The following is a 56,649-nucleotide window of genomic DNA, read 5'->3' on the forward strand; positions in this document are numbered from 1 at the left end:
ATCGGCATAGATGCCGGAGCTGAAGAAGGTCGAGATGCCGACGCCGTCACGGTGGGCGGCGGTGAGCAGGGTGACCGCGATCGGCGAGGACTGGGTGAGCAGCCCGATGGCGCCGGGCCGCGGGGCGGGTGCGGGGCTCGCGTTCATCCGGACGGCGGGGTCGGTGTTGATCAGGCCGAGCGCGTCCGGACCGAGCATCCGCAGTCCGTAGGAGCGGGCCATGCCGACCAGGTCCTCGGCGAAGTCGCGCGGCCGGGTCCGCGGGTCGGGATCGCCGCCGGTCAGCACCACCACCCCGTGGGCCTTGTGGTACGCCGCATCGAGCAGCAGCGCCCGGACCTTCGCCGCGGGCGCACAGACCACGACGAGATCGATCTCCCCTTCGATGTCGGCCATCGATGCCGCGCGGGTGACCGTGCCCGCCGCCGGCAGGTCCGAGCCGACCATGATCACCTCGCCGGTGTATCCGGATCCGGCGAGCTGGCGCTCCAGCAGCGCGATCCGGTCGGGTACGCCGACCAGCGCGAGGCGGGCCGGGCTGACCAACCGGCGTACCGATGCCGCCTCGGCCCGGTGTTCGCGCCGCTCCATCACCCCGACCGCGGTGTCCGTGGCGAGGATGGGGAACTCGACCATGATCACGCCGTCGTCGAACTCCTTGTGCACGTGATAGCCCGCATCGGCGAAGACCTGCGCCATCCGCCGGTTCTGCGGCAGGACCTCGGCGACGAACCGGCCGATCCCGCGCTGCCGCGCGGCAACGGCCAGGTGTTCCAGCAACAGTTGCCCGATGCCGCGGCCCTGCTGGGAGTCCTCGACCAGAAAGGCCACCTCGGCCTCGTCCGGCCCGATCCGGTCGAACCGGCCGACGGCAAGCATCCGCTGCGTACCGTCCGGATTCGCCACCGTGATGATCAACGCGACGCGATCGACGTGGTCGACCGTGGTGAACCGCTGCACATCTGATTCCGACAGCACCGGATACGGCGCGAAGAACCGCAGGTACTTCGACTCGGGCGAGACCCGCGCATAGAACTCCACCAACAACCCGGCATCGGCCGGGGTGATCGGGCGCAGATGGGCGACGGCCCCGTCCGACAGCAGGACATCGGCCTCCCACTCGCGCGGATACGCTCCCTCGGCTGGCTCCGGCCGTGGTGTCGTCACGGCGCAAGCGTACGGGCTGGCCGCCCCGGGGCAGCAGATCCCCGCGCGGCGTCGCCGGCCGCTTCACCTTGTCGCACGCCCGACTGCGGCCGCGTAGGCTGCCCGCCGTGTTCACCCGGCTCCACCCGTCGCGCTGGTGGCTGCCCGTGCTCGGCGCGGTGCTCGGCGGCGCCGCGTTCTGGCTCGTCCGCGACAGCCTCGGCGACGACATCTACATCACGCTGTCCTACGCGCGGAACCTCGCGGTGCGCGGCGAGTGGGGCCTGGTGCCCGGCATCACGGCCAACTCGGCCACCTCGCCGCTGAACGTGTTGACCCTCGCCGCGCTGACCCGGGCGTCGCTGCTCAGCGGCGCGCCGCACGCGGTCGCGGCCCTCGGCGCCCAGTCGGTGCTGGCCGGCGCACTGCTGGGCTGGGCCTGGTCGCGGCTGGTGCGCGCGGCGAGGATGCCCGGCTGGGTCGGCGCGGTCGGCCTGGTCGGCGCGGCCACCAATCCCTATGTGGTGTCCTCGCTCGGCCTGGAGGTGCTGCTGATCCCGACGGCGCTCGCCTGGCTGGTGGTCGCGGCGGTCGAGCGGCGCCCCGTGCTCTACGGCATCGTCGCGGGCCTCGCGGTGCTGGTCCGGCTCGATCTGATCGTCTTCGTGCTGGTGATCGCCGTGGCGGCGGGCGCGATCCGGCGCCGGCTGTGGCTCTCGGCGGCGGTGGGGGTCGCGGTCACCGTGCCGTGGTTTGCCTACAGTTGGGTCGCGCTCGGTTCGTTCATCCCCGACACGCTGGTGATCAAGCAGGCCCAGCGCGGGCTGTTCGGCGAGTGGACCTTCACGACCGGGCTGGTCCGCCACTTCCATTCCGATCCGGTGCGGGTCGTGGTCGCGGTGGCGATCGCCGCGCTGGGCATCACGTTGACGCTCGCGTGGTTCGGGGTGCGGTTCGCCCGGCGCTGGGACTCCTTCGGCGTACCGTCGGCCTTCGCGGCGCTGGGCTGCGGCGCGATCGGCTACTACGTGGCGTATTCGCTGCTCGGCGTCGGCCCGTACTCGTGGTACTACGTCGCGCCGATCACCGGGCTGACCATGGCGGCGGTGCTGCTGCTCGGCCGGTGGTACGCCCTGGCGCGCGGCAGCGACGATCTCTCGGTCCGGGTGCCGCTGGCCGCCCTGTGCGCGTGCGCGGTGCTCGCCGCGGCGGGCATCGCGATCGACGTTCGGCCGGGCGTACCGTGGCCGTCGTCGCGGGTCACCGGCAACTGGGCATCGGCGGCCGAGTACGCGCGGATCGGCCGCGCCGTCGGCGAGCGGGTCGGCGACGCCGGGGTGAGCGGGCCCGGCGAGATCGGCACCCTCAGCTACTTCTGCGAGTGCCGGATCTATGACCGCTTCTCCGACCGCGGCCGCACGGCGCAGACCATCCGCGAGCGGCTGGCGGGCGCCGGCACGGTCGAGCGGGCGCTGCTGGAGTTCAACTACCGCTGGCTCGACCTCGACCAGCAGCCGCGGCCGACCGAGTTCATGCTGCGCTATGCCAGCGACCACGCCAAGGGCCCCGACGTGTGGAACGTGTCGGAGTCCACCCGCGGCGATGGGCACTTCGCGCTGGTCCGCGCCGACGAGGCCCGATGATCACCGCGGGGATCACCGCGGCAGGAGCCGGTCGGGCTCCGGGTCCGGGCAAGTGCACAGGGCGCAATTGAGTAGGGTCGGGGCCATGTCGACGAACAGGCCGTTCTTCGCGGCCCGGATCGAGGACGCTCTGACGCGCCTGGTTGGCCGGCTCGTCCGCAACCTCGGCTGGCGGGAGCGGGTGATCGGCTACATCAGCTACGGCAGCCCCGACTTCGTCCGGATCCTGTGCCGGGTGGTGCTCAGCCCCGATCCGCGCAAGCACGGTCAGCTTGCCGAGGCGCTGCTGAACCGCCGCGGGTGGCGCAACTTCATCACCGCCCCGGCCGAGTTCGCCCCGATCGAGGTACGCATCGGCGACACCACCTGGCAGGGGCGTTCCGGCCGCGGCGGGTTCGTCGACGTGCGCCTGGCCCACCGCGGCCTGACCCCCGGCTGGCACCGGGCGATGATCCGCCCGACCGGCGGCGACGAGGTCGAGGTCCCGCTGTTGATCATCGACCCGACCGACGACTTCGGGATCGTCAGCGACATCGACGACACGGTGATCTCGACCTCGCTCCCGCGCCCCCTGCTCGCGGCGTGGAACACCTTCGTGCTGCACGAGACCGCCCGGCAGTCGGTGCCGGGGATGGCCGAGCTCTACCGTCGCCTGCTGGCCGACCATCCGGGCTCGCCGATCTTCTATCTGTCCACCGGCGCTTGGAATGTGGCGCCGACCCTGGTCCGTTTCCTCAAGCACCATCGGTTCCCGCTCGGGCCGTTGCTGCTCACCGACTGGGGGCCGACCAACACCGGCTGGTTCCGCAGCGGTCGCGAGCACAAGGAACGAATGCTCGCCCGGCTCGCCGAGGAGTTCCCCAATGTCGCCTGGCTGCTGGTCGGCGACGACGGGCAGCACGACCCGAGCATCTACGGCGGCTTCGCCCAGGCCAATCCCGACCGGGTGCGCGCGATCGCGATCCGCCAGTTGACGCCGGGCGAGCAGGTGCTCGCCCACGGCACCCCGGTCGGCCTGGAGGATCCGCCGGTCGCGGGTGACACGCCGGAGGTGCGCGGGCCGGACGGGGCCGCGCTCGGCCGCGCCCTCGGGGCGCGGGTCGCCGAGCACGCCTGATCGGCCGCGACACGCGCGGCACGGTCCGGGGTCAGCCCGCCCGCGCGCGAGAGAATCGCTTGGTTCGCCCGCAGGGCGTACCGAAGCTGAGGAAGGAGCACCCGCGCCGATGGCCCGGAAGAAGACGCCGACCGTGGAGGACGACTTCACCGAACGGATCCTCGATGTCGACGTCTCCTCGGAGATGCAGACGAGCTTCCTCGAGTACGCCTACTCGGTGATCTATGCGCGGGCCCTGCCGGATGCGCGCGACGGGTTGAAGCCGGTGCAGCGACGGATCCTGTACTCGATGGACGAGATGGGCCTGCGCCCGGACCGCGGGCACGTCAAGTGCGCCCGCGTCGTGGGCGAGGTGATGGGCAAGCTCCACCCGCACAGCGATGTCGCGATCTATGACGCGCTGGTCCGGATCGCCCAGCCGTGGGTGATGCGGCTGCCGCTGGTGGACCCGCACGGCAACTTCGGCTCCCCCGACGCCGGCCCCGCCGCCATGCGCTACACCGAGTGCCGGATGGCCACCTCCGCGCAGGCGATGACGGCCGAGCTCGACCAGGACACCGTCGACTTCCGGCCGAACTACGACGGCAAGGACTCCGAGCCGGTCGTGCTGCCCGCCGCGATCCCGAATCTGCTGGTGAACGGCGCCGCCGGGATCGCCGTCGGGATGGCGACCAACATGCCGCCGCACAATCTGGTCGAGGTGGTGCAGGCGTTGCGGCACCTGCTGAAGCACCCGAATGCCCAGCTCGACACGCTGATGCGGTTCGTGCCCGGCCCCGATCTGCCGTCCGGCGGCAAGATCATCGGGCTGGACGGGATCGCCGACGCCTATGCCACGGGCCGCGGCAGCTTCCGGATCCGGGCCAGCGCCCGGATCGAGCAGACCTCCCCGCGCCGCAAGGGGATCGTGATCAACGAGCTGCCCTACGGGGTGGGCGCGGAGAAGATCATCGAACAGATCAAGGCGCTGGTGCAGTCGAAGAAGCTGCAGGGCATCGCCGATGTGAAGGACCTCGGAGATCTGGAGAATCCGACCCGCCTGGTGATCGAGGTGAAGAACGGCTTCAATCCCGACGCGCTGCTCGATCAGCTCTATGCCCGGACGAAGCTCGAGGACTCGTTCTCGATCAACAACGTGGCGCTGGTCGACGGGCAGCCGCGGACGCTGAGCCTGCGGGAGCTGTTGCAGATCTTCCTGGACCACCGCCTCGACGTGGTGCTGCGCAGGACCCGGTTCGCCCGGGACAAAGCGCTGGACCGGCTGCACCTGGTCGAGGGCCTGCTGATCGCGATCCTCGACATCGACGACGTGATCGCGATCATCCGCGGCGCCGACGACGCGGCCGCGGCGCGCGGGCGACTGATCGAGGTCTTCGAGCTGACCGAGACCCAGGCCAACCACATCCTCGACATGCAGTTGCGTCGACTGACCCGGTACAGCCGGATCGAGCTGGAGTCCGAGCGCGACGAGCTGCGCGCGACCATCGCCGAGCTGGGCGAGATCATCGACAACGACGACCGACTGCGTGGTGTGGTCGGCGACGAACTCGCCGAGGTCGCGAAGCGATTCGGTACGCCTCGGCGTACCGTCCTGCTGGCCTCCTCCGGCGCCCGACCGACCGCGTCCGCCGCGCCACTGGAGATTGCCGACGACCCCTGCCACGTGTTGTTGTCAGGAACCGGGCTGATCGCCCGGACGACGAATGCGGAGCCGCTCGGGCAGACCGAGACGCGGGCGGCACACGACGTGATCACCTCCATGATCACCACAACCGCCCGTGCGGATCTCGGCGTGATCACCAGCGCCGGCCGGCTGCTGCGGATGAATGCGATCGACCTGCCCACCCTGGCCGATGTGGCGGGCGCCCCGAATCTGCAGGGCGGTGCGCCGCTGGCGGAGCTGATCATGCTGGAGGCGGGCGAGCGCGCACTGGCGCTGACGACGCTGGACCCGGACGGCCCCGGGCTGGCCGTGGGCACCGCCGGCGGGGTGGTCAAGCGTGTGCTGCCCGAGGCGGTGAACAAGGACGCCTGGGAGATCATCCGGCTCGCCGACGGCGACGAGCTGGTGGGTGCGGTGCAGGTCACCGACCCCGACGCCGAGCTGGTCTTCGTCTCCTCCGACGGCCAGTTGCTGCACTACCCGGCCTCGCTGGTCCGCCCGCAGGGTCGGGCTGGCGGCGGGGTCGCCGGGATCAAGCTCGGGGCTGGCGCGCGGGCGATCTGGTTCGGTGCGGTGTCCGGTGACGACGCGGTGCTGGTCAGCATCGCCGGCGCGGCCGACGCGCTGCCGGGAACCGATGCGGGCACGGTCAAGGTCACACCGTTCGCGGAGTACCCGGGGAAGGGCCGCGCCACCGGCGGCGTGCGCTGCCACCGGTTCCTGCGCGGGGAGGACCGGCTGTTGCTCGCCTGGGCCGGCCCGGCTCCCGCCCTGGCCACCACCTCCGGCGGCTCGCCCGTGGAGCTGCCCGCCGCCGAGGGCCGCCGCGACGGCTCCGGCGTACCCGCCGCCCAGCCGGTGGCAGCGATCGGACCGGGCCGGCTTTCCTGATCGCCCTCGGGCTCGCCCGCCCGGTTACGATGACCGCACCGCGCCCCGAGCGAAGGAGCACCGATGCCCCTGCATCCCGATGTCCGCGCCGCCCGCGACTTCCTCCTGGCCAACCGCGAGGATGCCGACTCCGCCCGCGCGGGCTTCGCATGGCCCCGGCCCGAGCGCTACAACTTCGCCACCGACTGGTTCGACGGGCTGGCCGAGGAGCGTCCGGACCAGGTGGCGCTGTGGATCACCGACGGGGAGCGCGACCACAGGTTGACCTTCGCCGAACTGGCCGAGCGCTCCCGGAGTGCAGCCGCCTATCTGGCCGAGCTCGGACTCGCGGCGGGCGACCGGCTGTTGCTGGTGCTCGGCAACACGGTTCCGCTGTGGGAGGTGATGCTCGGCGCGATGCGACTCGGTGCGGTGATCATCCCCGCCACCCCGCAGCTCTCCCCTGCCGACCTCGCCGACCGGGTCGATCGCGGCCGGGCGAAGCTGATCATCGCGCATGCCTCCGACGCGGCGAAGTTCGCCGACCTGCCCGGCGATCCGGTGCGGGTCGCGGTGGCGGCCGACGGGGAGAGCGTGCCCGAGGGCTGGCGCGATCTCGCCGAGTCCTCCACCCGCGATCCGGGTTCCGCGCCCGAGCCACCCGCCCGTCGCGGCGATGATCAACTCCTGCTCTACTTCACCTCGGGCACCACGGCCCGGCCCAAGCTGGTCGAACACACCGCGACCTCCTACCCGATCGGCCACCTGACCACCATGTACTGGCTGGGCCTGCAGCCGGGCGATGTGCACCTGAACATCTCCTCCCCCGGCTGGGCCAAGCACGCCTGGTCGAATGTCTTCGCGCCGTGGCTGGCGGGAGCGACCGTGCTGATCTTCGACTACGCGCGATTCGACCCCGGCAAGCTGCTCGACGTGATCACCCGCACCGGCGTGAACACCTTCTGCGCGCCGCCGACCGTGTGGCGGATGCTGGTCCAGGCCGACCTGGGCCGGATCGATCCCACCGCCACCGGGCTTCGCGAACTGCTCAGCGCCGGCGAGCCGCTGAACCCCGAGGTGATCGAGCACGTCCGCCGGGCGTGGGGCCTGACGATTCGCGACGGCTACGGGCAGACCGAGACCACGGCCCAGGTCGCCAACCCGCCCGGTCAGCCATTGCGCGAGGGCTCGATGGGGCGGCCGCTGCCCGGCTTCGACGTGGTGCTGATCGACCCGGCGACCGGACAGGAGCGCACCGACGAGGGCGAGCTGTGTCTGCGCCTGGACCCGCGACCGCTGCCGCTGATGACCGGCTACCGCGACACCGCCGACGCCTCCAGCGACGAGCTGAACGCCGATGCCTTCGCGGGCGGGGTCTACCACACCGGCGACGTGGTCTCGATCGACGCCGACGGCTATCTGACCTATGTCGGGCGGGCCGACGACGTCTTCAAGGCCAGTGACTACCGGATCAGCCCGTTCGAACTGGAGTCGGTGCTGATCGAACACCCGGCCGTCGCCGAGGCCGCCGTCGTCCCCGCACCCGACCCGACGCGGCTCGCCGTGCCGAAGGCCCATGTGGTGCTCGCGGCCGGGCACGAGCCGAGCGCCGAGACCGCCCGCGACATCCTCGGTTATGCGCGCGAGCACCTCGCGCCCTACAAGCGGATCCGCCGGCTGGAGTTCGGCGAGCTGCCCAAGACGATCAGCGGCAAGATCCGTCGGGTCGAGCTGCGCACGGCCGCTCAGGCGAGCGGCGAGGACCGCCCCGCGGGCGAGTTCCGCGACAGCGACTTCGAGTTCTGATCGGGCGCCCTCAGCGTGGTTGCCAGGCGTCCTCGTCCACGGTTCGGCCGGCGATCGGCGCGGGAAGCTCCCCGGCGGCCAGGTCGCCGACGGACACGTTCTCCAAGACGTCGCGCAGGCTGGACCGGGCGGCGATCCAGACGAGTTGCAGCGGGGTTGCGGTCTCGTTGTAGTCGACGGCCTCCGGCCGCAGCCCGTGCACGCTGACCAGCGGCCCGTCGATGCTGCGGATCACCTCGGCGACACTGATCTCGGCGGCGGGACGGGCCAGCCGCCAGCCGCCGGACGGTCCGCGGAGCGAGAGCAGCACGCCCGCCCGGCGCAGGTCGGCCAGGATCGCCAGCAAGAACCCGCGCGGGATGTCCTGGGCGGTGCCGATCTCCTCGGCGTTGATCGGACCGTCGGCATCGCGGCGGGCGATCTCGATCATCGCCCGGACGCCGTAGTCCGATTTCGCTGTGATCCGCACGGGGCCAGTCTGGCATCCGCGACGCGGATCGGCGCGCAGCGACTCAGGCGGCGGCCTCCGTCAGGTCCGGATCGGTACGCCGGGAGGCCCGCTCCTGGCGTACCGCCCAGACGATCAGGCTGACCCAGACGACCGCCAGCACGATCAGCACCGTCGCCCGGATCGCGCCCGAGACGTCGAACGCGCCCAGCAGGGTGTTGGTATTCGTCACGATGATCAGGCCACCGGCGGCGACGGCCAGCACCCGACCCGGCAGCCGCTTGGCGAGCCAGGCCGCGACCGGGGCGGCGAGCACCCCGCCGACCAGCAGCGCCAGCGCGATCCGGAAGTCGATGCCCTGGCTGCCGAGGGCGAACAGGAAGCCGAGCGATCCGCCGACAGCGACGACGAACTCGGAGGTGTCGATCGAGCCGATCACCTTGCGCGGCTCCAGCCGCCCCGAGGCCAGCAGCGTGGGCGTACCGACCGGACCCCAGCCGCCGCCGCCCAGGGCGTCCAGCAGGCCCGCGACCCCGGCCAGCGGCACCAGCAGCGCGGTGCGGGGGCGCCCGCGGAAGGTCGGCCGCCGACCGCCGAGACGCAGGAACCGGAAGATCACGTACGCCCCGAGCGCGAGCAGCAGCACCGCCACCCAGGGCTTGGCGACATCGCCGTCGATCGAGGACAGGAAGGTCGCGCCGATGAAGGCCGCGATGCCGCCGGGCACCGCCATCGTGCCGACGACCCGCCAGTCGACATTGCCCAGCTTGAAGTGGGAGATGCCCGAGACCAGCGAGGTGCCGATCTCGGAGAAGTGCACGGCCGCGGACGCCGCGGCCGGGGCGAGGCCGACCGCGAGCAGCAGGGTCGAGGACGTGACGCCGTAGGCCATGCCCAGCGAGCCGTCGACGAGCTGGGCGATGAAGCCGACGACGGCGAGAACGATCAGATTGCGCATGGTCAGGGCCTTCCGAGAAACCGAAGTAAGTCCGTCTTGTCTACAAGCTCACCAGACAATGGCCACGGCGTGGACGGCGTCCGCTCCGTGGGACGACCCCCGTGCCCAGCCGGCGCTCGCATCCGGCAGGCTGGCGCCGTGCAGCAGCCGGCGGCGATTCCCGCAGACCCGTATTTCCGCAGTCTCGGCGACGGGCGGTACGCCCCGACCGCGCACACCGAGGGCGCGTGGGCCCGCGACGAACAGCACATGGCACCGATCGGCGGCCTGCTGGTCCAGGAACTGCTCGACCACGAGTCGCGGACCGACCTGCAGCTCGCGCGCGTCTCCTTCGACATCCTGGGCAAGATCCCGTTGGCCGAGTTCACGATCGAGGTCCGCACCCTGCGGCCCGGCCGCACCATCGAACTCGTCCAGGCCGAGGCCAGCGCGGGCGGCCGCGCCTTCCTCCGCGCCACCGGTTGGCGCCTGGTCGCCTCCGACACCTCCGCGGTGGCCGGCGGTGCGCCGCCGCCACCGCCGACCCCGGACCTGTTGCCGTCGACCCCGCTGGCCACCGACTGGGGCGGCGGTTACATCGACTCCCTCCGGGTCCGGCCGGTACGCCCGCCCGAGCCCGGGCACGGCGAGGTCTGGCTGGGCACCGACGTGGCGCTGCGCGACCGCGGCCCGGTGAGCGATCTGGCCCGACTGGCCGGGCTGATCGACACCGCCAACGGGGTCGCGCCGCGGCGCGACCCGCGGGAGTGGCTCTATCCGAACACCGATCTCACCGTCCACCTGTACCGGCAGCCGATCGGCGGCTGGCTCGGCCTGGTCGTCGACGTGGTCTGGGGCGAGACCGGGGTGGGCCTGACCAGTACGACGCTGTTCGACGAGCGCGGCGCCTGGGGGCGGGCGGAGCAGATCCTGACGCTGCGCGCGCTGCGCGCCTGAGCGCGCGTCGGACCACGGTCTGGGCGGCGCGGTGGCGCGTGCCACCGCGGTCCTCTCAGGGTCGGGTCAGGGAGATTCGGGAATCCTTCGGCCCCGTTCGGGCGTTGTGAGTGGTGAACCCGAACGAAAGGGAACCGATGGCCATCACCACAGCACCGCGCCAGCGAGCGAACGACGGCATCGACGGGAAGGACGCGGTCGGTCTCTACCTGGACGGCATCGCGAAGACCCCGCTGCTGACCGCCGCGGAAGAGGTCGAGCTGGCCCGGGCGATCGAGGTGGGTCTGTACGCACGGAAGCTGCTGGACGGCACCGTGACCCCCGCCGACCGGCGCGAGGCCGCCGGCCGGGCGCGCCGCGTCAGCCGCGAGGAGCTGGAGCAGCTCGCCGAGGAGGGCGAGCGTGCCCAGCAGCGCTTCATCAGCGCGAACCTGCGGCTCGTCGTCTCCGTGGCCCGCAAGTACGGCCGCTCGCAGATGCCGCTGCTCGACCTGGTGCAGGAGGGCAACACCGGCCTGATCCGCGCGGTGGAGAAGTTCGACTACGCCAAGGGCTTCAAGTTCTCCACCTACGCCACCTGGTGGGTCAAGCAGTCGATCAGCCGCGGCATCGCCCAGCAGGGCCGGATCGTCCGGCTGCCGGTGCACGTCGCCGAGCAGGTCAACCAGGTGAACGCGGTACGCCGGAACCTGGAGCGCAAGCTCGGGCGGGAGCCGGAGCTGGACGAGATCGCCGCGGAGATGGACGTGGAGCCCGGCCGAGTGGTGGATCTGATCCGCTACGGCCGCGACCACGTCTCGCTCGACGCCCCCGTCGAGGAGGACGGCGACACCGCGCTCGGCGACCTGATCGCCCGCGAGCCCATGCCGGGCCCGGACGAGATGGTGCTGAACGCCGAGGAGTCCGCCCGGCTGGAGGCGATGTTGGACAGCCTCGACGAGCGTTCGGCCGACGTGGTCCGCCGCCGCTACGGCCTGGTGGACGGCCGGCAGGCCAAGCTCGCCGACATCGGCGCGATCTGGGGCATCACCGCCGAGCGGGTACGCCAGATCGAGCGGCACGCGATCGCCAAGCTCCGCAAGGGCGACCTCGCCGCCTGAGCAGGCCCGCCTCACTGACGCGCCGGTCCCCGACCGGCGCGTCAGTGCGTTCGGGGGTCGGCCAGGTAACGCCGACCCCACTCCCCGACCGCATCGGCCACCCGGGCCAGGTCGCGGCCGGCATCGGTCAGGGCGTACTCCACCCGCGGAGGCACCTCCGGGTGCACGGTCCGGGTGATCACGCCGTCCGCCTCCAGCGCCCGGAGCTGGCGGGTCAGCGTCTTCGCCGACACGGGGCCGATCGAGCGCTGCAGCTCGCCGAAGCGCAGCGGACCGTCGCTCAGCTTCGACACGGCGGTCAGCTTCCAGTCGCCGCCGGCGACCGCCACGCCGACCTCGATCGGGCAGATCTCCGCCGCCCGGCGTACCGCATCCCGCACGACGCACCGTCCAATACTTTCGATTGCGCACCATAGTGACAGAAAAGACCGTACTTCCGAAGCTGATACGCGCTGGCTAGCGTCGAGGACATGCAGACCCTGATCGTCGCCGCGCCGCCCTCGCCCACCTCGCTGACTGCCCGGCTGCTCGCGGCCGCCGAGGACGAGCTCGTCTCGGCCGGCCACGATGTCGACGTGATCGACCTGGCCGCGATCGACTGGGACCCGGTGGTCCGACCCGGCGACTACGGGCTGTCGGCGATCACCGGCCCGGTGGGCACCCACGCCGCGCAGGCCATCGCCGCGGGCACCCTCGACCCGACGATCGCCAGGCACCAGGAGCTGCTGCGAGGCGCGGAGCTGATCGTCTTCATGTTTCCCCTGTGGTGGTTCGGGATGCCGGCGATCCTCAAGGGCTGGGTCGACCGGGTCTACACCCAGGGCTTCGCGTTCGGGCTGGACGACGCGGCCGGGCGGACCCGCAAGTACGGCGACGGCGGCCTGGCCGGCAAGCGCGGCCTGGTGATCACCTCGGCCGGCGACCGCGAGACATCCTTTGCCCGCCGCGGGGTCAACGGCGGCATCGACGAGCTGCTGTTCCCGATCACCCACGGCATCTTCTTCTACACCGGCACGGCCCCACTGGAGCCGCTGACGGTCCTCGGCGTGGACACGCCGGTGTGGGCGGGCGCCGACGACGCCGAGGCGAAGGTACGCAAACGCCTCGCCGGCGTAACCGACGAGGCCCCGATCCCCTATCGGCGGATGCTCGCCGACTACGACGGCGATCGGGTGCTGCGCCCAGAGCTCGCGCCCGGCCGCGAGGACCTGGCCGTGCATCGCGCCGACCGCTGAGCCGCGGGCGGTCTCAGCCCCGCGCGGGCGCGCCGGCCTCACGGCCCTTCGGCCGGATCAGCCCCTCCTGGGCGACCGAGGCGACGAGCGCCCCGGACTGGAAGATCCGCCCGGTGGACAGGCCGACGGCACCGCTCGCCGAGGGCGAGGCCTGGTCGTAGAGCAACCAGTCCTCGACGCTGAACGGTCGATGGAACCACATGGAGTGGTCCAGCGATGCCATCTGCAGTCCCTCGCGGGTGGCCCCGTGCGGCACCAGGGCCGCGGCCAGCAGGGTCAGGTCGGAGGCGTAGGCCAGGATGGCCTGGTTCCACACCGCCTCCCGCCCGGCGGCTGCCGCCGGCAACGGCTCGTTGACCTTCATCCACACCCGTGCCCGTGCCGGATGCTCGGGGTCGTCGATCCCTCCCCCGGGCTGGGTCGAGCCGGCCAGCCGGAAATCCAGCACCCCGAACTCGGACTGCCAGGTCAGCGGCGACCGGCCGGTCAGCCGCTGCTGGACCTCGGCCAGGTGCGGACAGTCCTCCGGCGCGGGGACATCGGCGGGCATCACATCGGCATGCTCCAGCCCCGGCTCGGGCAGGTGGAACGAGCCCGACATCGTGAAGATCACCGCGCCGTTCTGTCGGGCGAGCACCCGGCGCGAGCTGAACGAGCCGCCGTCGCGGGTCGCCTCGACGTCGTAGATGATCGGCGTCGTGGTGCGCCCGGGCCGCAGGAAATAGGCGTGCAGCGAATGCATCAGCCGCTCCTGCGGCACCGTGCGGGAGGCGGCCATCAGCGCCTGCGCGAGCACCTGCCCGCCGAACGCCCGCTGCCGCTCGGTGCGCGGCTGCGCGCCGCGGAACAGCCCGACCTCGATCTCCTCCAGGTCGAGCAGTTGGGCGAGCTCGGCCATGTTGGTCGGCATTCAGCGACCCTCGCGCTTGTCGCGGTCGGCGAGGAAGCGCTCCAGTTCGGCCCCGATCTCGTCGGCCGACGGCACGGCCTGGGTGACCCCGCTGTTGTCGTAGTGCTCCTCCAGCCCCGCGACCACCTGCTGCACCTCGGCCGAGGCCGCCATCTCGGTGTTGATCTCGGCGAGATTCTGCTCGGCGGCCTCCGCGAGGCCGTCGTCGGGCAGGTCGAGGCCGGTCAGGTCGACCAGCCGACGATGCGCCGCGAGCACTGCCTGCCCGAACGGGGCGGCGGCCAGGTAGTGCGGAATGTGGGTGGCGAGCCCGACCGCGCGTACCCCCGCCTCGCCGAGCCGCATCTCCAGCACACCGCCGAGGCTGCCCGGGACCTCGATCCGGCCGAGCCACAAGGCATTGTCCTGTTCCAGGTTGCCGTGCGTCGAGTGGCCGGTGATGGTCGTCGGGCGGGTGTGCGGTACGCCGAGCGGGATGCCGTACGCCGTCGCGGCCAGCCCCACCCCCAGCTCGCCCGCCAACCCGGTCACGGCGGCGCTGACCCGCTCCCACTGCACATCGGGCTCGGGCCCGGTCAGCAACAAGAACTCGGTCCCGGCACGGTCGACGACCCGGTCCAGGCGGAGCTCGAACGGGCGCAGCGACTCCCAGTGATCGGTGTCGAAGGTCATCACGGGCCGCCGGCTGCGATAGTCGTGGAGCTGGTCGACGTCGAAGTGCGCCAGCGGTTCGTGCTCGCTGTGCTCGAGCACCTGCTGGCCCAGCGTGTGGCCCACCTGGCCGGCGTCCACGAACCCGTCGAGAAAGTGCAACAGCACGAGCTCGCGGCCGGCATTGCGCTCCATGAATGTCGCGTAGGCGGGTTCTGCGAGGTCGTAGAGCTGCCGCGGGTCCAACATGTCGGCAACCCTACCGGTGGGCGGCGCGGGCGATCGCCGAGCGTACTCGCTTCGCGGACACGGGTACGCGGGTGCCGAGGCTCTGGGCGAACAGGCTGACCCGCAACTCCTCCAACAGCCAGCCGATCTCGGCCACCTCGTCGGACAGCGGGCCCTCGGGCTGTGCGTCCACCAGCTCGGCGTAGGCGTCCTCCAGCGGCCAGATCTCCGCCGCGGCCCGTTCGTCCCTGGCGGCCGAGCCCGGCAGCGCCGCCAGCCGACGCGCGGCGGCGCGCAGATAGCGCGGCAGTTGCCCGAGCCACGGTTGCGGGGTCGCGGCCAGGAAGCCGTCGAAGATCAGGTTGCGGACCTGCTCGCGCACGTCCTCAGCGGCGGCGTCCCCCGCGGGCCGCTCGCCGAGCGCGGCAAGCACCTCACCGTGGGCACGGACGGTCTCGGCGGCGATGGCCACCACGCGGCGGGTCTCCTCGGCGGCCTCGGCGCGTACCGCCTCGCGCAACGCGGCGAAGGCTGCCTCGTCGCGGACCGCGGCCGGATCGCCGACCCGCGCGGCAAGATCGGCGACGGCGCGCAGTCGCGCGTCGGCGACCAGGTCGGCCAGGCCCGGGTACGGCGCGGCCGTCAGCGCCAGCTTGTCGGCATTGCCGAGCCGCCCGATCACCCAGTTCGCCGGATTGGGCGTGGTCAGGACGAGCAGCCGGGCGATGCCGCGCCGGTGGCTGGCCTCGGCCGGGCCGCGTTCGGGGAAGATCCGCATCCCGACCGCCGCCCCCTCGTCGGTCAGACCGGGATGGCCGACGGCGGGCCCCGTCGCGGTCTCGGTGGGGATCTCACCGAAGGACCATTGCGTCTGCCCGCTGGCGAGTGGCCGCTCGGTGACGACGGCCGCGGTCAACGAATCCGCGGCGGCCACGGTGAGCCGGCGCTGCAGCGCGGCCAGGTCGGGGCCGGAGTCGAGCTCGGCGCCATCGTCGCCGCGGATGACGAACGTGGGTACCAGATGGGTCGGCAACCTCGTCGGGTCGAAGTCGGACGGGTCGACCGGCGCGGCGAGGCGGGTCAGGGCGCGGGCCAGCGCGTCGGCGAACGGGACCCGTTCGGGGTCGATCCCGAGCCCGGCGATCTCGGCGAGCGCCCGGCCGCCGTACTCCGGCGCGGGAACGAAGCTGGTCCGCAGCGGCTTCGGCAGGCTCTTGATCATCGCGGTCGCCAGCTCGACGCGCAGGCCCGGCACCTGCCAGGAGAACGGCGCCGGCGAGAGGCGATGCAGGACAGCAAGATCGACATCGACCAGGACCCCGTCGTGGCCCGCACCGGGCTCGTAGACATAGCGGACGTCCAGCTCGAGGTCGGCGATCCGCCAGTGCGCCGGAAATGCGCCGGCGTCGGGGTCGGCGTCGCCGATCAGGTCGTCGACGCTGAAGTCCAGCACCGCCGCTGGCTGGCGGCGCAGCCAGGCATCGAGATGCCCGACGGAGGTGACCTCGGGGCCCAGCCGGGCGTCGTAGAGATCGAACAGCGTCTGGTCGTCGACCAGCCCGGGCCGGCGCAACCGCGTACCCACCTCCTCCGCCTGCTCGCGGATCACCCGGTTGTGCGCCAGGAAGCCGTGCTGGGTACGCAGCTCGCCCGCCACGAGGCCGGACCGGATGAAGATCTCCCGGGCCGCTGCGGGATCGATCCGGCCGTAGTTGATCATCTTGTCGTTGCGGATGGGTACGCCGAGCAGGGTGACGCGCTCGCGCGCGAGCACGGCGCCGGAGCGGGCGGAGAAGTGCGGCTCGGACCAGGTGCGGGTGAGCAGATGCCCGCCGGCCTCCTCGACCTGGTCGGCGGTGATCGGCGCGACCGTGCGCGCCCACAGCCGGCCGGTCTCGACCAGTTCGGCGGCCATCACCAGCTCGGGCGGCGTCCGGGCCAGGGCCGAGCCCGGGTTGATCGCGAACCGGGAGCCCCGCGTGCCCAGGTATTCCCGCGGACCCGGCCGGCGCCGACCCCGGTCGCCGGAGCGGCGGGTGGGCTCGCGCAGGTCGGCCAGCCCGACATTGGACAACAGCCCGGACAGCAGCGCGAGGTGCACCCGGTCCGGCGGGGCGGGCGCGGCATTCGTCGCGAGGTCGAGGTCGCGGGCGATGCCGCGCAACTGGCCGTGCAGGTCCTGCCACTCCCGGATCCGCAGGAAGTGCAGGAACTCGTCGCGACACATCCTCCGGAACGCGTTGCCCGACAGCGATCGCTGGCGTTCGGTGAGGTAGTTCCACAGATTCAGCCAGGCGAGGAAGTCGCTGCGCTCGGTGTCCTCGCCCGGCGCGCCGGCCGCGGGACCCGGCTCGACCGGGGCCCAGAACCGGCGGTGCAGCTCGTCGGCCCGCTCGCGATGCTCGGCCGGGCGCTCGCGCGGGTCCTGGATGGACAGGCCGGCGACGATGATCAACACCTCGGCCAGCGCGCCCTGCTCGGCCGCGGCGATCAGCATCCGGCCGAGCCGCGGGTCGATCGGCATCCGCGCCAACTGCTGCCCGATCCGCGACAGGCGCACCGGGCCCTTGCCCGGCTTGCCGCGCAGCGCGCCCAGCTCGTGCAGCAGCCGGAGACCGTCGCCGATCGCCGCCGCGTCGGGCGCCTCGACGAACGGGAAGTCGCGGATCTCGCCCAACCCGGCCGCGGCCATCTGCAAGATCACCGAGGCGAGGTTGGTACGCAGCATCTCGGGCTCGGTGAACTCCGGGCGGGCCGCGAAGTCATCCTCGCCGTAGAGCCGGATCGCGATGCCGGGGCTGGTCCGGCCGGCGCGTCCGGCGCGCTGGTTGGCCGAGGCCTGCGAGATCGGCTCGATCGGCAGCCGCTGCACCTTGGTCCGGGCCGAGTAGCGCGAGATCCGGGCGGTGCCGGGGTCGATCACGTACCTGATCCCGGGAACCGTCAGCGAGGTCTCGGCGACGTTGGTGGCGAGCACGATCCGCCGCCCCCGGTGCGGGCGGAAGACGCGGTGCTGCTCGGCCGCGGACAGCCGGGCGTACAGCGGCAGCACCTCGGTGTCCGGCAGCTTCGCAGCGGCCAGCGCGTCGGCGGTGTCGCGGATCTCGCGCTCGCCGGAGAGGAAGATCAAGATGTCGCCCGGGCCCTCGGCGATCAGCTCGTCGACCGCGGCGGTGATCGCGCCGATCGGATCGGCCTGCCCCTCCTCGGCACCGTCATCGGGTCGGTAGCGGATGTCGACCGGATGGGTACGCCCGGACACCTCGATCACCGGCGCGTCGTCGAAGTGCCGGCTGAACCGGTCCGTGTCGATCGTGGCCGAGGTGATGATCACCCGCAGCTCGGGGCGCCGCGCGATGAGCTGCTTGAGGTAGCCGAGCAGGAAGTCGATGTTCAGGCTGCGCTCGTGGGCCTCGTCGATGATGATCGTGTCGTAGCGGCGCAGGTCGCGGTCCCGGCCGATCTCGGCCAGCAGCACCCCGTCGGTCATGATCTTGAGCCGGGTGTCGCGCCCGGCGCGGCGGGTGAACCGCACCTGGTAGCCGACCAGGTCGCCCAGCTCGGTCCGGGTCTCCTCGGCGATCCGCTCGGCAACGGTGCGCGCCGCGATCCGCCGCGGCTGGGTGTGCGCGATGCTGCGGCGGCCGGCGGCGAGACAGATCTTCGGCAACTGGGTCGTCTTGCCCGAGCCGGTCTCGCCGGCCACGACGACGACCTGGTGCTCGCGCAGCGCCGCGGCGATGTCGTCGGCGCGGGCACTGACCGGTAGTTCGGGATCGGGGGCGAGGACGGGCCCCTGCTCCTGCACCGATCCGCTCATGACTGCTCCAGCGTACCGGCCGGACCGGACTCACCGGCCGAGATTTCGCTCCTACACTCGCAGCGTGTGCCGGTCGGCGCCGACTCATCGTTGCCTTCGACGCTCCCGCGACGTGCGCCGCGGCGATGAGTTCACCGCCGTCGGGGCCTCCAGGCGTAGTCCACCGCCAGCCCAAGATGATCACTCGGCCAGTCCAGTCCGGGTGCGGGTACGCCAATCGTCCAGCCGGCCAGCGCGGCACCGTGGCCTGAGTGGAACTGAAAGTCGAGGGTGTAGTCCAGCGTCGGCAATCCCGGCGGGAGGTCGGGATAGTCGGCCGCGGTCTCGGCCACCAGCGGGTTTGCGGCCACGATGGTGCAGCGGCTGCCGGGGCGTGGTCCCTCCTCCCAGGCATCGACGGCGCCGCTGCGCAGCAGGTGGCGGTGCTCGATCCCGGCGGGGACGAAGTTGCAGTCGCCAGCCAGCAGCCACGGCTGCTGCTCGGTGAACTCGGCGCGCACCGTCGCGAGTTGCTGCAATCGGGTGGCGACCGACTCCCGCAGGCCGGGCTCGCGGATCGCCTCGTGGCCGAGCTCGCCGCGGGCGGCGGCCAGGTAGTCCGGGTCAAGGGTCATCCGGCCGGCCGCGCGGGTCGCGGCGAGATGCACCGAGCCGATCCGCACCGCCCCGCCGTCCGGCCCGGGCACGGCGGCGGTGATCAGCCAGCACGCCGGTCCACCCCCGGTGAGCTTGATCGACTTCTTCCGGTCGAGACGCCGGGCGAGGATGGCCGGCACCGAGATCGTGTCGGTGCCGGGCATCGGCTCGATCCGGTCCTTCGGCGGCACGGCGATCGCCGCCAGGTCGAGTCGCCGCGCCACGGCGGCGGCATGGTCAGGTGAGGTCTCCTGCAACAACACCACATCGGGCCGGACGGCTGCCAGGCAACGGCACAGCGCATCGAGGCGCCGGTCGCGATCGCGCCACAACGCGTTCCAGGTGACCACCCGCATCAGTGCCGCGCTCCGACCCCGCGCGCCGACGCGCCTCGCGCCGCCCGGTCGACGGCCATGATCACGAACGGCGAGATCGCGGTGTTCAACACCACCGATACCGTCGCCACGCCGGCGTTGTCCGGATCGAGCGAGGCCGCGACGGCACCGATCGCGACGCCGAGCGGGGTGTTGTCCACGTGTACAGCATGACCGACAACGTGTACTCGTCGAACGCCTGGTTGAACCGGAGCGCGGACACCCGTACCAGCACCGGGGCGAACCGTCGCGCCGCACCGGCGCCGATCGCAGCCAGGGTGCGGGAACTGAGGATCGGCGCCCCGACCCCGGGCGTGGCCGGCGCCGCGGTTTCACTCGGGGTGAGCCACCACGACCAGGTTCTCGGCGTACCCGCCCGCGGCCGCGTCGTACTCGCCGATGCAGGTCAACATGACCAGTCGCGGAGATCCCGTCTGGCCGAACACCTCCTCGTCGTCCACCAGCTCGGCCCGGGGCACGCTGCGAATCTCGGCGACCCGGTAGCCCTGCCGGTGCGCGCCGGCGCCGAGCTCGATCCGGTCGCCGAGGCGCGCGCCCCACAGCGCACGGAAGTAGCCCGGGGCGCCGGCGATCGAGTCGACGTGGCCCGCCAGCACGACCGAGCCGTAGGGGTCCCCGACGTACGCGCTGCCGTCCCACCAGCCCACCTCGCCGACCCGTTCGGGCACGACCAGTGAGCCGTTGACCGTGCTCGCGACGGCGATCGGCGCCGCGCCCCGACCGGGCAGCTCGATCCGCTCCGGGATCCAGCGGGCGCTGTCATCGGCCGCGCGTCCCGGTCGCGCCGCGGGTGGCTCCGGCGCCGCTTCCTGCGGAGCCGCGGAGCAGCCGGCGAGCAGGCCCGCCGCGAGCAGCGCGACGAGCGCCGCCCGTGCGCTCAGAAGCGATCCCACGCCGGTCGTCCGCCGGCGCCGGTGTCCACGTCATCCGGCCGGTCCGAGCCCCCGCCGGAGCCGAGGTCGATCTCGTGCGTGACCACGGTCATCTCATCGCGACCGGGATCGCCGATGGCGAATGCCCAGGTCAGTCGCCCCGGCTTGAGCGTGAGGTCGATCGGCCCGATCACCGCGGGTCCGTCGGTGCCCGCCGGCACGATGTCGACCGAATAGGTGTCGGCCGGCACCACCTTGTAGAGGAACTCGCCGTTCGCCACATTGGCGAACAGGACCTTGCCCGACACCCGGATGTCGGCGGGGCCGACCGCTGCGACGTGCGCCACCGCGTGGGCCGCCTTGCCGCCCTGCACGGGAGTCAGGTTGTTGCGGTAGAGCGTGACGACGGGGTCGCCGTCGGGCGCCGCGGGCAGGTGCACGACCGCGTCGGAGCTGCTCCCCGCTTCGAGGTCGACGGTCGCGGTGGCCACGGCCTTGTCGTCGTCCACCAGCTCGATCTTCGTTCGCCCGGCGGCCACGGTGAACGGGCCGACCACGGTCGCACCGTCGACCCCGCTCGCGACCTCCTTGCCCCCGAGCTTGACGTCGAGGCTGCGACCCGGCAGCCCCTGGACGAGATAGACAGTCGCCTCGTTGGCGGCCGAGCTGCGGGTCGGCGCGCCGAGCGCGGCGAGTGCGATGGTCAGGGCGGCCGCGACCGCGCAGGTGCGCAGGATCAAGCGGCGCCACGATGATGTGTTCACGATTCCCCCGAATGGCGTGATTGTCGTGGCGCCAGCATAGGATGCGGATCACGAAATGACGCGCGTTTCACGCGACCGGTCGGACATCTCGCCGGAGCGTGGCCGTCGGTTCGGTCTTCGGGGGGAGGCAGCAAGTGGCACGACCGACCGGTCTTGTGCGCCGCGTGACGGGCGCGCTCGCGACCGTCGCGCTGCTCGGTGCCGCGGTGCTGGTGGCCGTGCAGGTACGCCAATCGCCGACCGCCGCCCCGCCCCCGGCCCCCGGCGCCCCGCAGAGTCCCGGCCCGACCGACTCCCCCGGCCCGATCGACTCCCCCGGCCCGACCGACTCCTCCGACCCGACCGCTCCGACCGCCCCGGCTCCCCAGCCGACCGCCGACGCGCCCGCTCCGCCCGCGGCGACCACCGGGCCCGGGCTGGACCGGGTGGGCGTGACCATGATCGCCACGCCGGACAGCGAGGGCGGCTTCCGGGTGGTCGAGTACGTGCGGTTGCCGCGACCGGCGGCGTCCCTTGAGTTGCGCCCGCCGCGCCTGGACGGTGCCGGCAGCGCCCTCGCCTCCGCCGAGCCGGTGGCCGCACAGGTGCAGGTGACCGCCGCCGATCAGCCGGTCGAGGTGCCGCAGGGCCGCGTGGCCGCGCCCGTCAGCCTCGGGCTGCCGGCGCCGGCCGACACCGCGCAACTGGCGTACCGCATCTCCGGCGTGGGCACGGCGAGCCTGCCGTCGAAGGCCGGCCGCTGGCTGGCCGCGCTCGGGCCGCTCGCCGCCGCCGACGAGGCCACCCCGGTCATGATCGTGGTCACCGGCCCCACGGTGCTCGGGATCAACTGCCCGCTGCTCGACCCGCCCGCGCGCAGTTGCCAGTCCGGATCGGCCCCCCGCTTGGCGACCGTGCAGGCGCTGCCGCGACCGCAGGCGCTGGTGTTGGTCCAGTACGACGCCCCGATGCCGCGATGAGGTCGGGCCGCCGATGCTGAGCGATGACCTGATCCTGTTCCTCACCGGGTGCGTGCGGATGTTGATCTATCTCGGGTTCGTGCTGTGCGCCGGCATCGCCCTGTTCTGGGCGGTGGTCTGGCCCGCCGGTCAGGCACTGCGCCGCCTGGTCGCGCTGGCCGCCGCCGGCATCGTGCTGCTCGCCGCCGGCACCATCGCCTCCCCGGCGGTGCAGATGGTGCTGGCCGGCCGGCCGTACGCCGAGGTCGTCGCGCCGGGGTCGGGGGCGTGGCTGCTGGTCCGGCTGGCCGCACTGTGCGTCGCCGGATTCTACGGGCCCGAGCTGGTCGCGCAGCCGATCCGGGGGCGACGGCGCGTGATCACCCTCGTGCTGGTCGGGGTGGTCGCGCTCTCACTGGTCGCCCAGTCCAACGCGGTCCAGCCGCCGTGGATGGTGATCAAGGTGATCGCCACCGCCGGCCACCTGCTGGCCACCGGGGCGTGGCTGGGCGGCTTGGTGGTGCTCGCCGCGGTGCTCATTCCGAGCGACCTGACCGCCGACCTCGACGAGGTGATCCCGCGGTTCTCGGCGCTGGCGACCGTGGCGATCGCGACGCTCGCGGTCACCGGCACGGTGCACGCGCTGGCGATCGCCGGCGGCCCGGTCGAGCTGCTCACCTCGTGGTACGGGCTGGTGTTGTTGATCAAGATGGGGGTCTTCGGCGCGATGCTGCTCCTCGGCAACCACGGTCGCCGCTATGCCCGAGCGGTCGTCTTCCGGCTGCGCCACCTGGGTGCGGGCGGCACCACCCTCGCGCGTACTCGGCTGCACACCCTGGGCGTCACGCTCGGCGCCGAGGTCGGTCTCGCACTCGCCGTGCTCGGCTCGACTGCGATCCTCGTCGCCGTGGCCCCGAGCTGATCGCCGCGAGCTGATCACCCCGGGCGGTCAGCGGCGCGCGTGCCGGACCAGCGCCAGCGGCGCCTCGGCGTGCGCCATCACCGCCCGGATGGTGCCGCCGGGCGACACGCCCGGTACGCCGAGCCCCTGGACGCCGAGCACCAGCAGGTCCACCTCGCGGGTGCGGGCGAGCAGTTCGTCGACCGGGTGCGAGCGAACGACGCGCAGCTCGGTCTCGGTGCCGGGGAACTCCGCCTCGAACGGGGCCAGCAGCGCCCGCGCACCCTCCTCCGCCGCGACCGACTGTTCGGCGGCGCGCCGCTCGACCTGGGCATCGTCGGCGAAGAACGGCCGATTCACCTCGAAGGCGTGCACCGCCAGCACCCGCGCCCCGCGGCGGGTCGCCTCCACGAACGCATAGCGCAGCGCCTCCTTGGACCGGTCGGTGTTGTCGATGCCGACCCCGATCACGCCCTTGCCGCCCGTCCGTTCCGGATTGGTCGCCGCCGAGACCATGATCACCGGACACTGCCCGGAACCGGCCAGGCTGACGCTGGTCGAGCCGACGAACAGCCGCTCCAGCCCGCTCTTCGCGCGCCGGCCGACGACGACGGTGTGCGCGTGGTCGCTCAACCGGCACAGCACCGCGGCCGAATTGCCCAAGAAGACCTCCGAGCGCACCCGTTCGGGGGCGATACCCTGCTCGATCGCATAGACGCGGGACTGGTCGGCCACCTCGGCTCCGGCATCGGCGAGCATCGTGGGGTCGTAGGTGACTCCCCAGGCACCGGCGAGGATGGAATCGTCGATCGCGTGGGCGATCAGCAGGTCCTTGTCCCAGTTGTTGGCCTCGCGCAGGGCGTACCGCACGGCGCGCAGGCTGTCCTCGGAACCGTCGACGCCGACCACCACCGCGCCGGCGACCACCTGATCGTCGGGGTAGCGGCCGTCCGGGCCGTCATCCTTGGCGTTCATGATCGACTCCCTTCCTGCTCGTCGGGTCCTGCTCGTCGGGTCCTGCTCGTCGGGCACTTCGGCTCAGGTCTCTTCGAAGGTGGTACGCCCGCGCAGCTTCGTCGCCAACTCGCTGTCGATCCCGTCGGCGACCTCGCCGAGCATCCGGACGGCCTGCTGCAGGTGGGCCGGAACGAACGGATGCGCCATCACCGACATCGTGGCGAACACGCGGTCGCGGACCAACTGGAACTTCACGGTACGCGCCTCCGTGTTCAGGTCGCTGAGGACCTCCATGGCGCGCGACCGACCCTCCACGTCGTGCACCACCGACGCGAACAAGACGACCTCGCGGCCGTCTGCCGAGGAGCGCAGGAACAACATCGTGGACCCGATCCGGATCGCGAAGTCGCCCTCGGAGTCGATCACCGGCGGGTGACCGAACATCTCCTGCAGCTCCTCCGACACCATGTCGTTGAGGTGTTCGATGCTCACCGGCACGACGGCCTTGACGTCCTCGACGTCGAACTCGGTCTCGCCCGTCAGGGCCTTGCGCGGGGTCAGGATCTCCGCGAGATGGTCCGGGGACAAGAACACCGGATGCATGATCCCGTAGACATCGCGCAGCGCACCGACGGTGATCTGCGCCAACCGGACGGAGTCCTCCTGGGGCAGCTCGATCCAGAAGTTCGGGGTCGGGCGTTCGCCGTCGGCGCTGGGCGGCTGCCAGCCGAGACGCTCCATCGCATCCAACTCGTCGGCAGTCAGTTGGAAGCTCTCGCCCAGCCGGGCGTTGCTCGCCGCCTCGGCCCGCAGCACGTCGCGGTTCACCGAGCTGAACGACACGAAGGGCACCTCGTCGCTGCCCGCGGCGACGCTGCTGATCGACAGATCGGCGGTGTCGTCCATCATCGAGATCACCTCGGCGAGGCGGTCGGTGAACGCGTCCCAGGACTGTTGCGTGCTCCGATCGAGGTCGAAGTCTTCGTACTCGCCCACGTGCCGAACCTAGCGCACGGTCGAGCCGTGCGGCGCGAGCGCACGCGCGACCGCCGACGGCGCCGGCCGGCCGAGCTGACCGGCCATCTCGGCGCTGACCCGGGCCAGCGCCGGGAGATCGACGCCGGTGTCGATGCCGATCCCCTCCAGGAACCAGACCAGATCCTCGGTTGCGAGGTTCCCAGTCGCCGATTCGGCGTACGGGCAGCCGCCCATGCCGCCCGCCGAGGAGTCGAATGTCCGGACGCCGGCGAGCAGTCCGGCCTGGACATTGGAGACGGCCTGACCGTAGGTGTCGTGGAAATGCAGGCCCACCTGCTCGAGTCCGATGCCGGCATCGGTGACGGCCCCCAGCAGCCGGTGCACCCCGCCGGCGGTCGCGACGCCGATGGTGTCGCCCAGGCTGACCGAGTCGCAGCCCATGGCCAGCAGCTCGGCCGCGATGCCGGCCACCCGTGCCGGCTCGGTCGGCCCCTCCCAGGGATCTCCCCAACACATCGACAGATACCCGCGCACGGGCAGCCCGTCGGCCCTGGCCGCGGCGGCGACCGGGGCGGCCATCGCGAGCACCCCGGCCAGGTCACGGTTCCAGTTCCGCATCGCGAAGCTCTCGGTAGCGGACGTGAAGACCTCGATACTGCGGGCGCCGGCCGCGAGAGCCCGCTCCAGGCCACGCTCGTTCGGGACGAGCACCGGCAGTTCGACGCCGCGCTCGCCCAGGTCTGCCACCGCGCGCAGCACCTCCTCGGCGTCGGCGAGCTGCGGAACCCATCGGGGCGAGACGAACGAGGTCGCCTCGATGCAGCGCAGCCCCGCATCGGCCAGGCCCCGGATCAGGGCGATCTTGCTCGCCGGCGGCAAGATCTCCCGCTCGATCTGCAGGCCGTCACGCGCCCCCACCTCGACGATCCGCACCCGGGTGCCGGCCTCCAGCCCGGGCAGCGACGCCGGATCTGCGGGTCGACTCGGTGGTTGCGATGCCGCGGGATCCATGGCGGCGATGCTACGCCCGGCGCGGGTGTAGGTGAGGCTGCGCGCTCTGGAGGACGCCGATGCGCTCCAGTAGCGTTCCCGCCATGAAGCTCTCGTCCGAACTCACCGACGCCTTCAACGATCAGATCACCCTGGAGTTCGAGGCCTCGATCACCTACCGCCAGCTCGCGATCGAGCTGGAGATCCGCGATCTTCCGGGCATGGCGCTGTGGCTGCGGCACCAGGCCGACGAGGAGATCATGCATGCCAACAAGTTCATCGACTATGTCGCGGCCCGCGACAATCACCCGCAGATCGGCGCGGTCGGCGCCCCACAGGTCGCCGTGTCGGAGGTGCTGGACGTGTTCCGGGCCGCGTTGGCGCACGAGGAGCGCGTGTCGGAGTCGATCCGCCAGTTGTACAAGAAGTGTGAGGAGGCGGGTGACCTCGAGTCGCGGCCGCTGTTGGACTGGTTCTTGTCCGAACAGGTCGAGGAGGAGGCGACGATCCGCGAGATCGTCGGTCGCCTGGAGCTCAACGACGGCGACGGCGCGGGCCTGCTCCGCCTGGACGAGGAGCTCGGCCGTCGCCCCGCCGCGCCCACCGAGGCCGTCGGCTGATCGTCAGCCGTCGGCGCCCGTCCGCAGGCGGTCGATCTCGGCGGCGAAGTCGTCGACCGAGTTGAACTGCCGATAGACGCTGGCGAAGCGCAGGTACGCCACCCGGTCCAGCTCGCGCAGCGGGCCGAGGATCGCCACGCCGACCTCGTCGGCGGGGATCTCGGCCTGCCCCGAGGCCCGGAGCGCGGCCTCGACCTGCTCGCCGAGGCGGGCGAGATCCTCATCGGCGACGGGCCGGCCCTTGCAGGCCTTGCGTACCCCGCTGATCACCTTGTCCCGGTTGAACGGTTCGACCACGCCCGAGCGCTTGCGCACGCCGAGCTGGATCTGCTCGACGGTGCTGAACCGGCGTTCGCAGTTCGGGCACTGCCGGCGGCGGCGGATGCTGCCGCCGTCGTCCGCGGTGCGGGAGTCCAGCACCCGCGAATCGGGGTGCTGACAGTAGGGACAGTGCACGGGGGCCTTCCTTGCCGCGGGTCGCTGTTGGCGCGGTGAGTCTAGATCAGGTCAGAAGCCGACCACGTTGCGTGCGACCGCGTACCCGGTGGCCAGCGCGAGACCGACGGGCAGCCAGTGGCGCGCCAACCACCCGCGGGCATCGCCCCCCGGCCACGGCGCAGACGCGCGGCCCCGGATCAGCTCGGCTGCCCATCCGAGGGTACGCAGCCCGACCAGGGCGAGCACGATCAGCAGAGCGGGATTCGCGGCGAAGGCGGCGACCGGGTCGCCGCGCAGCAGGGCGGCGCCCATCCGGGTGCCGCCGCACAGCGGGCAGCGCCACCCGGTCAGGGCCAGGAACGGGCACGGCAGGCCGATCCCGGTCGCGCCGAATGCAAGGCTGAGCGCCAACCCCACGCCGGCGAACCCGGCCACCGCGGCCAGACCCGCCCGGGCGCGGCCGACCCGGCGGTGAGCGGGGCCGGGGCCCGCGGGCCGCCACCCGGCCGGCTGATGTCGAGGCGCCACCCGCCCAGTATGGGCCCGTCATCCGGTATGGGCCCGTCATCACTGACAGGTAGCACGGTCGGGCTCTAGACTCCGGGTGACCTATCGACGAAGGAGCAAGCATGACGAGCCAGAATCCGGGTTGGGGCGACCAGTCCGGCAAGGATGAGCCCGGCAGCAGCAGTTATCGCCCCGGGAACGGTGGTAGCCCGGACAACGAGTCCGATGCACCCAACGACGCCTCGTCGAGCGGGACCTATGGCCAGTCGCCGGCCTATGGTCCCGGGTCGTCGTCCTACGGGCAGGGGGAGCAGAATCCGTCCACGGGTCCCTACGGGCCGGCCGGTCAGGGATCGAGCCAGCCGCCGGGGAGTTACGGCCAGCAGTACGGCGGCCAGTCCCCCTACGGCGAGCAGCCCGGTGGCGGCAGCCAGCCCCAGTACGGGAATCAGCAGTACGGGAACCAGCAGTACGGCAACCAGCAGTACGGCAACCAGCAGTACGGGCAGGAGCCCGGCGAGCAGTCGCCGACCGCGGGTGGGTACGGCCAGAACCCGTACGGCCAGAACCCCTACGGCCAGAGCCCGGGCGACCAGAGCGCCGGGAACCAGGGCTACGGGAACCAGGGCGCCGGGAACCAGGGCTATGGCGCCTCCGCCTACGGGCAGGACGCCGAGCCCGGGTCATCCTCATCCGGGTCGAGCAGCTACGGGCAGAGCGCTTCGGGAGGCTCAACCTCCTCCGCCGACCAGTCGGACCCCGGCGAGACTGGCTACGGACAGCCCGGCCAGTCCGGCTACGGGCAATCGAGCTACGGCCAGTCGAGCTACGGGCAGCCCGCCGACTCCGGCCAGTCCGGTTATGGTCAGTCGAGCTACGGCCAGCCCACCGACTCCGGCCAGTCCGGTTATGGCCAGTCCGGCTACGGCCAGCCCACCGACTCGGGCCAGTCCAGCTACGGGCAGTCCGCCGACTCCGGCCAGTCCGGCTACGGTCAGTCGAGCTACGGGCAGTCCGCCGACTCGGGCCAGTCCGGTTACGGGCAATCGAGCTACGGGCAGTCCGCCGACGCCGGTCAGTCCGCCTATGGCCAGCCCACCGATTCCGGCCAGTCCGGTTACGGCCAGTCCGCCTACGGGCAGTCGAGCTACGGGCAGCCGGGATACGGCGAGCAGGCGGGGGGCTATCAGCAGCAGGGGTACTCGGCGTACCCGGCGGCTCCCGCGTCCGGTGCCTTCGCGCCGTGGGGCAAGCGTGCGCTCAACTGGCTCATCGACCTGTTCCCGCTGGTGCTGGTCGGCACGATCCTCAATGTGGTCAACAACAATGCCGCCATGTCGGGCGAGTCGGCAGGTCCGGCCAGCATCGTGTTGTTGATCTTGTGGCTGCTGGCCGCCGGTTGGGCCATCTACAGCCGCTGGATCAAGGGCGGTTCGACCGGTGTCTCGGTCGGCCGCCAGGTGGCCGGCACCAAGCTGATCGGCGCCGAGACCGGTCAGCCGATCGGCGTCGGGATGACGATCGTCCGCGACATCGCGCACGTTGTCGATTCGCTGATCTGCTACATCGGCTGGCTGTTCCCGCTGTGGGACCAGAAGCGACAGACCATCGCCGACAAGATCATGAAGACGGTGGTGGTCGACAACGCCGGCGGCGCCCAGACCGGTCCGGACAATCGTGACCAGACCGCGCTGCCCGCGCAGGGTGACTGGGGCCAGGGCACCCAGCCCTCCCAGACCGACTGGAACCAGGGCGGCCAGCAGGGCCAGTCCTCCCAGACCGACTGGGGCCAGCAGGGCCAGCGCTGATTCCGCAACCGCAGACGAGGGTGGTGTCCGCCGGGATGCCGCCCTCGCCTGCGTTTTCGGCCGCCGCCGATATTGCGCAGGCGTAGCGGGCACAGGCCGTGTCATGCTGCGGGGGTGGTGGACGATCTCGTGGTGACCGACCGGCTGGTGATCCCCGCCGCGGAGTTGCGCGAGCGATTCTCCCGAAGCTCCGGCCCGGGCGGTCAGGGCGTCAATACGAGCGATTCGCGGGTGGAGCTGACATTCGACGTGGCCGGATCGCCCTCGATCCCCGCCGGCCTCCGCGACCGGGCGCTCGCCCGGCTGGCCTCGAGGCTGGTCGACGGTGAGCTGACGATCGCGGCAAGCGAGCATCGCGGCCAGCTCGCCAATCGGCGAGCCGCGCGCGAGCGGCTCGCCCACCTGCTCCGGGAGGCCATCGTCCCACCGGCGCCACACCGCAGGCCGACGAGGCCGACCGCCGGCTCACGCGAGCGCCGGCTGGCGGCCAAGAAGCGGCGCGGCGAGATCAAGAAAGGCCGGGGAGCGGTCGAGCACTGACGTGGTGGCGGATCACGGCAGGGCGAGGATGCCCGCCACCGTCACACCGATGCAGACCAGCGCAGCGACGCCCAGCACGCCGGCCACCGCCAGCAGCACCGCGAGCCCGCGGTCGGTCAGTCGCCAGGTGGCGGGAACCGGAGCCGCCGCCACGACACAGCCCCGGGCCGGAACCCTGGCGGCGGCCGATCCGGCCCGACGCGCGGGATGAGCCTGCGGGCCGCGCCGATCGCGCCGCGGCCGACGGGGCCGGGCAGGGGCCGGGGTCCGGGCCGGACGCAGCGCGCGCTCGGTGAGCGAGGGGCGCGGGGTGAGCTCGAAGGTGCTGGTGGTCATGGTGGCCTCCGTGGGAAGTGGTCCGAGGCGGGTCGAACGTGTGTTCGATCCTTGTCTAGTGGGACCCGCGACCGAACGCAAGCATATTTCGCACATCCGTTCGATCGTGTCGCGCAGCGCGCCGTTCCAGTCGCGTACCGCGCCGTTCCAGTCGCGTACCGCGCCGTTCCATCGGGTCATGACCTCAGCCAAACAGTCGGGTCTGACACTCTCGTGGTCGAGGCACTCGGCGACCGGCTGCGCGACACGCTCGAACAGTTGTTTGATTGACCTCCCCCGCTGCCCTAACGTTCGCCTCATGGCAGCGAGCACCCCATCCAGGCCGGCGCCCCAACGCGGCGCGGGTCGCCCGACGCGCGCCGCGGTCGCGTCGCAGCTCGGCACCGATCTCGACGGCCCGCCCGATGCCGACGGTCTCACCCCGCGGCAACGGCGGGTGCTCGAGGTGATCCAGGAGTCGGTGCAGCGGCGCGGCTATCCGCCGAGCATCCGCGAGATGGGCGAGGCCGTCGGCCTGGCATCGTCGTCGTCGGTCGCCCACCAGCTCAAGGTGCTGGAGGCGAAAGGATTCCTGCGCCGCGACCCGAATCGCCCGCGGGCCCTGGAGGTGTTGTTGCCGGGCGCCGCGGACGAGTCCGTGGTCGACCCGACGGGCATCGGGGATGCGATGCCGGACGCCGTCTCGGTGCCGATCGTCGGCCGGATCGCCGCCGGCGGTCCGATCCTGGCCGAGGAACGCATCGAGGATGTGTTCCCGCTGCCCAAGCAACTGGTCGGCGAGGGCACGCTGTTCCTGCTCCAGGTCTCCGGCGACTCGATGGTCGATGCGGCGATCTGCGACGGCGACTGGGTGGTGGTGCGCCAGCAGCCCGACGCCGTCAACGGGGACATCGTGGCCGCGCTGCTCGACGACGAGGCGACGGTGAAGACCTTCAAGCGGATCGACGGGCAGGTCTGGCTGTTGCCGCACAACCCCGCCTACCGCCCGATCGACGGGACGCACGCCTCGATCCTGGGCAAGGTCGTCGCCGTGCTCCGCCGGGTCTGAGCGCTACGGTCGCTCGCCCGACCTGCCCTGCTGCAGCCGGCGCAGCGCCGCGACGGCGACCTCCCGGTCGCGCGTCGTCCACATCGGCGGCATCGACGCCCGCAGATAGGAGCCGTAGCGGGCGGTGACCAGGCGCGGATCGAGGACCGCGACCACTCCTCGGTCGGTGATCCGCCGGATCAGCCGACCGGCCCCCTGCGCCATCAGCAGCGCCGCATGGGTGGCGGCCACGCTCATGAACCCGTTGCCCCCCGCCTCGGCGACCGCGCGCTGCCGGGCCTGCATCAGCGGGTCGTCGGGTCGCGGGAACGGCAGCTTCTCGATGATCACCAGCTCGCAGGTGTCGCCGGGGACGTCGATGCCCTGCCACAACGAGAGGGTGCCGAACAGCGAGGTCTCGGGCTCGGCGACGAAGCGCCGAGTCAGCTCGCCGAGTTGCGCATCCCCCTGGCACAAGATCGTGTGCTCCGGCAGTTGGCGCCGCACGTGCACCGCGGCGGCCTCGGCCGAGCGTTGCGAGGCGAACAGGCCGAGGGTACGCCCGCCGGCGGCCCAGACCAGCTCGGCCACCTCGGTCAACGTCGGCGGGGCAATCCCGTCCCGGGTCGGCGCGGGCAGGCCGGAGGCGACGTAGAGGATGCCCTGGCGGCCGTAGTCGAACGGCGACCCCACATCGAGGCCGCGCCACTCCCCCTCGTCGGGCTCGGCGCCTTCCTCGTCGGCGCGCAGCCCGACCGAGCCGGCCATCGGCCCGAAGCCGCCGCCGAGCTTCAGCGTCGCCGAGGTCAACACCGTCGGATGCTCATCGAGCACCCGGGAGCGCATCAGCCCGGCGACCGAGAGGGGCGCCACCCGGACGTCGCGGCCGAAGCGCTCCGAGTCGGTCACCCAGACGACGTCGTTCTCCGCCAGCGCCGCTACCCGTTCGGCGATGTCGTGGATCTCCTGCACCGCGGCGGCAGCCTGGCGCCGGTCGGGCTCGGGGTCGCGACCCCGGGTCAGCGCGCTGACCAGCCGCCGGGCCACATCGCGTACCCGCTGCGCCGCCGCGACCACCGCCGCGTCCTCGCTCTCCACCCGCCCGGGCGTCGCGTCGTCCAGCGCGACCCGCAACTCGTCGGCGGTCTCGGTGAACTCCAGGGCAAGATCGTCATCGATGAAGCCGGCGGCGCGCCGGCCGACCCGCTCCACGGCGGCCGGGGCAAGCTCGACGGACGCGGCGCCGGTCACCCGGGCGGTCAGTTCGTGTGCCTCGTCGATGATCAGTTGATCATGCTCGGGCAGTGCGGTGCCGCCGTGCATCGCGTTGATCGCGAGCAACGCGTGGTTGGTGACCACGAGCTGGGCGCCACGGGCCTGTTCGCGCGACTTCTCGACGAAGCATTCCTCGCCGTAGGGGCAGCGCTGGGCACCGAGGCATTCGCGGACCGGCACCGAGACCTGGGCCCAGGCCCGCTGCGTGTGGCTCGGCGCGTCATCCCGGTCGGCGACGCCTCCGCCCTCGAGCTCGGACTCGGCCCACTCGCGCAGCGCAAGCACCTCCCCACCCAGCTCGGACTCGGGGGTGCGCCGGCTCTGTGGGATGCCGGCGGTGAGGTCGGCAGCAGAGATCAGGGCCGACTGGTCGTCGACCGCCCCGTCGCGAACCTTGAGCAGACACGCATAGTTGGACCGGCCCTTGAGGATCGCGTGTTTCGGTCGCCGGCCGGTCACCTTGGCCACGGCCTCCACTGCCGCGGGGATGTCGGATCCCGCCAACTGCGCCTGCAGCGCCAGGGTCGCGGTGGCGATCACGATCCGGGCGTCGCGATGCTCGGACAGGTACGCCAGCGCGGGCGCGAGATAGCCGAGCGACTTGCCCGTCCCGGTGCCGGCCTGGACCAGCAGGTGCCGACCGGATTCGAGCGTCTCGGCGACGGCCCCGGCCATCGCCTGCTGCCCGGGGCGCTCCGCGCCGTCGATGCCCTCGACCGCCGCCTCGAGGATCTCGCGCGGCAGATCGCGCGGCTCGGGCTCCTCGGTCACCGCCCCACCCTACGCGGCGGCGACGGGCCGGCTCGCGGTTGCGGGCGGCCGTGTCGCGACGGCGTACCCGCTCAGGCGTCGACCGACCGGTAGGGCTCCAGCTCGGCGGCCAGCTCGGGATAGACCCGCGCCCGGACCCGCGTACCGTCCGGCGTGTGCTCGGCGTCGATCAACTCGCCGTGCTGATGGATCTTGTTGATCAGGTCCCCGCGCTCGTAGGGCACCAGGGCGGCCACCTCCGCCTCCGGCCGGGGCAGCCCCGCCCAGACCCGCTCGCGCAACTCGGCGATCCCCGCGCCGGTCCGGGCGGACACGAACACGGCATCCGGATGGGCGGTACGCAGGGCCGTCAGCGTCGCCTCGTCGGCCCGGTCGGTCTTGTTGATCACCAGCAGTTCGGGCAGCCGGCCCGCTCCGATCTCGGCGAGCACACCCCGCACGGCCGAGATCTGGCCCGCGGGGTCCGGGTCGGACCCGTCCACGACGTGCAGCAGCAGGTCGGCGGTGGCGGATTCCTCCAGCGTCGAGGCGAAGGCCTCCACCAGGTCGTGCGGGAGATGCCGGACGAACCCGACGGTGTCGGTCAGCGTGAACTCGCGCCCGTCCTGGGCCTCCGAGCGCCGGGTGGTCGGGTCCAGCGTGGCGAACAGCGCATCCTCGACCAACACCCCGGCGCCGGTCAGCCGGTTCAGCAGGCTCGACTTGCCGGCATTGGTGTAGCCCACGATCGCCACCGACGGCACCTTGTTGCGCTCGCGGTTGGCGCGCTTGGTCTGCCGGGTCACGTCCAGTTCGCGCAGCTTCACCCGGAGCTGGGCGATCCGGTGGTTGATCCGGCGCCGGTCGGTCTCCAGCTTGGTCTCGCCGGGACCGCGGCCACCCATGCCGGCACCGCCCGACGCCCGGCCGCCGACCTGCCGGGACAGGTTTCCGCCCCAGCCGCGCAGCCGCTGCTTGAGGTAGTTGAGCTGGGCCAGCTCGACCTGCGTCTTGCCTTCCACGGACTTGGCGTGCTGGGCGAAGATGTCGAGGATCAGCATGGTCCGGTCGATCACCTTGACCTTGACCCGGTCCTCCAGATTGCGCAGTTGCGCCGGGGCGAGCTCACCGTCGCAGACCACGGTGTCGGCACCGGTGGCGACCACGATCTCGCGCAGCTCCGCGACCTTGCCGCGGCCGATGTAGGTCGCGGGATCGGGTTTGCCGCGGCGCTGCACCACGCCCTCCAGGACCTGTGATCCGGCGGTCTCCGCGAGCAGCTTCAGCTCGGCCATGGCATTGTCGGCATCGACCTGCGATCCGGTCGTCCAGACGCTGACCAGGACCACCCGCTCCAGCCGGAGCTGACGGTACTCGACCTCGGTGACATCGGCGAGCTCGGTGGACAGACCGGCGACGCGGCGCAAGGAGTTGCGCTCGGCCAGATCGAGCTGGTCCCCGTCGAAGTTCTCGGGATCGTCGGGCGAGAGGTCGTCGATCGGATCGTCGGGGTCGGCGAGATCGGCGGGGATGAACTCGTCGGCGGCCGACTCCTCGGGCAGGTGGTGTGCAGCGTTCGTCATCTTCGACCAAGAATCGCACACCGCACCAAGGCCCGCGAACGATTTGCGCGACCTCGCCCAGAGCGCGGGCGCGGATCGGCGGCGCCGCTCAGGCGGCCGCGCGATCCGGCAACTGGACCTCCCCACGGGCGACGATCTCCGCGGGGCCGGCCAGGCTGGCGCGACCGTCGGCGAGTTCGACCTCGACGGTTCCGCCGGGGACGTCCACCCGCCAGCGCGGACGCTCGTCGCCCGTGCGGTACGCCGTCGCGGCGGCGGCCGCCACGGTTCCGGTGCCGCAGGAGCGGGTTTCCCCGACGCCGCGCTCGAAGACCCGCATCGCGATCCGCCCGGGCTCGACCAGCGAGACGAACTCGATGTTGACCCCGTGCGGATAGGCGGTGTCGGGCTGCCAGGCCGGGGCGGTGCGCAGATCCAGGCGGGACAACTCGCCCGGCTCGACGACGGCGTGGGGGTTGCCGACGTCCACCGTCAGCGCCGGCCAGTCCTGGCCCCCGACGCCCACGCGTACGCCTTCCTCGGCGACCGTGACCGCGCCCATCTCGACGCGCACCCACTGATTGGGCAGCAGTTCGGCCGACAGCAGACCGTTGCGGGTGGCGATCGGGATCCGCTCCCCCATCGCCAGCCCCTCCTCCACCAGGTAGCGGGCGAACACCCGCACCCCGTTGCCGCACATCTCCGCGACGGAACCGTCGGCATTGCGGTAATCCATGAACCACACGTCCGGATCGCCGTCCCAGTCCTCGACATAGCCGGCGCGGACGACCCGCAACACGCCGTCCCCGCCGATCCCGGCTCGCCGGTCGCAGAGGAATCGGACCTCGTCGGGAGTCGGGTCATACATCTGGTGCCGGTCGTTGATGATCACGAAGTCGTTGTGGGTCCCGTGTCCCTTCGCGAAAGGCCAGCTACGCATGATCCCAGTGTTGCGCATCGGCGAGGATGCGCGATGCCAGGTCGGGATCGAGTGCGGGGTACCAGCGGATGCGCGGATCGCGGCGGAACCAGCCGAGTTGCTTGCGGGCGAAGCGGCGGGTGGCGGCGATCGTCGCGCCGCGCGCCTCGTCCTCGGTCAGCTCGCCGGCGAGGTGGCGCAGCAACTGCGAGTAGCCGAGCGCCCGGGAGGCGGTGGGGGTGTCCGCGAGGCCGTCGGCGGCGAGTCGGCGTACCTCCTCGACGAAGCCGTCCGCCCACATCCGCTCGACGCGATCGGCGATCCGGCGATCCAGCGCGTCGCGGTCGATCTCGAGGCCCAACTGCGCGACGGCGGGCAGGGCGTAGCGCGGCGGCGGGAGCCGTCCGGAGACCGCGGCGCCGAGCTCGTGCAGCTCCAACGCGCGGACGATCCGGCGCCCGTTGCCCGGCAGGATGCGCGCCGCGGCACCCGGCGCGCGTAGGGCCAGCTCCCGGTGCAACGCCGGTGCGCCGACCCTCGCCAACTCGGTCTCCCAGCGGGCCCGCACGGCGGGATCGGTGCCGGGGAAGTCGAACTCGTCGACGATGGCGCGCACGTACAGGGCCGAGCCGCCGGCGAGGATCGGCAGCACCCCGCGATCGCGCAGGGCGCCGATCCGGTCGCGCGCCAGGCGCTGGAAGTCCGCGACGGCCGCCGGTTCGTGCGGATCGAGGATGTCGATCAGGTGATGCGGTACGCGGGCCTGCTCGTCGCGGGTGGGCTTCGCGGTGCCGATGTCCATCCCGCGGTAGACGAGCATCGAGTCGGCATTCACGATCTCGGCCGGCCGGCCCGCCGCCGACAACCGCTCCGCCAGCGCGATCGCCAGGCCGCTCTTACCGCTGGCGGTCGGCCCGTTCAGGACGAGCAGCGGGGGCGTGGACACGCCTCGAAGTATTCCAGTGCCGCTTCCCGCGGGTCGCCGGAAGTTCCCGAGCCGTTCACCCCATGGGGTTCTTTACGCGACGCGGCGACCCCAGCATGATGGGCGGTGCGGTCGTCATCGCGGCCGCGCCGTCAGTACCCAACCGAGGAAGGAATCTGATGGGCATCTTCGACAAGGCCAAGGATCTCGCCGGGCAGAACCCCGACGCCGTGAATCAGGGCATCGACAAGGCCGGTGACTTCGTCGACCAGCAGACCGGCGGCAAGTTCGCCGGACAGGTCGACCAGGGCCAGGAGTTCGCGCGCGGCCAGTTCGGTGGCGAGGCGCAGCCCGAGGGCGCGCCGCCAGCCGACCAGCCGCCGGCCGACCAGCCGCCGGCGGACCCGCCACAGCAGTGACGGCCGCCTGACGCGTTCGGACACGCGTCGGCGCGACAGCTCGCGGGGTCCCACCGAACGGTGGGACCCCTTCCACGTTCTCGGCCCGGTGCGCGCCCGGGCGGCGATCAGGCGGTCGGCCAGTACGCCGACGCACCCGCCGATCCGGCGGTCGCCGATACGGTCGCGGGCGGCGTCAGGCGGGATCGCAGTTCGCCGGCGGCGGCGGCGGTCTCGACCGCGCGGCGGCGCGCCGCCTGATCGGCGGCGGCCGCCTGCCCCCGCGCCTCGTCCACCTCACGATCGAGTCGCCGGCGTTCCTCGCTCGCCGAGTCCAGCGCGATCCGCCGGCGATTCCGGCGCACCGCGGCCCAGCCCGCCAGCCCGAGCGCCGCGAGAACCGCGAGCACCCCACCGAACGGCTGCCGGAGGACGAACAAGACGATCGCGAGCACCAGCGCCGCCGCGGCTGCGGCGAGGAGCGGGACGACCCGCGCCGGTGCCACGTCGGCCGCCATCCGCGAGCGGGCCTGCGCGACCTGCTCCTCGTCGACACTGTCGGCGGTGATCGTGATCGAGGTTCCGTAGCTGCGCAGCACGACCGCGGTCGGCTCCGGATCGGCCGGCCCGGCGCGATCGAGCCAGTCGGAGAGCGGGCGGGCAGCCACCCCGACCAGGACGCGGCGTACCTGCGGATCGGTGTTCGGATCGGCGATCGCCGAGCGGACGGCCTCGGCCGCCGACACCCGTTCCGGCTCGGGAATCGCCTGCGCCGCCGGATGCTCCACGATCCCGCGCAGCTCACGGGCCCGCGCCAGCAGCGGCGCCTCCTCGCCGTGCCCGCGGCCGACGATCTCGGCGACCGCGCCGCGCAGCCGAGCGCGGACGGCGTCGGAGCGTTCGGCGCCCGGGTCCGAGGCCGCCTGTCCCGAGCCCGCCTGCCCCGGGGACGGGTCGGCACCGCCCGGCGCGTCCGGCGCAGCGGCGGTGTCGGCATCGATCAGGCGGACCAACGCCGTGATCCGGTCGGGGTCGGTCCGCCCGAACCCCCCGAGCCAGGCGTCCCAGTTCTCCGCCGGGTCGGCCTCGACGGCATCGCGCAGCGCCGTCAGGTCGGGTCGCGGGCCGAAATCGCCGAGGGCGACAGCGTCCAGCACGGCCGCCTGGTGCGGGCTGAGCGTGCCGTCGCTGGCCAGCACCGCGCCGAGCCTGTCGGCAGTCTCGGCGCCGCGGCCGAGCGCGCCGAGGGTCGCCACCCAGAACAGTTCGAAGTCGCCGCCGCCGAGCCGCGCGGCCTCCGCCTCGACGGCGGCATCGGGCGTACCGCCGGAGCGCGCGATCACCGCATTGCAGCCGTGGACCAGCCAGTAGCCGCCGTCGCCGACGGCCAGCGGCGGGGCGCTGCGCCCGGAGCCGAGCGCGTCGATCGCGCGCAGCGCATCCAGCCGCGCGCGTGAGGTGTCGGGAAAGGCGGCGAGTTGTTCGCGCACATCGCCGAGTTCGACGTAGGCGTCGAAGGCGCGGCTGAGCGCGGCGATGCGTTGTTCGAGACTGCCCTGCAGTGCGGTCAGCTCGCTGCGCAGCCGGCTGGTACGCCGCTCCGCCGCCGCGGCCTCGACCGCCGCGTTCTCCAGGCCCTCGCGCAAGATCTGGTCGCGCCCGTATTCGCTCGCGAACCACCAGTTCCAGTCATTGGACATGGGCGACATCCTGACCGACCAAGGGGGCGATCGAGCAGCCGCGACCCGAGGCTGTCAGAGCGCGCCGCAGGCCGGCCCGGACGCCGGCTCGGGCGCTGGGCGGCCGATCCCCGGCATGCCCAGCCCGACCGCGCGCGTCGGCTCGGCGGTGCGGGCGGCCCAGGCGTCGCCGCCACGGGTTCGCCGCAGCCCGCTGATCCCGGCGTCGGCGGTCAGGTGATGGGGCGCGGCACGGCTGATCCGCGCGTGCGCGATGTCGCCCGGGCGGGGCCGCAGCGCCGGATCCTCGGGCACCGCCACATGCACCAGCCGATTGTCGCGGGCGCGCCCCGACATCCGCGCGGTCGCGGCGTCCTTGCGCCCCTCCCCGTCGGCGAACATCACCTCGACGGTCTCGCCGACCAACGCCTTGTTCTCCGACCACGCGATGTCGTCGACCAGGGCCACCAGCCGCTCGTAGCGCTCCTGGACGACCGCCTTCTCGACCTGGTCCGGCATCGTCGCGGCGGGCGTACCGGGCCGCTTGGAGTACTGGAAGGTGAACGCCGCGGCGAACCGCGCGCGCTCTGCCACCCGCAGGGTCTCGGCGAAGTCGGCCTCGGTCTCGCCGGGAAAGCCGACGATGATGTCGGTGGTGATCGCGGCATGCGGGATGGCCTCGCGCACCTCGTCGATGATCGCCAGGTAGCGCTCCTGCCGGTAGGAGCGCCGCATCGCCTTCAGCACCGCCGACGACCCCGATTGCAGCGGCATGTGCAACTGCGGCATCACGTTCGGGGTCTGCGCCATCGCGGCGATCACGTCGGAGGTGAAGTCCTTCGGATGCGGGCTGGTGAACCGGACCCGCTCCAGGCCGTCGATCTCGCCGCAGGCCCGCAGCAGCTTGGCGAACGCCTGCCGGTCGCCGAACTCCACGCCGTAGGCGTTGACGTTCTGGCCGAGCAGCGTGATCTCCTGCACCCCCTCGGCGACCAGCGCCTCGATCTCGGCGAGGATCTCGCCGGGCCGCCGGTCGGTCTCCTTGCCGCGCAGCGCCGGCACGATGCAGAAGGTGCAGGTGTTGTTGCAGCCCACGCTGATCGACACCCACGCGGCGTAGGCCGAATCGCGCCGGGTCGGCAGGTCGGAGGGAAACGTCTGCAGCGCCTCGACGATCTCGACCTGGGACTCCTGCTGCACCCTCGCCCGCTCCAGCAGCACCGGCAGCGCACCCACGTTGTGGGTGCCGAAGACGACATCGACCCAGGGTGCGCGATCGGTGATGGTGTCGCGGTCCTTCTGTGCGAGGCAGCCGCCGACGGCGATCTGCATGCCCGGTCGCGCCTGCTTGGTCGGCAGCAGATGGCCGAGATTGCCATACAGCCGGTTGTCGGCGTTCTCCCGGACCGCGCAGGTGTTGAAGACCACCACGTCCGCGTCCTCGCCGTCGGCGGCGCGGGCGTACCCGGCGTCCTCGAGCAGTCCGCCGATCCGCTCGGAGTCGTGCACATTCATCTGGCAGCCGTAGGTGCGGACCTGGTAGGTGCGCGGCGTGATGGTGGTCGTCATGGCAGCACAGATCCTACGAGCGGCGCCGAACGTAATCGAATCTCAACCATTACCGGGCGCAATCGGCGGCCCCGCTGCCCTAGGGTCACCCCATGACCTCCGAGCCCACCGCGCCGACCGGCGAGCCCTTGGTCGTGCTCGATCAGGTGAACAAGCATTTCGGTTCGCTGCACGTGCTGCAGGACATCGATCTCACCGTCAATCGCGGCGAGGTGGTCGTCGTGATCGGGCCATCGGGCTCGGGCAAGTCCACGCTGTGCCGCACGATCAACCGCCTGGAGACGATCGACAGCGGGACGATCACGCTGGACGGCAAGGCGCTGCCCGCGGAGGGCAAGGCGCTCGCCCGGCTGCGCGCCGACGTCGGGATGGTGTTCCAGCAGTTCAACCTGTTCGCCCACAAGAGCGTGCTCGACAATGTGACGCTCGGACCGACCAAGGTACGCCGCAAGAGCACGAGCGAGGCCAACAAGCGCGCCATGGAGCTGCTGGATCGCGTCGGCGTCGCCAACCAGGCGCAGAAGCTGCCGGCCCAGTTGTCCGGCGGCCAGCAACAGCGCGTCGCGATCGCGCGGGCGCTGGCGATGGAGCCGAAGGTGATCCTGTTCGACGAGCCGACCTCGGCGCTGGACCCCGAGATGGTCAACGAGGTGCTCGACGTGATGATCGATCTGGCGAAGGCCGGGATGACCATGGTGGTGGTGACCCACGAGATGGGCTTCGCGCGCAAGGCCGCCAATCGTGTCGTGTTCATGGCCGACGGCCAGATCGTCGAGGAGAACACCCCCGAGGAGTTCTTCACCAATCCGCAGTCCACCCGCGCCAAGGACTTCCTCGGCAAGATCCTCACCCACTGACCGCCGAACCCCCTACCGACCCGTGTCGAGCAACCGGAGGAAACCAATGAAGACGAAAAAGTTGTTGGCCGCGGCCGCCGCGACCGCCGCGGTCGCCCTCGCCGCCGCCGGCTGTGTCAGCCAGCCGGGCGCCGCCCCGGGCGGGGCGAGTGGCGGCGAGTCCGTCACGATCGGCATCAAGTTCAACCAGCCCGGCCTCGGGTTGAAGGAGGGCAACGACTTCTCCGGGTTCGATGTCGAGGTCGCGCGCTATGTCGCCAAGGAGCTCGGCTACAGCAATGTGAACTTCGTCGAGTCGCCCTCGGCCCAGCGCGAGACGATGCTGCAGGGCGGGCAGGTGCAGATGATCTTCGCCACCTACTCGATCACCGATACCCGTAAGGAGAAGGTCTCCTTCGGCGGGCCGTACTTCGTGGCCGGCCAGGATCTGCTGGTGCGCTCGGACAATACCGACATCACGGGTCCGGATTCGCTGAACGGCAAGAAGCTGTGCTCGGTCACCGGCTCGACGCCGGCGCAGAAGATCAAGGACGAGTACGCCGACCAGGTGGACCTGCAGGAGTTCCCCGACTACGCGACCTGCGTCACGCAGTTGGTGAACGGCGGCGTGGATGCCGTCACCACCGACGACGTGATTCTCGCCGGCTTCGCCGCCCAGCCGCAGTACGAGGGCAAGATCAAGGTGGTCGGCAAGCCGTTCAGCGAGGAGCGCTACGGCGTCGGCATCAAGAAGGGCGATGTCGAGCTCTGCAACAAGATCAATTCCGCGATCACCAAGATGGTCGACTCCGGTGAGTGGCAGACCGCGCTGGACAAGACGGTCGGCACCTCGGGCTTCAAGCCGAACGCCGAGTACAACCCGCCGAAGCAGATGGACGCCTGTTCCTGATCAGATGACACAGCGCCACGCCGGTGCCCGCGGCAACTCGTTCGCGGGCATCCGGCGCGGCACCAGTCACGGGAGGTGACGTGGAGGGACTGGCCGAGGCGATCGCTCAGTTCGATGTGCTGGGAGCGTTCTGGCTCACCATCAAACTGTCCGCCGCGACCATCGTCGGTGCCGGCATCATCGGGCTGGTGATCGCCGTGATGCGGGTGGCCCCGTCGTCGGTGATGCGGGCGATCGGCGGAGCGTACGTCTTCATCTTTCGCAACACCCCGCTGACCTACCTGATCACGCTGCTCTACATCGGCTTCGCGGTCACCCTGGGGTTGCAGCCGCTCGGCCCGGGGGCCGACTTCACCGCCCAGACGTTCTTCTGGGCGACCATCGGCCTGTCGCTGTACCACGCGGCCTATGTGTGCGAGGCGTTGCGCTCCGGCATCAACACCGTGCCGCCCGGTCAGGCGGAGGCCGCCCGGACCATCGGGCTGGGCTTCTTTGCGGCACTGGGCCTGGTGATCTTGCCGCAGGCGCTGCGCGGCGCCCTGGCGCCGCTCGGCAACACCTTGGTGGCGCTGATCAAGAACACCACGGTGGCGGCCGCGATCGGCGTCGTCGGCCCGTCGGTCGTGATGCAGCAGATGATCGAGTTCCGGCCTGACCTGGGGTTGTGGATCTTCCTGATCGTCGCGATCGGCTTCGTCATCCTGACGCTGCCCGTCGGCGCGTTGTTCACCTGGTTGTCCCGCAGGCTGGCGGTGCAGCGATGAGCGATGTACCCGTGCTGTTCGATGTTCCCGGTCCACGGGGCCGGCGCCTCAATGTTGTCCTCGGCGTGGTGGCCGTGGCGCTCGCCGCCGGCGCGGTCGGCTGGGTGATCTGGTTGATGCGCGCCCAGCTCGGCCCGGAGATGTGGCAGCCCTTCACCGAGCCGAGCACCTGGCTGTACTACGTGATTCCGGGTCTGATCAACACGCTGCAGGCGGCGTTGATCTCCGTGGTGTTGGCGTTGCTGCTCGGGATCGCGCTCGGCATGGGGCGGGTGTCCACGGTGCCGGCGATCCGGGTCGTCTGCGGGGTCTTCGTGGAGTTCTTCCGCAGCGTGCCGGTGCTGGTGCTGATGGTCTTCTTCTACACCACCTTTCTGTTCAGCGGCCTGGTGTCCGGTCCGATGCTGCCGCTGCTGGGCGTGGTCTGCGGCCTGGTGCTCTACAACTCGACCGTGATCGCGGAGCTGGTCCGGTCGGGGGTGGGGTCGCTGCCGCGAGGCCAGCGCGAGGCCGGCCTGACGGTCGGCCTGACCGAGGGGCAGACGCTGCGGGCGATCTTGTTGCCGCAGGCGATCACCGCGATGCTGCCGTCGCTGCTGAACCAGCTTGTGGTCATCCTCAAAGACACCGCGCTCGGCTACATCATCACCTACCCCGAGCTGCTGCGTAGCCTGCAGACGCTCGCCAGCGGCCGCGGCAACCTGATCGTCTCCTTCCTGGTCGGAGCCGCCATCGTGATCGTGCTCAACTTCGGCCTGACCAGCCTGGCGACGGCCGTGCAGCGGCGGCTGTCGCGCCGAGGGCGCGCGCCGAAACAGGAAGCGGTCGCCCAGGAGGTCTGACCTGCACGGGGGCGACCGAGCCGCGGCGCCGCGCCGCGAGCAGCGTCAGCTCGTCGCGGCGGCGAGGGCCCGGACGAGCCGCTCGACCTCGGCCGCGTCGTTGTAGGGCGCGAAGCCGATCCGCAGGCCGCCGGCGTCGCGCAGTCCGAGCCGGTGGCTCGCCTCCCAGGCGTAGAAGTGGCCCGCGGGTGCCTGGATCCGTTCGCCGGCGAGTTGCTGTGCCACCTCGGCGGCGGAGATCTCGTCGAAGATCAGCAGCGTGGTCGGGGTGCGATCGGCCGCACGCGACAGATTCGTGACGCCCGGCAGGTCGGGCAGCGCCTCGAGCAGTTGCATGGCGAGCGCGTCCTCGTGCTGCTCGGCAGCGGCGAGCGAGACATCCAGCCGCTCCGACCGGGTTCCCGTGGCCGCGTCGTCCAGACCGGCCAGCCAGTCGGCCACCGCCGGCAGCCCCGCCAGCAGCTCGTACGGCAGCGTGCCCAGCTCGAACCGCTCGGGAACGATGTCCGGCGACGGCAGCAGCTTGTCCGGCCGCAGCTCGTCGATGGCGTCCGGGGCCGCGGTCAGGACCCCGAGGTGCGGCCCGCACAGCTTGTAGGGCGAGGTCGTCAGCGTGTCCGCCCCGAGAGCTGCGAGATCGACCCGGCGGTGCGCCGCCAGGTGCACCGCGTCGATGTGTACGTGCGCGGCCACCTCGTGACCGATCCGGACCAGGGCGGGCAGGTCCGGCACCGTGCCGATCAGATTCGAGGCGCCGGGCAGCGCGACCAGGACGGTGTCCTCGGTCACCACCTTGCGCAGATGCTGCGGGGTCAGCTCCCCCGATTCGGGATCGAAGTCGCAGAACCGGACCGTGGCCCCGGCCCGCTCGGCCGCGATCACCCAGGGCCGGATGTTCCCGTCGTGATCGAGCCGGGTGACCACCACCTCGTCGCCGGGCGCCCAGCCGAAGGCGAGGGTTCGGGCCAGGTCGAAGGTCAGCATGGTCGCCGAGCGCCCGAAGACGACTCGTTCCGGCGCGGCACCGAGCAGGTCCGCCATCGCGGCCCGGGCCTCGATCGTGATCCGCTCCGCATTGCGTCCACCCTCGGTGAGAGTCGTCCGGTTCGACAAGGGCGCGGACATCGCCGCCACCATCGCCTCGATCACCGGCGCCGGAAGCTGCGTACCCCCCGGGGAGTCGAAGAAGGCCGGGCCACCGGCCAGCGCCGGGATCTCGGAACGGATGCGTTCGATGTGGTACGCCACGGCGAACATCGTCACACAGGAGGGCGGCAGCCCGCCCGCGGCCCACCGGCGCCGCCGGGGCCGGGCCCCGACGGTCGGTCCCGATCCGGGTCAGAACACCGCCTCACCGCGCTCGGGCAGCGCCGCCGCGACGCGGGCGGCCATCTCGGCAGACATCGCGGGCAGGTCGTCCGGGGCGAACCAGGCCGCCTCGGTGTTCTCCCCGTCGGCCGGGTGGGGTACGCCCGCGGACCAGGTCAGCCGCCAGGTCAGGTCGATGTAGCGGGTCCGGTCGCCGTTGGCGTAGGTGATCATGCTCGTCACACCGACCTTTGCCAGCCTGGTCGGCGATGCGGTCACCGCCGCTTCCTCTGCGACCTCGCGAACCGCGGCATCGGCGGGGTGCTCGCCCGGATCCACGATCCCGGTCACCGGCGTCCACTCCCCCGTGTCCGCGCGGCGCACACACAGCACCTGACGCCCGGCGCCCGGCTCGTCCTTGATCACCACCGCGGTCACGCCGGTCAGCCACAGCGGCGCCGTGCCGATCTTGTCGCGCAGTTCGAGGATGAAGTCCGGTGTCGGCACGCCCCGACCCTAATGCGTGACGGCCGCGGACCGCGGCGGCGAAGCCGGGCCGCGCGGGGCTCAGCCGTCGCCGGTACGCATGGCGTCCTCGACGGCGGACTCGTCGAGGCCGCCCGCCATCTCATCGAGGACGCGGTAGACGATGCCGGGCCCGAAGCCACGGCGGGCGAGCGCGCCGGCCAGGCGACGCCGGCGAACCTCGGGGTCGAGGCCGCCCATCGACCTGGTCTTCTTCTCCGCGAGGGCGCGCGCCGCGCCCAATTCGTCGTCGCTGTCCACCCCGGCGACGGCGTCGGTGATCACCTCCGGCTCGACGCCCTTGCGGGCCAGCTCACGCTTCAGCGCGCTGCGGGACAGGTGCCGGCGCTGCTGGCGCGACTCCACCCACGCCTGCGCAAAGGCCTGGTCATCGACCAACCCGACCTCGCCGAGTCGGTCCAGCACCGCCCGCGCGGCGTCCTCCGGGATCCCCTTGCGGGCAAGGATTCGCTCCAGCTCGACGCGGGTGCGGGCCTGCCCGGTGAGCTGGCGCAACACGATCGTGCGCGCCAGCTCCTCGGGATCGGCGTCGGGATCCGCGGCGCGGTCGTCGCCCGGGCCGGGGCCGGTGTCGCGACGGCTCAGAACGCGACCTCCCCGGTCACCGGGTCGACCCCGGCGGGCACGTCGACCTGCGGGCCGATGCCGAGCTTCTCCTTGATCCGCTTCTCGATCTCGTTGGCGACGTCGGGATTGGTCTTCAGGTAGGTGCGGGCATTCTCCTTGCCCTGGCCGAGCTGATCGCCCTCGTAGGTGAACCAGGCGCCGGCCTTGCGGATGATGCCGTTGTCGACGCCCATGTCGATCAGGCTGCCCTCGCGGCTGATGCCCTGGCCGTAGAGGATGTCGAACTCGGCCTGCTTGAACGGCGGGGCCACCTTGTTCTTCACGACCTTGACGCGGGTGCGGTTGCCGACCATGTCGGTGCCGTCCTTCAGCGTCTCGATCCGCCGCACGTCCAGCCGCACCGAGGAGTAGAACTTCAGGGCGCGGCCACCGGTCGTCGTCTCGGGCGAGCCGAACATCACCCCGATCTTCTCCCGCAACTGGTTGATGAAGATCGCGGTCGTGCCGGCGCCGCTCAGCGCGCCGGTCATCTTGCGCAGTGCCTGGCTCATCAGCCGCGCCTGCAGGCCGACGTGGCTGTCGCCCATCTCGCCCTCGATCTCGGCGCGCGGGGTCAGCGCGGCGACCGAGTCGATCACGATCAGGTCCAGCGCGCCCGAGCGGACCAGCATGTCGGCGATCTCCAGGGCCTGCTCGCCGTTGTCGGGCTGGGAGACCAGCAGCGCATCGGTGTCGACGCCGAGCTTCTTGGCGTACTCCGGATCCAGCGCGTGCTCGGCATCGATGAATCCGCAGATGCCGCCCGCGGCCTGCGCATTGGCGATGGCGTGCAGCGCCACCGTCGTCTTGCCCGAGGACTCCGGGCCGTAGATCTCCACCACCCGGCCGCGCGGCAGGCCGCCGATGCCGAGGGCGACATCCAGCGCGATCGATCCGGTGGGGATGGTCTCGACCGGCGCGCGGGTCTCCTCCCCCAACCGCATCACCGAGCCCTTGCCGTGGGTCTTCTCGATCTGGGCGAGCGCCGTCTCCAGCGCCTTCTCGCGATCTGCGACGGCCATGCCGGCACCTTTCTCTTCACGCTGCTTGTGGGTCTCTTCACGCTGCTTGTGCGTTCGCGCCCCGCTCGGGCGGGAGCTGTTGTGCTTCTTCATCACTTCCAGACCGTAGGAGCGGGGTCTGACAATCGGGTGGGCCGGTGGGAATCTGTGGAGAAATCCCGCCGTTTGCGTACCCAGTGGAAAACCTAGGCGAACAGGTGTTCGAACCCAAGCGACACGCCGCGGAGGTCAGCGCTCGCTTGCGGGCAGTTCCAGCGCCAGCCAGACGGCGCGCCAGATTCGTTTGAACGGTACGCCCACCGCGATCGCCTCCTCCACGGTGCGACCGAGATCCGGCAACACGGTCTGCGCCGCCCAGACATGGCTGTAGGCCGCACCCAGATGCCTGTCCAGCCGCTCCCAGAGCTCGGTCTCGCGCACCCGGTCAGCGTAGCCAGACCGAGCCTGCAAGACTCGGTCCCGCGCTGCCCACACCGGCCGCTGCCCACACCGGCCGCTGCCCACACCGGCCGCTGCCCACACCGGCCAAAGGAGTCCCGTGAACAATCGCCCGCCCGTCGTCGCCCTGATCGGCGCCGGCGGCATCGCCTCACCGCACCTGGCCGCGTGGCTCGCGCTCGGTGCCACCGTCCGCATCCATTCCGTCGAGGGCGCCGAACGACTGGCGGCCGGAGCCGCCCGGGTCGAGGTCGCCCCCGATCTCGACGCGGCGCTCGACGGTGCGGAGATCGCGGACATCTGCACCCCCACCCCGTCCCATCCGGAGGTCGCCGCCGCCGCGGCGGCCGCCGGGGTGCACGTGGTCTGCGAGAAGCCGCTCGCGCTGACCGCTGCGGCGGCCGACGAGATGCAGCGGATCTGTGCCGAGGCCGGAGTGCGGTTGTTTCCCGGCCATGTCGTCCGGTTCTTCCCCGAGTACCGGGCGATGCGGGCCCACGTCGCCTCGGGTGCGCTCGGCCCGATCGCGGTGCAGCGCTTCTCCCGGACCGGTACGCGGCCGGCCCGCGAGTGGTTCTACGACACCGCGCGCAGCGGCGGCATCGTGATGGACCAGATGATCCACGACCTCGACTTCGCCCGCTGGACGGCCGGCGAGGTGGTCAGGGTGCACGCCCGCGCCACCTCCGGCGGCCCGCAGGGCGTCAGCTCGGCCCAGATCGTGCTGACCCACGACGGCGGCGCCCTGAGCTATGTCACCGGCACCTGGGCCGCGCCGGGCACCGCCTTCCGCACGACCTTCGAGATTGCGGGGCCCGCGGGTCTGGTGCACCACGATTCCGCGGCCCACACCGCCCTGCGGGTCGACGGCGGCGATGCCGGCGCCTCCCGCGGCCTGCTGCCCGCTGCCGCGTTCGGGGAGAGCCCTTACCTGACCGAGCTGCGCGCCTTCTTCGAGGCGGTCCGCGGCGGACCCGAGCCGCCGGTCGACGCCGCAGACGGGGTGGCCGCGGTACGCCTCGGCGAGGCGGCGAACGAATCGCTGGCGACCGGTCGCGCGGTCGAGCTCCGGCCGGCAGGGGTGGTGGCGGCATGACGACGGATCAGTTGACCATCGGGATCGTCTCGTTCGCCCACCCGCACGCGCTGAGCTATGCGCGGGCGCTCGGGCAGCGGGCGGACGTGCGGCTGGTCGCCACCGACCCGGGCCCCTACGCGCCGGGTGAGGATCGCGGCGCAGAACTCGCCGAGAGTGCGGCCATCCCCTACGTCGACACCGTCGACGAGCTCTACGCCGAGGGGCTGGACGGGGTGATCATCTGTACCGAGAATGCCCGGCACCGCCCCTTCGTCGAGCAGGCCGCGGCGGCCGGCGTACCCGTGTTGTGCGAGAAGCCCCTGGCGACCACGGTCGCCGATGCCGAGGCGATGGTGGCGGCCTGCGAACGGGCCGGCGTGGCGCTGATGGTGGCCTTTCCCGTCCGGTTCTCCCCGGCCTTCGCGGCGCTCCGCGAGGCGCTCGCCGCGGGCGCGGTGGGTGAGCTGCGGGCCCTGACGGGCACCAACAACGGGCAGCTCCCCGCGGGCCGCGGATGGTTCGCCGATCCCGAGCTCGCCGGCGGGGGCGCGCTCACCGACCATGTCGTGCACATCGCCGATCTGGTCGATGCGCTGACCGACGGTACGCCCGCCGCGAGCGTCTACGCCCAGAGCAACAATCTGCTGCACCCGACCGCGGCCGTGGAGACGGCCGGCCTGGTCTCGGTGCGCTATGCGAACGGGCTGTTGCTGACCATCGACTGCAGTTGGTCCAAGCCGGCGGACTATCCGACCTGGGGCGGGCTCACCCTGCAGGCCGTGGGTGAGGCCGGGATCGCCGACCTGGACGCCTTCGGCGAGCGGGTGGACGGGTTCGCCGGCGGGCGGCAGACGTGGCTGTCCTACGGCGCGGATGCCGACGCGGTGCTGCTCGACGCCTTCCTCGCCGGCATCCGCGACCGCACGGCACGCCAACCGGACGGGCACGTGGGGGTACGCACGGCGCGCATCGTCGCCGCCGCCTACGAGTCCGCCCGCTCCGGTCAACCGGTCGAGCTCGGCTGAGCCGCGGCTGTCGGTGCCGCGTGGCAGCATCGGTGCGATGACCACGGCACGGACGACCGGCATCGCGAGCGGCGACGCGCTCGCGGGGTTCGCCGCGCCCACCCGCGCGTGGTTCGCGGGTGCCTTCCGGGCCCCGACGCAGGCGCAGTCGCAGGCCTGGGCGGCCATCGGCAGCGGTCATCACACCCTCGTGGTCGCGCCCACCGGTTCGGGCAAGACGCTCGCGGCATTCCTGTCCGCCATCGACCGGCTCGCGTCCCGGCCGGCGCCTGCCTCCCCGCGTACCTCCGTGCTCTACGTCTCCCCGCTGAAGGCGCTCGCGGTGGACGTCGACCGCAACCTGCGGGCCCCGCTGCAGGGCATCGCGCAGGCCGCCCAGCGGATGGGCGAACCGTTCCGTGAACTGAGCGTCGGGGTACGTTCCGGCGACACCTCGACCGGCGACCGGCGCCGGCTCGTGCGCAACCCGCCGGACATCTTGATCACCACGCCGGAGTCGCTGCACCTGATGCTGACCAGCGCCGCCCGCGAGACCTTGCGCGAGGTCGAGACGGTGATCATCGATGAGGTGCACGCACTCGCCGGGACGAAGCGCGGCGCCCACCTGGCGCTCGGCCTCGAGCGCCTCGCATCCCTGTCCGGCAACGACATCCAGCGGATCGGGCTGTCGGCAACCGTGCGGCCGCCCGAGCGGGTCGCGGCCTTCCTCACCGGCAGCGCGCCGACCCGCCCGATCGACATCGTCGCCCCGCCGAGCGAGAAACGCTGGGATCTCGACGTGGTGGTCCCGGTCGAGGACATGACCGACCTGGCCCCGCCGCCCGATGCCGACCCGGCCGAGACCAGCCGGTCGATCTGGCCGCACATCGAGCGGCGGATCCTCGACCAGATCGGGCAGGCGCGCTCGACGATCGTGTTCACCAACTCGCGCCGGCAGGCCGAGCGGATGACCACCCGGCTCAACGAGCTGCACGCCCAGCGGTCCGGGATCGCGGTCGAGCGCGACCAGCCCGCGGAGATTCCCGCGCAGGCGGGCACCTCGGCCGGGCTACCTGACACCGCCGTGATCGCCCGGGCGCACCACGGGTCGGTCTCGCGCGAGCAGCGCGAGCAGATCGAGTCGGCGCTGAAGGCCGGCACGCTGCCGTGCGTGGTCGCGACCTCCAGCCTGGAGCTGGGCATCGACATGGGGGCGGTCGACCAGGTGATCCAGGCCTCGGCGCCGCCGTCCGTGGCCGGGGGGCTGCAGCGCGTCGGCCGGGCCGGCCACGATGTCGGAGCGACCAGCCGCGGCACGTTCTACCCGACCAGCCGCGGCGACCTGCTGGAGACCGCCGTGGTCGTGCAGCGGATGCGCGAGGGCGCCATCGAGGAGGTGGCGACCCTGGACAACCCGCTCGACGTGCTCGCCCAGCAGATCGTCGCGATCACCGCGCTGGACCCGATCGGCGTCGACGACCTCTACGCCCTGGTCCGCCGCGCGCAGCCGTTCGCCCGACTGACCCGCGGGGTGTTCGAGTCGGTGCTCGACATGCTCGCCGGGCGCTACCCCAGCGAGGAGTTCCGCGAGCTGCGGCCCCGGCTGGTCTGGGACCGGCAGGCCGGCACGCTGACCGGCCGGCCGGGCGGCCAGCGGCTCGCGATCATCTCCGGCGGCACCATCCCCGACCGAGGCCTGTTCGGCGTGTTCCTGGTGGGCTCCGACGAGGGCACCCGACGCGGGCCCGGCCGCCGCGTCGGCGAGCTGGACGAGGAGATGGTCTATGAGTCGCGCGTCGGCGATGTCTTCACCCTGGGCACCACGAGCTGGCGGATCGAGGAGATCACCCACGACCAGGTCCTGGTCTCTCCCGCCCCCGGACAGCCGGGCAAGCTGCCGTTCTGGCGCGGCGACGCCCAGGGCCGCCCCCTGGAGCTCGGCCGCGCGCTCGGCGCCTTCACCCGGGAACTGTCGGCGGCTCCGGCGGAGGAGGCGAAGCAGCGGCTGACGGCGATGGGGCTGGACGCCAACGCGGCCCGGGGCGCGGTCGACTATCTGGCCGAGCAGCGGGCCGTCACCGGAGCGCTGCCGACCGACCGGCAGGTGATCTTCGAGCGCTTCCGTGACGAGCTGGGTGACTGGCGGGTCTGCGTCCACGCCCCCTTCGGCACCGCGGTGCTCGCGCCCTGGGCGCTGCTGATCGAGGCCCGCGCCCGCGACCGCCTCGGGCTCGAGGTCCATGCGCGGGCCAGCGACGACGGGATCGTGCTGCAGATCCCCGACACCGACGCCCCGCCGCCGGCGGCCGACCTGATCGTCTTCGACGCCGAGCAGGTCGAGGAGCTGGTCACCGAGCAGGTCGCCGACTCGGCCCTGTTCGCCGCGCGCTTCCGCGAGTGCGCGGCGCGGGCGCTGCTGCTGCCCCGGCGCAGCCCGACCTCGCGCTCGCCGCTGTGGCAGCAGCGGATGCGGGCCGCCCAGTTGCTCACCATCGCCGCCCGGCATCCCGACTTCCCGATCATGCTCGAGACGATGCGGGAATGCCTGAGCGATGTCTTCGACCTCGCCGGGCTGGTCGATGTGCAGCGCCGGGCCGCCGGCCGCGAGCTCGCGGTCGTCGAGGTGGAGACGCCGCAGCCCTCGCCGTATGCGCGATCGCTGTTGTTCGGCTATGTCGGTGAGTACGTCTACACCGGTGACCTGCCGCTGAACGAGCGCCGCAACGCCGCGCTCAGCCTCGATCTCGGCCTGCTGGCGGAGCTGCTCGGCAAGGACGCGGTCTCCGAACTGCTGGACGCGGACGTGATCGCCGGCGTCGAGGACGGGCTGCAGGCGCGCACCGAGGGGCGGCAGGCGGGCAGCGCCGAGCAACTCTTCGACCTGATCCGGTCGGCCGGGCCGTATGCGCCGGGCGAACTGGCGGCGCGATCCACCCAGGATCCGGGCGGCTGGCTGGCCGACCTGATCGCCGCGCGCCGGGTCGCGGAGGTTCGGATCGCCGGTCGGCCGATGATCGCCGCCGCCGATGATCTCGGCCTGTTGCGCGAGGCGCTCGGCGTACCCACCCCCGCCGGGTACGGCACGCCGGACCCGCCCGACGACGACCCGATCGGCGCGCTGACGCTGCGCTGGGCGCTGACCCACGGACCGTTCACCGCGGCGGAGCTGGCCGATCGTTACGGGATCGGCGAGCCCCCGGTGCTGCGGCAGTTGCGCGCCCTCACCTCCGCCGGCGCCCTGGTCGAGGCCCGGTTCACCGAGGCCGGGAGCGGGGCCGACCAGTGGTGTCACCACCGGGTGCTGGGGCTGATCCGTCGCCGGATGCTGGCCAAGCTCCGCGACGGCATCGAGCCGGTCGAGCCGGCCGCCTATGCCCGCTTCCTGCCCCGGTGGCACGGCATCGCCGCGCGGCCCGGCCTGCACGGGGTGGACGGGGTGCTCAGCGCGATCGAGCAGCTTGCCGGGGCGGCGGTCCCGCTGTCCAGCGTGGAAACCACGCTGCTTCCCTCGCGAGTCGCGGACTACACCCCCGCGATGCTGGACGAACTGCTCGCCTCGGGCGAGATCGACTGGGTCGGCGACGGCGCGATCGGCGAGCATGACGGCTGGGTCCGGTTCGGCGTCAGCGGCCTCGAGCTGGAGCGGCCGCAGGGCGACCCGGGATCGCCGGAGGCGACCGAGTTGCTGCGGCGGCTGGCCGGCGGCGGCGCGTGGTTCTTCGACGATCTGCTGCCCGGCGAGGCCAGCCGGACGCAATGGGCCTCCGCCCTGTGGCAGCTGGTCTGGGCGGGGCTGGTGCGCAGCGACTCCTTCGGACCGGCGCGGGCGCTGCTGGCGAGCCAGGGCACACGGCGCGGGCGACCCGCGCGGCCGAGCCGTCCACGCAGCCGCACCGCGCTCAGCGCGGTCCGGGCGGCGCGCGTGGCGCGGACCGGTTCGCCGACCACGGCCGGGCGCTGGTCCGTGGTGCCGGAGCCGGAGGGTACGCCGGACTCGCGGTTCACCGCGGGGCTGTTGGCGCAGCTCGACCGGTACGCCGTGCTGACCCGCGGCGCCGTCCAGGCGGAGAACTCGGCGGGCGGATTCGGTGCCGCCTATCGCGGCCTGTCGGTGCTGGAGGAGCAGGGCCAGTGTCGCCGCGGCTACGTGATCGACGGGCTCGGCGCGGCGCAGTTCGCGCTGCCGGGGGCGGTGGACCGGCTGCGCGCCGATGCCGAGCAGGCGGCGGGCACGGTGCTGCTCGCCGCGACCGACCCGGCGAATCCCTACGGTGCGGCGCTGCCCTGGCCCGAGCGTGCCGGGCACCGGCCGGGTCGTAAACCGGGCGCCCTGGTGGTGCTCGTGGAAGGCAACCTGGCCCTCTTCGTCGAGCGCGGGGCGAGGACGGTGCTCACCTTCACCGACGACACGGACGCGCTCGACGCCGCTGCGGCTGCGCTCGCGGACGGGGTACGCCGCGGCTGGCTCGGCACGGTCCTGGTGGAACGCATCGACGCGCAACCGGTGTTCGAGCCGCACCCGCTGGTCGACGCACTGACGGGGAGCGGTTTCCGGCTGACCCCGCAGGGTCTGCGGCTGCGGGCCGTCGCCGGCTGAGCGGTCGCGTCGCGCTCAGGCGGCGTAGACGGGGGGCTCAGGCGGCGTAGACGGGGGGCTCGATCCGCTTCGGCGGGATCGGCAGCGACTTCAGCGACTCGGTCCGCGCGACCTTGTCGCTGACCGTCCGCAGCAGCACCGACATCGGCACGCCGAGGGATTCGCAGATCGAGGCCAGCAACTCCGAGGAGGCCTCCTTCTGGCCACGCTCGACCTCGGAGAGATAGCCCAGGCTGACCCGGGCATCGGCGGAGACCTCGCGCAGGGTACGCCCCTGATCCGTGCGGGCCTCGCGCAGCGACTCCCCCACGGCCTCGCGCAGCAGCACCGGCCTCACGTCCACCTCCACCATGTGTCGACTCTACCCAAACCTTCCCAACGCGATGACGGGCGGGCCGGGGGCTGATCATCCCGGACTCGCCAGTTCCTGCAACGCCTCGGCGGCGGGGTTCATTCCCCGCCCGAAGCGGCGGCGCCGAGGTCGACGAGCCGGGCGAGCGCGGCCGTCGCGGCGGCGTACCGCACCTCCGAACGGCCGGCGGCCACCGCCGCGGCGGCGACGGTGACGCGGTCGGCGCCGCGATCCCTCCCGTCGGCCCAGCCGACCCACACCGTGCCCGCCGGGTGTCCCTCCTGGGGGTCGGGACCCGCGACCCCGGTGAGCGCCACGGCGACATCCGCGCCGAGCCGGCGCCGCGCGCCGTCGGCCAGCAGTTCGGCGGTCTCGGGCGACACCGCGCCGTAGCGCGCCAGCACCCGCGCCGGTACGCCGGCCAGGGTCTCCTTGCTGTCGGTCGCATAGGTGATCAGCCCGCCGCGATAGACGACCGAGGCGCCCGGCACGGCCGTGATTGCCGCGCCGAGCAGGCCGCCGGTCAGCGACTCACAGGTTGCGGCGGTACGCCCGGCCGCGCGCAGCGCCGCGACCGCCGCAGCGGCGTCAGGCAAGATCACGGGGCGTCCCGCGGACCAGCCGCCATGCCGCGCGCAGGTAGTCCAGGCCGGTCAGCACCGTCAGCACGAGGGCGCCGATCATCGCCACCCAGCCGATGACATCGGGGATCATGATCACCGAGAAGGGTTCGCCCACCGATGGCAGCGGCAGCAGGAAGAGCACGATCGCGGCCGTCTGCAGGGCGGTCTTGGTCTTGCCGCCGCGATTGGCCGAGATCACCCCGTACCTGATCACCGCGAACCGCATGATCGTGATTCCCCATTCCCGCACCAAGATGATGATCGTGATCCACCAGGGCAGCTCGCCGATCACGCTCAGACCGATCAGCGCCATCCCCGTCATCGCCTTGTCGGCGATCGGATCCATCAGTTTGCCGAAACTGGTCACCAGGTTGTGCTTGCGGGCGAGATGGCCGTCGATCAGGTCGGTGATCATCGCCACCACGAAGAGCGCGGTCGAGGCGATCCGCCAGCCGGGATCGGCGGGGTGGGCGATCAACATCCAGCCGAGCAGCGGCACCAGCAGGATCCGCAGCACCGTCAGGGCGTTCGGCACGTTCCACGGCGACACCCGGCCCTCGTCCGCCACTCAGATCACCTCCGCGGCAAGGTCGGCGCCCTCGCTGGCCAGCACCCGGCAGCAGACCAGCTCGCCCACCTCGGCACTGCCGCGGACGAGCGCGGTCTGGCCGTCCACCTCCGGGCCCTGGTGCGCAGCGCGGCCGACCGGCCCGTCCTCGCCCAGTTCCTCGACCAGCACGCTGAGCCGGCTGCCGATCCGGTCCTCGGCGCGCTGCTCGATCAGCGCATCGGCAAGATCAACCAACTCGCCGCGGCGGGCGTCGATCTCCTCGGCATCGAGGTGACCCGGCAGGTCGACGGCCGCGGTGCCCTCCTCGTCGGAATAGCCGAACACGCCGATCGCGTCCAGCCGCGCCGCGATCAGGAAGTCGCGCAACACGGCAAGATCATCGGCGCTCTCGCCGGGGAAGCCGACGATGAAGTTGGACCGGATGCCGGCCTCCGGCGCGAGCGCCCGCACGGAATCGATCAGGCCCAGGAAGGACTCGGCATCGCCGAACCGGCGCATCGCCCGCAGCACCGGCCCCGACGCGTGCTGGAAGGAAAGGTCGAAGTACGGCGCGACCTTGTCAATGCCGCAGATCGCCTCGACCAGCGCTGGCCGGGTCTCGGCCGGCTGCAGGTAGGACACCCGGATCCGCTCGATCCCGTCGACGCCGGCGAGCTGCCCCAACAAGTTCTCCAGGGCGCGGATGTCGCCGAGGTCCTTGCCGTAGGAACTCGTGTTCTCGCTGACCAGGAAGACCTCGCGCACGCCCTGCTCGGCCAGCCAGCGCGCCTCGGCCAGCACGTCGTCCGGCGGCCGGGAGACATAGGAGCCGCGGAAGGCCGGTATCGCGCAGAAGGT

The 56,649-nt window shown here is 72.1% G+C and carries 53 protein-coding genes (2 of these 53 running past the window's edge); 21 read left to right on the top strand and 32 right to left on the bottom strand.

The window, feature by feature from the left end; genetic code table 11:
- Positions 1-1,167, bottom strand: the 5' end (the start) of a protein-coding gene (locus ACXDC7_RS11840) for a GNAT family N-acetyltransferase (RefSeq protein ID WP_459222260.1). 1,530 nt of this gene lie to the left of the window's left edge; the window shows 1,167 of its 2,697 coding nt (coding positions 1-1,167); its start codon is at positions 1,165-1,167; its stop codon lies beyond the left edge, outside the window.
- A 107-nt stretch (positions 1,168-1,274) separates the two neighbouring features.
- On the opposite strand from ACXDC7_RS11840, the gene ACXDC7_RS11845 reads away from it, so the two are divergent.
- The 4 genes from ACXDC7_RS11845 to ACXDC7_RS11860 all read left to right on the top strand — a co-directional run bounded on the left by ACXDC7_RS11845 (position 1,275) and on the right by ACXDC7_RS11860 (position 8,245).
- Positions 1,275-2,789 (top strand): hypothetical protein, encoded by a 1,515-nt coding sequence (locus ACXDC7_RS11845; RefSeq protein WP_459222261.1) that lies wholly within the window; start codon positions 1,275-1,277, stop codon positions 2,787-2,789.
- Between the two features lie 85 nt (positions 2,790-2,874).
- Positions 2,875-3,906 carry an App1 family protein gene (locus ACXDC7_RS11850; protein WP_459222262.1) on the top strand — a complete coding sequence of 344 codons (1,032 nt, stop codon included), beginning with the start codon at positions 2,875-2,877 and terminating at the stop codon, positions 3,904-3,906.
- A gap of 109 nt (positions 3,907-4,015) precedes the next feature.
- Entirely contained in the window at positions 4,016-6,460 is a 2,445-nt protein-coding gene (locus tag ACXDC7_RS11855; RefSeq protein WP_459222263.1) for a DNA gyrase/topoisomerase IV subunit A, read from the top strand.
- A 63-nt stretch (positions 6,461-6,523) separates the two neighbouring features.
- Complete coding sequence (locus tag ACXDC7_RS11860) at positions 6,524-8,245, top strand: AMP-binding protein (protein ID WP_459222264.1); 1,722 nt, start codon at positions 6,524-6,526, stop codon at positions 8,243-8,245.
- Between the two features lie 10 nt (positions 8,246-8,255).
- On the opposite strand, the gene ACXDC7_RS11865 is transcribed toward ACXDC7_RS11860, so the two are convergent.
- Both ACXDC7_RS11865 and ACXDC7_RS11870 read right to left on the bottom strand, forming a co-directional pair.
- Positions 8,256-8,714 (bottom strand): Rrf2 family transcriptional regulator, encoded by a 459-nt coding sequence (locus ACXDC7_RS11865; RefSeq protein ID WP_179446194.1) that lies wholly within the window; start codon positions 8,712-8,714, stop codon positions 8,256-8,258.
- A 43-nt stretch (positions 8,715-8,757) separates the two neighbouring features.
- Complete coding sequence (locus ACXDC7_RS11870; protein ID WP_179446193.1) at positions 8,758-9,651, bottom strand: sulfite exporter TauE/SafE family protein; 894 nt, start codon at positions 9,649-9,651, stop codon at positions 8,758-8,760.
- 138 nt (positions 9,652-9,789) lie between these two features.
- On the opposite strand from ACXDC7_RS11870, the gene ACXDC7_RS11875 reads away from it, so the two are divergent.
- Both ACXDC7_RS11875 and ACXDC7_RS11880 read left to right on the top strand, forming a co-directional pair.
- Entirely contained in the window at positions 9,790-10,587 is a 798-nt protein-coding gene (locus ACXDC7_RS11875; protein WP_459222265.1) for a thioesterase family protein, read from the top strand.
- Between the two features lie 143 nt (positions 10,588-10,730).
- Positions 10,731-11,687: a sigma-70 family RNA polymerase sigma factor gene (locus ACXDC7_RS11880; protein WP_425487424.1), complete on the top strand. Its 957-nt coding sequence runs from the start codon at positions 10,731-10,733 to the stop codon at positions 11,685-11,687.
- Between the two features lie 41 nt (positions 11,688-11,728).
- Here the strand turns inward: ACXDC7_RS11880 and ACXDC7_RS11885 are convergent, their stop codons facing one another.
- Positions 11,729-12,067 (bottom strand): winged helix-turn-helix transcriptional regulator, encoded by a 339-nt coding sequence (locus ACXDC7_RS11885; protein ID WP_459222266.1) that lies wholly within the window; start codon positions 12,065-12,067, stop codon positions 11,729-11,731.
- Positions 12,068-12,157: 90 nt separating this feature from the next.
- Here ACXDC7_RS11885 and ACXDC7_RS11890 point away from each other — a divergent pair, with 90 nt between their 5' ends.
- Positions 12,158-12,922: an NAD(P)H-dependent oxidoreductase gene (locus tag ACXDC7_RS11890; protein WP_459222267.1), complete on the top strand. Its 765-nt coding sequence runs from the start codon at positions 12,158-12,160 to the stop codon at positions 12,920-12,922.
- 13 nt (positions 12,923-12,935) lie between these two features.
- Here the strand turns inward: ACXDC7_RS11890 and ACXDC7_RS11895 are convergent, their stop codons facing one another.
- The 7 genes from ACXDC7_RS11895 to ACXDC7_RS11925 form a co-directional block, all read right to left on the bottom strand.
- A complete protein-coding gene (locus tag ACXDC7_RS11895; RefSeq protein ID WP_459222268.1) occupies positions 12,936-13,832 on the bottom strand; it encodes an acyl-CoA thioesterase in 897 nt (298 codons plus the stop codon).
- Positions 13,833-14,732 (bottom strand): PAC2 family protein, encoded by a 900-nt coding sequence (locus tag ACXDC7_RS11900; RefSeq protein ID WP_179446188.1) that lies wholly within the window; start codon positions 14,730-14,732, stop codon positions 13,833-13,835. It abuts the gene before it with no gap.
- A 10-nt stretch (positions 14,733-14,742) separates the two neighbouring features.
- Positions 14,743-18,531, bottom strand: coding sequence for an ATP-dependent RNA helicase HrpA (hrpA, locus tag ACXDC7_RS11905; protein ID WP_459222269.1), 3,789 nt, complete (start codon positions 18,529-18,531; stop codon positions 14,743-14,745).
- 131 nt (positions 18,532-18,662) lie between these two features.
- Complete coding sequence (locus tag ACXDC7_RS11910) at positions 18,663-19,523, bottom strand: endonuclease/exonuclease/phosphatase family protein (RefSeq protein ID WP_459222270.1); 861 nt, start codon at positions 19,521-19,523, stop codon at positions 18,663-18,665.
- Positions 19,523-19,702, bottom strand: a complete 180-nt coding sequence (locus ACXDC7_RS11915; protein ID WP_179446185.1) for a hypothetical protein — start codon at positions 19,700-19,702, stop codon at positions 19,523-19,525. Before ACXDC7_RS11915 ends, ACXDC7_RS11910 begins: the two co-directional genes overlap by 1 nt.
- Before the next feature lie 171 nt (positions 19,703-19,873).
- A complete protein-coding gene (locus ACXDC7_RS11920) occupies positions 19,874-20,455 on the bottom strand; it encodes a class F sortase (protein ID WP_343045989.1) in 582 nt (193 codons plus the stop codon).
- On the bottom strand, positions 20,440-21,198 hold the full coding sequence (locus tag ACXDC7_RS11925; protein ID WP_179446184.1) for a DUF4397 domain-containing protein: 759 nt from the start codon (positions 21,196-21,198) through the stop codon (positions 20,440-20,442). Before ACXDC7_RS11925 ends, ACXDC7_RS11920 begins: the two co-directional genes overlap by 16 nt.
- A 134-nt stretch (positions 21,199-21,332) precedes the next feature.
- Here ACXDC7_RS11925 and ACXDC7_RS11930 point away from each other — a divergent pair, with 134 nt between their 5' ends.
- Entirely contained in the window at positions 21,333-22,157 is an 825-nt protein-coding gene (locus ACXDC7_RS11930) for a hypothetical protein (protein WP_459222271.1), read from the top strand.
- Positions 22,158-22,170: 13 nt separating this feature from the next.
- Positions 22,171-23,058, top strand: a complete 888-nt coding sequence (locus ACXDC7_RS11935) for a CopD family protein (protein WP_179446182.1) — start codon at positions 22,171-22,173, stop codon at positions 23,056-23,058.
- 27 nt (positions 23,059-23,085) lie between these two features.
- On the opposite strand, the gene ACXDC7_RS11940 is transcribed toward ACXDC7_RS11935, so the two are convergent.
- The 3 genes from ACXDC7_RS11940 to ACXDC7_RS11950 form a co-directional block, all read right to left on the bottom strand.
- Positions 23,086-24,012 carry a universal stress protein gene (locus ACXDC7_RS11940; RefSeq protein ID WP_459222272.1) on the bottom strand — a complete coding sequence of 309 codons (927 nt, stop codon included), beginning with the start codon at positions 24,010-24,012 and terminating at the stop codon, positions 23,086-23,088.
- A 63-nt stretch (positions 24,013-24,075) separates the two neighbouring features.
- The gene (locus ACXDC7_RS11945) at positions 24,076-24,990 is read right to left on the bottom strand and encodes a T3SS (YopN, CesT) and YbjN peptide-binding chaperone 1 (protein ID WP_246292661.1); all 915 of its coding nucleotides are present in this window, start codon (positions 24,988-24,990) and stop codon (positions 24,076-24,078) included.
- 9 nt (positions 24,991-24,999) lie between these two features.
- Positions 25,000-25,983, bottom strand: a complete 984-nt coding sequence (locus ACXDC7_RS11950; RefSeq protein WP_459222273.1) for a hydroxymethylglutaryl-CoA lyase — start codon at positions 25,981-25,983, stop codon at positions 25,000-25,002.
- Positions 25,984-26,066: 83 nt separating this feature from the next.
- Here ACXDC7_RS11950 and ACXDC7_RS11955 point away from each other — a divergent pair, with 83 nt between their 5' ends.
- A complete protein-coding gene (locus ACXDC7_RS11955; RefSeq protein WP_459222274.1) occupies positions 26,067-26,582 on the top strand; it encodes a ferritin in 516 nt (171 codons plus the stop codon).
- Between the two features lie 3 nt (positions 26,583-26,585).
- Here ACXDC7_RS11955 and nrdR read toward each other — a convergent pair whose 3' ends face one another.
- Entirely contained in the window at positions 26,586-27,038 is a 453-nt protein-coding gene (nrdR, locus tag ACXDC7_RS11960) for a transcriptional regulator NrdR (RefSeq protein WP_179446178.1), read from the bottom strand.
- 51 nt (positions 27,039-27,089) lie between these two features.
- Entirely contained in the window at positions 27,090-27,548 is a 459-nt protein-coding gene (locus ACXDC7_RS11965; protein ID WP_459222275.1) for a DUF2752 domain-containing protein, read from the bottom strand.
- A gap of 101 nt (positions 27,549-27,649) precedes the next feature.
- Here ACXDC7_RS11965 and ACXDC7_RS11970 point away from each other — a divergent pair, with 101 nt between their 5' ends.
- Positions 27,650-29,335: an RDD family protein gene (locus ACXDC7_RS11970; protein WP_459222276.1), complete on the top strand. Its 1,686-nt coding sequence runs from the start codon at positions 27,650-27,652 to the stop codon at positions 29,333-29,335.
- Positions 29,336-29,449: 114 nt separating this feature from the next.
- Positions 29,450-29,875 (top strand): alternative ribosome rescue aminoacyl-tRNA hydrolase ArfB, encoded by a 426-nt coding sequence (arfB, locus tag ACXDC7_RS11975; RefSeq protein ID WP_179446177.1) that lies wholly within the window; start codon positions 29,450-29,452, stop codon positions 29,873-29,875.
- Between the two features lie 12 nt (positions 29,876-29,887).
- Here the strand turns inward: arfB and ACXDC7_RS11980 are convergent, their stop codons facing one another.
- Positions 29,888-30,391 carry a hypothetical protein gene (locus tag ACXDC7_RS11980; protein WP_459222277.1) on the bottom strand — a complete coding sequence of 168 codons (504 nt, stop codon included), beginning with the start codon at positions 30,389-30,391 and terminating at the stop codon, positions 29,888-29,890.
- Positions 30,392-30,509: 118 nt separating this feature from the next.
- On the opposite strand from ACXDC7_RS11980, the gene lexA reads away from it, so the two are divergent.
- On the top strand, positions 30,510-31,259 hold the full coding sequence (gene lexA, locus ACXDC7_RS11985) for a transcriptional repressor LexA (protein ID WP_179446175.1): 750 nt from the start codon (positions 30,510-30,512) through the stop codon (positions 31,257-31,259).
- A 3-nt stretch (positions 31,260-31,262) separates the two neighbouring features.
- Here the strand turns inward: lexA and ACXDC7_RS11990 are convergent, their stop codons facing one another.
- The 4 genes from ACXDC7_RS11990 to miaA form a co-directional block, all read right to left on the bottom strand.
- The gene (locus ACXDC7_RS11990; protein WP_459222832.1) at positions 31,263-33,188 is read right to left on the bottom strand and encodes an ATP-dependent DNA helicase; all 1,926 of its coding nucleotides are present in this window, start codon (positions 33,186-33,188) and stop codon (positions 31,263-31,265) included.
- Positions 33,189-33,355: 167 nt separating this feature from the next.
- Positions 33,356-34,846 (bottom strand): GTPase HflX, encoded by a 1,491-nt coding sequence (gene hflX, locus ACXDC7_RS11995; protein ID WP_179446174.1) that lies wholly within the window; start codon positions 34,844-34,846, stop codon positions 33,356-33,358.
- An 88-nt stretch (positions 34,847-34,934) separates the two neighbouring features.
- Complete coding sequence (dapF, locus tag ACXDC7_RS12000; RefSeq protein ID WP_459222278.1) at positions 34,935-35,765, bottom strand: diaminopimelate epimerase; 831 nt, start codon at positions 35,763-35,765, stop codon at positions 34,935-34,937.
- Positions 35,758-36,690, bottom strand: a complete 933-nt coding sequence (miaA, locus tag ACXDC7_RS12005; protein WP_459222279.1) for a tRNA (adenosine(37)-N6)-dimethylallyltransferase MiaA — start codon at positions 36,688-36,690, stop codon at positions 35,758-35,760. Before miaA ends, dapF begins: the two co-directional genes overlap by 8 nt.
- 158 nt (positions 36,691-36,848) lie before the next feature.
- Between miaA and ACXDC7_RS12010 the strand changes: the two genes are divergently transcribed.
- On the top strand, positions 36,849-37,088 hold the full coding sequence (locus ACXDC7_RS12010; RefSeq protein WP_179446171.1) for an antitoxin: 240 nt from the start codon (positions 36,849-36,851) through the stop codon (positions 37,086-37,088).
- Between the two features lie 107 nt (positions 37,089-37,195).
- Here the strand turns inward: ACXDC7_RS12010 and ACXDC7_RS12015 are convergent, their stop codons facing one another.
- Positions 37,196-38,767, bottom strand: a complete 1,572-nt coding sequence (locus tag ACXDC7_RS12015; protein WP_459222280.1) for a hypothetical protein — start codon at positions 38,765-38,767, stop codon at positions 37,196-37,198.
- A 54-nt stretch (positions 38,768-38,821) separates the two neighbouring features.
- Positions 38,822-40,315 carry a tRNA (N6-isopentenyl adenosine(37)-C2)-methylthiotransferase MiaB gene (gene miaB, locus ACXDC7_RS12020; RefSeq protein WP_179446169.1) on the bottom strand — a complete coding sequence of 498 codons (1,494 nt, stop codon included), beginning with the start codon at positions 40,313-40,315 and terminating at the stop codon, positions 38,822-38,824.
- A gap of 92 nt (positions 40,316-40,407) precedes the next feature.
- Here miaB and ACXDC7_RS12025 point away from each other — a divergent pair, with 92 nt between their 5' ends.
- The 4 genes from ACXDC7_RS12025 (at position 40,408) to ACXDC7_RS12040 (ending at position 43,667) form a co-directional block, all read left to right on the top strand.
- Positions 40,408-41,172 (top strand): amino acid ABC transporter ATP-binding protein, encoded by a 765-nt coding sequence (locus tag ACXDC7_RS12025; protein WP_179446168.1) that lies wholly within the window; start codon positions 40,408-40,410, stop codon positions 41,170-41,172.
- A gap of 46 nt (positions 41,173-41,218) precedes the next feature.
- Complete coding sequence (locus ACXDC7_RS12030) at positions 41,219-42,061, top strand: glutamate ABC transporter substrate-binding protein (RefSeq protein WP_459222281.1); 843 nt, start codon at positions 41,219-41,221, stop codon at positions 42,059-42,061.
- Positions 42,062-42,141: 80 nt separating this feature from the next.
- Positions 42,142-42,825 carry an amino acid ABC transporter permease gene (locus ACXDC7_RS12035; RefSeq protein ID WP_343045988.1) on the top strand — a complete coding sequence of 228 codons (684 nt, stop codon included), beginning with the start codon at positions 42,142-42,144 and terminating at the stop codon, positions 42,823-42,825.
- The gene (locus ACXDC7_RS12040) at positions 42,822-43,667 is read left to right on the top strand and encodes an amino acid ABC transporter permease (protein ID WP_459222282.1); all 846 of its coding nucleotides are present in this window, start codon (positions 42,822-42,824) and stop codon (positions 43,665-43,667) included. Before ACXDC7_RS12035 ends, ACXDC7_RS12040 begins: the two co-directional genes overlap by 4 nt.
- Before the next feature lie 45 nt (positions 43,668-43,712).
- On the opposite strand, the gene ACXDC7_RS12045 is transcribed toward ACXDC7_RS12040, so the two are convergent.
- The 5 genes from ACXDC7_RS12045 to ACXDC7_RS12065 form a co-directional block, all read right to left on the bottom strand.
- The gene (locus tag ACXDC7_RS12045) at positions 43,713-44,915 is read right to left on the bottom strand and encodes a cysteine desulfurase-like protein (protein WP_459222283.1); all 1,203 of its coding nucleotides are present in this window, start codon (positions 44,913-44,915) and stop codon (positions 43,713-43,715) included.
- 90 nt (positions 44,916-45,005) lie between these two features.
- The gene (locus ACXDC7_RS12050) at positions 45,006-45,482 is read right to left on the bottom strand and encodes an NUDIX hydrolase (protein WP_459222284.1); all 477 of its coding nucleotides are present in this window, start codon (positions 45,480-45,482) and stop codon (positions 45,006-45,008) included.
- A 60-nt stretch (positions 45,483-45,542) separates the two neighbouring features.
- On the bottom strand, positions 45,543-46,019 hold the full coding sequence (locus ACXDC7_RS12055) for a regulatory protein RecX (protein ID WP_459222285.1): 477 nt from the start codon (positions 46,017-46,019) through the stop codon (positions 45,543-45,545).
- Between the two features lie 83 nt (positions 46,020-46,102).
- The gene (gene recA / locus ACXDC7_RS12060) at positions 46,103-47,149 is read right to left on the bottom strand and encodes a recombinase RecA (RefSeq protein WP_179446163.1); all 1,047 of its coding nucleotides are present in this window, start codon (positions 47,147-47,149) and stop codon (positions 46,103-46,105) included.
- Positions 47,150-47,377: 228 nt separating this feature from the next.
- Positions 47,378-47,569 carry a DUF3046 domain-containing protein gene (locus ACXDC7_RS12065; protein WP_179446162.1) on the bottom strand — a complete coding sequence of 64 codons (192 nt, stop codon included), beginning with the start codon at positions 47,567-47,569 and terminating at the stop codon, positions 47,378-47,380.
- A gap of 118 nt (positions 47,570-47,687) precedes the next feature.
- On the opposite strand from ACXDC7_RS12065, the gene ACXDC7_RS12070 reads away from it, so the two are divergent.
- The 3 genes from ACXDC7_RS12070 to ACXDC7_RS12080 are packed head-to-tail and all read left to right on the top strand — an operon-like array spanning position 47,688 to position 54,266.
- A complete protein-coding gene (locus tag ACXDC7_RS12070) occupies positions 47,688-48,683 on the top strand; it encodes a Gfo/Idh/MocA family protein (RefSeq protein WP_459222286.1) in 996 nt (331 codons plus the stop codon).
- Positions 48,680-49,690, top strand: coding sequence for a Gfo/Idh/MocA family protein (locus ACXDC7_RS12075; protein WP_459222287.1), 1,011 nt, complete (start codon positions 48,680-48,682; stop codon positions 49,688-49,690). Before ACXDC7_RS12070 ends, ACXDC7_RS12075 begins: the two co-directional genes overlap by 4 nt.
- Positions 49,691-49,727: 37 nt before the next feature.
- Positions 49,728-54,266: an ATP-dependent helicase gene (locus ACXDC7_RS12080; RefSeq protein ID WP_459222288.1), complete on the top strand. Its 4,539-nt coding sequence runs from the start codon at positions 49,728-49,730 to the stop codon at positions 54,264-54,266.
- A 37-nt stretch (positions 54,267-54,303) separates the two neighbouring features.
- Here the strand turns inward: ACXDC7_RS12080 and ACXDC7_RS12085 are convergent, their stop codons facing one another.
- The 4 genes from ACXDC7_RS12085 to rimO all read right to left on the bottom strand — a co-directional run.
- A complete protein-coding gene (locus ACXDC7_RS12085) occupies positions 54,304-54,603 on the bottom strand; it encodes a helix-turn-helix domain-containing protein (RefSeq protein ID WP_343046028.1) in 300 nt (99 codons plus the stop codon).
- A gap of 113 nt (positions 54,604-54,716) precedes the next feature.
- The gene (locus ACXDC7_RS12090) at positions 54,717-55,220 is read right to left on the bottom strand and encodes a nicotinamide-nucleotide amidohydrolase family protein (RefSeq protein ID WP_179446157.1); all 504 of its coding nucleotides are present in this window, start codon (positions 55,218-55,220) and stop codon (positions 54,717-54,719) included.
- Positions 55,207-55,809 carry a CDP-diacylglycerol--glycerol-3-phosphate 3-phosphatidyltransferase gene (gene pgsA, locus ACXDC7_RS12095; protein ID WP_179446156.1) on the bottom strand — a complete coding sequence of 201 codons (603 nt, stop codon included), beginning with the start codon at positions 55,807-55,809 and terminating at the stop codon, positions 55,207-55,209. The genes ACXDC7_RS12090 and pgsA overlap by 14 nt, the downstream gene beginning before the upstream one ends.
- On the bottom strand, positions 55,810-56,649 hold the 3' portion of the coding sequence (rimO, locus tag ACXDC7_RS12100) for a 30S ribosomal protein S12 methylthiotransferase RimO (RefSeq protein WP_459222289.1). The gene runs 588 nt beyond the window's last position; only the last 840 of its 1,428 coding nucleotides appear in the window; its start codon lies off the right edge, out of view — the gene reads right to left on this strand; it ends in the stop codon at positions 55,810-55,812.

It is taken from the genome of Naumannella huperziae (genome assembly GCF_054073625.1).

What these genes read in the sequence shown, in the direction of transcription:
- ACXDC7_RS11890 (WP_459222267.1), top strand. Translation starts at nt 12,158, where the DNA reads ATGCAGACCCTGATCGTCGCCGCGCCGCCCTCGCCCACCTCGCTGACT.
- ACXDC7_RS11940 (WP_459222272.1), bottom strand. Translation starts at nt 24,012, where the DNA reads ATGAACGCCAAGGATGACGGCCCGGACGGCCGCTACCCCGACGATCAG.
- ACXDC7_RS11850 (WP_459222262.1), top strand. Translation starts at nt 2,875, where the DNA reads ATGTCGACGAACAGGCCGTTCTTCGCGGCCCGGATCGAGGACGCTCTG.
- recA (WP_179446163.1), bottom strand. Translation starts at nt 47,149, where the DNA reads ATGGCCGTCGCAGATCGCGAGAAGGCGCTGGAGACGGCGCTCGCCCAG.
- hrpA (WP_459222269.1), bottom strand. Translation starts at nt 18,531, where the DNA reads ATGAGCGGATCGGTGCAGGAGCAGGGGCCCGTCCTCGCCCCCGATCCC.
- ACXDC7_RS11935 (WP_179446182.1), top strand. Translation starts at nt 22,171, where the DNA reads ATGCTGAGCGATGACCTGATCCTGTTCCTCACCGGGTGCGTGCGGATG.
- ACXDC7_RS11950 (WP_459222273.1), bottom strand. Translation starts at nt 25,983, where the DNA reads ATGGATCCCGCGGCATCGCAACCACCGAGTCGACCCGCAGATCCGGCG.
- ACXDC7_RS12010 (WP_179446171.1), top strand. Translation starts at nt 36,849, where the DNA reads ATGGGCATCTTCGACAAGGCCAAGGATCTCGCCGGGCAGAACCCCGAC.
- ACXDC7_RS11895 (WP_459222268.1), bottom strand. Translation starts at nt 13,832, where the DNA reads ATGCCGACCAACATGGCCGAGCTCGCCCAACTGCTCGACCTGGAGGAG.
- ACXDC7_RS12080 (WP_459222288.1), top strand. Translation starts at nt 49,728, where the DNA reads ATGACCACGGCACGGACGACCGGCATCGCGAGCGGCGACGCGCTCGCG.
- ACXDC7_RS11870 (WP_179446193.1), bottom strand. Translation starts at nt 9,651, where the DNA reads ATGCGCAATCTGATCGTTCTCGCCGTCGTCGGCTTCATCGCCCAGCTC.
- ACXDC7_RS11860 (WP_459222264.1), top strand. Translation starts at nt 6,524, where the DNA reads ATGCCCCTGCATCCCGATGTCCGCGCCGCCCGCGACTTCCTCCTGGCC.
- ACXDC7_RS12025 (WP_179446168.1), top strand. Translation starts at nt 40,408, where the DNA reads ATGACCTCCGAGCCCACCGCGCCGACCGGCGAGCCCTTGGTCGTGCTC.
- ACXDC7_RS12075 (WP_459222287.1), top strand. Translation starts at nt 48,680, where the DNA reads ATGACGACGGATCAGTTGACCATCGGGATCGTCTCGTTCGCCCACCCG.
- dapF (WP_459222278.1), bottom strand. Translation starts at nt 35,765, where the DNA reads ATGCGTAGCTGGCCTTTCGCGAAGGGACACGGGACCCACAACGACTTC.
- miaB (WP_179446169.1), bottom strand. Translation starts at nt 40,315, where the DNA reads ATGACGACCACCATCACGCCGCGCACCTACCAGGTCCGCACCTACGGC.
- ACXDC7_RS11855 (WP_459222263.1), top strand. Translation starts at nt 4,016, where the DNA reads ATGGCCCGGAAGAAGACGCCGACCGTGGAGGACGACTTCACCGAACGG.
- ACXDC7_RS12015 (WP_459222280.1), bottom strand. Translation starts at nt 38,767, where the DNA reads ATGTCCAATGACTGGAACTGGTGGTTCGCGAGCGAATACGGGCGCGAC.
- ACXDC7_RS12030 (WP_459222281.1), top strand. Translation starts at nt 41,219, where the DNA reads ATGAAGACGAAAAAGTTGTTGGCCGCGGCCGCCGCGACCGCCGCGGTC.
- ACXDC7_RS11910 (WP_459222270.1), bottom strand. Translation starts at nt 19,523, where the DNA reads ATGCGGGTGGTCACCTGGAACGCGTTGTGGCGCGATCGCGACCGGCGC.
- ACXDC7_RS11990 (WP_459222832.1), bottom strand. Translation starts at nt 33,188, where the DNA reads ATGGCCGGGGCCGTCGCCGAGACGCTCGAATCCGGTCGGCACCTGCTG.
- lexA (WP_179446175.1), top strand. Translation starts at nt 30,510, where the DNA reads ATGGCAGCGAGCACCCCATCCAGGCCGGCGCCCCAACGCGGCGCGGGT.
- hflX (WP_179446174.1), bottom strand. Translation starts at nt 34,846, where the DNA reads ATGACGAACGCTGCACACCACCTGCCCGAGGAGTCGGCCGCCGACGAG.
- ACXDC7_RS11980 (WP_459222277.1), bottom strand. Translation starts at nt 30,391, where the DNA reads ATGACCCGATGGAACGGCGCGGTACGCGACTGGAACGGCGCGGTACGC.
- ACXDC7_RS11970 (WP_459222276.1), top strand. Translation starts at nt 27,650, where the DNA reads ATGACGAGCCAGAATCCGGGTTGGGGCGACCAGTCCGGCAAGGATGAG.
- ACXDC7_RS11955 (WP_459222274.1), top strand. Translation starts at nt 26,067, where the DNA reads ATGAAGCTCTCGTCCGAACTCACCGACGCCTTCAACGATCAGATCACC.
- ACXDC7_RS11900 (WP_179446188.1), bottom strand. Translation starts at nt 14,732, where the DNA reads ATGTTGGACCCGCGGCAGCTCTACGACCTCGCAGAACCCGCCTACGCG.
- ACXDC7_RS12040 (WP_459222282.1), top strand. Translation starts at nt 42,822, where the DNA reads ATGAGCGATGTACCCGTGCTGTTCGATGTTCCCGGTCCACGGGGCCGG.